The 46,632-nt window shown below is 68.9% G+C and carries 40 protein-coding genes and 2 pseudogenes; 18 read left to right on the forward strand and 24 right to left on the reverse strand.

Features of this window, described 5'->3' with window-relative positions; genetic code table 11:
- A partial coding sequence (locus QOZ89_RS40410) for a recombinase family protein (protein WP_312629392.1) occupies nucleotides 1–1,743 on the forward strand: 1,743 nt, incomplete at its 5' end.
- Here the strand turns inward: QOZ89_RS40410 and QOZ89_RS40415 are convergent.
- From QOZ89_RS40415 to QOZ89_RS40430, 4 genes are all read right to left on the reverse strand, one after another.
- Nucleotides 1,719–2,162 carry a transposase gene (locus tag QOZ89_RS40415; protein WP_312629393.1) on the reverse strand — a complete coding sequence of 148 codons (444 nt, stop codon included), beginning with the start codon at nucleotides 2,160–2,162 and terminating at the stop codon, nucleotides 1,719–1,721. The two genes, QOZ89_RS40410 and QOZ89_RS40415, sit on opposite strands and share 25 nt — an antisense overlap.
- Nucleotides 2,129–2,668 (reverse strand): winged helix-turn-helix domain-containing protein, encoded by a 540-nt coding sequence (locus QOZ89_RS40420; protein WP_312629395.1) that lies wholly within the window; start codon nucleotides 2,666–2,668, stop codon nucleotides 2,129–2,131. The genes QOZ89_RS40415 and QOZ89_RS40420 overlap by 34 nt, the downstream gene beginning before the upstream one ends.
- An 81-nt stretch (nucleotides 2,669–2,749) precedes the next feature.
- Nucleotides 2,750–3,160, reverse strand: a complete 411-nt coding sequence (locus QOZ89_RS40425) for a hypothetical protein (RefSeq protein WP_312629397.1) — start codon at nucleotides 3,158–3,160, stop codon at nucleotides 2,750–2,752.
- A 290-nt stretch (nucleotides 3,161–3,450) separates the two neighbouring features.
- Nucleotides 3,451–3,948 carry a hypothetical protein gene (locus QOZ89_RS40430; protein WP_312629399.1) on the reverse strand — a complete coding sequence of 166 codons (498 nt, stop codon included), beginning with the start codon at nucleotides 3,946–3,948 and terminating at the stop codon, nucleotides 3,451–3,453.
- A gap of 201 nt (nucleotides 3,949–4,149) precedes the next feature.
- On the opposite strand from QOZ89_RS40430, the gene QOZ89_RS40435 reads away from it, so the two are divergent.
- On the forward strand, nucleotides 4,150–5,613 hold the full coding sequence (locus tag QOZ89_RS40435) for a helix-turn-helix domain-containing protein (protein WP_312629401.1): 1,464 nt from the start codon (nucleotides 4,150–4,152) through the stop codon (nucleotides 5,611–5,613).
- Here the strand turns inward: QOZ89_RS40435 and QOZ89_RS40440 are convergent.
- Together QOZ89_RS40440 and QOZ89_RS40445 are read right to left on the reverse strand one after the other, a co-directional pair.
- Complete coding sequence (locus QOZ89_RS40440; RefSeq protein ID WP_312629403.1) at nucleotides 5,610–5,876, reverse strand: hypothetical protein; 267 nt, start codon at nucleotides 5,874–5,876, stop codon at nucleotides 5,610–5,612. The two genes, QOZ89_RS40435 and QOZ89_RS40440, sit on opposite strands and share 4 nt — an antisense overlap.
- Before the next feature lie 16 nt (nucleotides 5,877–5,892).
- The gene (locus tag QOZ89_RS40445) at nucleotides 5,893–6,831 is read right to left on the reverse strand and encodes a phosphotransferase family protein (protein ID WP_312629405.1); all 939 of its coding nucleotides are present in this window, start codon (nucleotides 6,829–6,831) and stop codon (nucleotides 5,893–5,895) included.
- Between the two features lie 157 nt (nucleotides 6,832–6,988).
- Between QOZ89_RS40445 and QOZ89_RS40450 the strand changes: the two genes are divergently transcribed.
- The 3 genes from QOZ89_RS40450 (at nucleotide 6,989) to QOZ89_RS40460 (ending at nucleotide 9,206) form a co-directional block, all read left to right on the forward strand.
- Nucleotides 6,989–7,543, forward strand: coding sequence for a hypothetical protein (locus QOZ89_RS40450; protein WP_312629407.1), 555 nt, complete (start codon nucleotides 6,989–6,991; stop codon nucleotides 7,541–7,543).
- 602 nt (nucleotides 7,544–8,145) lie between these two features.
- A complete protein-coding gene (locus QOZ89_RS40455) occupies nucleotides 8,146–8,409 on the forward strand; it encodes a hypothetical protein (protein ID WP_312629409.1) in 264 nt (87 codons plus the stop codon).
- Nucleotides 8,409–9,206: a hypothetical protein gene (locus tag QOZ89_RS40460; RefSeq protein ID WP_312629411.1), complete on the forward strand. Its 798-nt coding sequence runs from the start codon at nucleotides 8,409–8,411 to the stop codon at nucleotides 9,204–9,206. Before QOZ89_RS40455 ends, QOZ89_RS40460 begins: the two co-directional genes overlap by 1 nt.
- A gap of 477 nt (nucleotides 9,207–9,683) precedes the next feature.
- Here QOZ89_RS40460 and QOZ89_RS40465 read toward each other — a convergent pair whose 3' ends face one another.
- Together QOZ89_RS40465 and QOZ89_RS40470 are read right to left on the reverse strand one after the other, a co-directional pair.
- Nucleotides 9,684–10,250, reverse strand: coding sequence for an effector-associated domain EAD1-containing protein (locus tag QOZ89_RS40465; RefSeq protein WP_312629413.1), 567 nt, complete (start codon nucleotides 10,248–10,250; stop codon nucleotides 9,684–9,686).
- 210 nt (nucleotides 10,251–10,460) lie between these two features.
- Nucleotides 10,461–11,585, reverse strand: coding sequence for a DNA sulfur modification protein DndB (locus tag QOZ89_RS40470; protein WP_312629415.1), 1,125 nt, complete (start codon nucleotides 11,583–11,585; stop codon nucleotides 10,461–10,463).
- A 1,610-nt stretch (nucleotides 11,586–13,195) separates the two neighbouring features.
- Here QOZ89_RS40470 and QOZ89_RS40475 point away from each other — a divergent pair.
- Nucleotides 13,196–14,284 (forward strand): NHL repeat-containing protein, encoded by a 1,089-nt coding sequence (locus QOZ89_RS40475; RefSeq protein WP_312629417.1) that lies wholly within the window; start codon nucleotides 13,196–13,198, stop codon nucleotides 14,282–14,284.
- A gap of 13 nt (nucleotides 14,285–14,297) precedes the next feature.
- On the opposite strand, the gene QOZ89_RS40480 is transcribed toward QOZ89_RS40475, so the two are convergent.
- Nucleotides 14,298–15,809 (reverse strand): glycosyltransferase 87 family protein, encoded by a 1,512-nt coding sequence (locus tag QOZ89_RS40480; RefSeq protein WP_312629419.1) that lies wholly within the window; start codon nucleotides 15,807–15,809, stop codon nucleotides 14,298–14,300.
- A 113-nt stretch (nucleotides 15,810–15,922) separates the two neighbouring features.
- On the opposite strand from QOZ89_RS40480, the gene QOZ89_RS40485 reads away from it, so the two are divergent.
- On the forward strand, nucleotides 15,923–17,122 hold the full coding sequence (locus QOZ89_RS40485; RefSeq protein WP_312629421.1) for a molybdopterin-dependent oxidoreductase: 1,200 nt from the start codon (nucleotides 15,923–15,925) through the stop codon (nucleotides 17,120–17,122).
- The gene (locus QOZ89_RS40490) at nucleotides 17,119–17,571 is read left to right on the forward strand and encodes a hypothetical protein (protein WP_312629423.1); all 453 of its coding nucleotides are present in this window, start codon (nucleotides 17,119–17,121) and stop codon (nucleotides 17,569–17,571) included. Before QOZ89_RS40485 ends, QOZ89_RS40490 begins: the two co-directional genes overlap by 4 nt.
- Before the next feature lie 42 nt (nucleotides 17,572–17,613).
- On the opposite strand, the gene QOZ89_RS40495 is transcribed toward QOZ89_RS40490, so the two are convergent.
- Genes QOZ89_RS40495 through QOZ89_RS40505 form a run of 3 tightly spaced genes read right to left on the reverse strand, consistent with a single transcriptional unit; the run spans nucleotide 17,614 to nucleotide 19,684 of the window.
- Nucleotides 17,614–18,324, reverse strand: a complete 711-nt coding sequence (locus QOZ89_RS40495) for a methyltransferase domain-containing protein (RefSeq protein WP_312629425.1) — start codon at nucleotides 18,322–18,324, stop codon at nucleotides 17,614–17,616.
- Nucleotides 18,321–19,028 (reverse strand): TIGR04282 family arsenosugar biosynthesis glycosyltransferase, encoded by a 708-nt coding sequence (locus QOZ89_RS40500; protein WP_071054071.1) that lies wholly within the window; start codon nucleotides 19,026–19,028, stop codon nucleotides 18,321–18,323. Before QOZ89_RS40500 ends, QOZ89_RS40495 begins: the two co-directional genes overlap by 4 nt.
- Nucleotides 19,025–19,684: a glycosyltransferase family 2 protein gene (locus QOZ89_RS40505; protein WP_312629427.1), complete on the reverse strand. Its 660-nt coding sequence runs from the start codon at nucleotides 19,682–19,684 to the stop codon at nucleotides 19,025–19,027. The genes QOZ89_RS40500 and QOZ89_RS40505 overlap by 4 nt, the downstream gene beginning before the upstream one ends.
- Nucleotides 19,685–19,868: 184 nt before the next feature.
- Between QOZ89_RS40505 and QOZ89_RS40510 the strand changes: the two are divergent.
- A pseudogene (locus QOZ89_RS40510) lies at nucleotides 19,869–20,632 on the forward strand (response regulator transcription factor).
- Between the two features lie 116 nt (nucleotides 20,633–20,748).
- On the opposite strand, the gene QOZ89_RS40515 reads toward QOZ89_RS40510, so the two are convergent.
- The 4 genes from QOZ89_RS40515 to QOZ89_RS40530 all read right to left on the reverse strand — a co-directional run bounded on the left by QOZ89_RS40515 (nucleotide 20,749) and on the right by QOZ89_RS40530 (nucleotide 24,885).
- A complete protein-coding gene (locus QOZ89_RS40515; protein ID WP_312629429.1) occupies nucleotides 20,749–21,036 on the reverse strand; it encodes a YciI family protein in 288 nt (95 codons plus the stop codon).
- 18 nt (nucleotides 21,037–21,054) lie between these two features.
- The gene (locus QOZ89_RS40520; RefSeq protein ID WP_312629431.1) at nucleotides 21,055–21,654 is read right to left on the reverse strand and encodes a TetR/AcrR family transcriptional regulator; all 600 of its coding nucleotides are present in this window, start codon (nucleotides 21,652–21,654) and stop codon (nucleotides 21,055–21,057) included.
- Nucleotides 21,655–22,420: 766 nt separating this feature from the next.
- Nucleotides 22,421–23,311: an alpha/beta fold hydrolase gene (locus QOZ89_RS40525; RefSeq protein WP_312629433.1), complete on the reverse strand. Its 891-nt coding sequence runs from the start codon at nucleotides 23,309–23,311 to the stop codon at nucleotides 22,421–22,423.
- Between the two features lie 839 nt (nucleotides 23,312–24,150).
- Nucleotides 24,151–24,885 carry an SDR family NAD(P)-dependent oxidoreductase gene (locus QOZ89_RS40530; protein WP_312629435.1) on the reverse strand — a complete coding sequence of 245 codons (735 nt, stop codon included), beginning with the start codon at nucleotides 24,883–24,885 and terminating at the stop codon, nucleotides 24,151–24,153.
- Between the two features lie 110 nt (nucleotides 24,886–24,995).
- Here QOZ89_RS40530 and QOZ89_RS40535 point away from each other — a divergent pair, with 110 nt between their 5' ends.
- Entirely contained in the window at nucleotides 24,996–25,619 is a 624-nt protein-coding gene (locus QOZ89_RS40535) for a TetR/AcrR family transcriptional regulator (protein WP_312629437.1), read from the forward strand.
- Nucleotides 25,620–25,736: 117 nt separating this feature from the next.
- Nucleotides 25,737–26,723 carry a sulfite exporter TauE/SafE family protein gene (locus QOZ89_RS40540; protein ID WP_312629439.1) on the forward strand — a complete coding sequence of 329 codons (987 nt, stop codon included), beginning with the start codon at nucleotides 25,737–25,739 and terminating at the stop codon, nucleotides 26,721–26,723.
- Nucleotides 26,724–26,942: 219 nt separating this feature from the next.
- Here QOZ89_RS40540 and QOZ89_RS40545 read toward each other — a convergent pair whose 3' ends face one another.
- The 6 genes from QOZ89_RS40545 to QOZ89_RS40570 form a co-directional block, all read right to left on the reverse strand.
- A complete protein-coding gene (locus QOZ89_RS40545; protein WP_312629441.1) occupies nucleotides 26,943–29,237 on the reverse strand; it encodes a hypothetical protein in 2,295 nt (764 codons plus the stop codon).
- Nucleotides 29,238–29,305: 68 nt separating this feature from the next.
- Nucleotides 29,306–29,476 (reverse strand): Rossmann-fold NAD(P)-binding domain-containing protein, encoded by a 171-nt coding sequence (locus QOZ89_RS40550; protein WP_312629443.1) that lies wholly within the window; start codon nucleotides 29,474–29,476, stop codon nucleotides 29,306–29,308.
- Nucleotides 29,477–29,690: 214 nt separating this feature from the next.
- Complete coding sequence (locus tag QOZ89_RS40555) at nucleotides 29,691–29,828, reverse strand: hypothetical protein (RefSeq protein ID WP_312629445.1); 138 nt, start codon at nucleotides 29,826–29,828, stop codon at nucleotides 29,691–29,693.
- Nucleotides 29,829–30,502: 674 nt separating this feature from the next.
- Complete coding sequence (locus QOZ89_RS40560; RefSeq protein WP_312629447.1) at nucleotides 30,503–31,246, reverse strand: hypothetical protein; 744 nt, start codon at nucleotides 31,244–31,246, stop codon at nucleotides 30,503–30,505.
- Between the two features lie 956 nt (nucleotides 31,247–32,202).
- Complete coding sequence (locus QOZ89_RS40565) at nucleotides 32,203–33,069, reverse strand: hypothetical protein (RefSeq protein ID WP_312629449.1); 867 nt, start codon at nucleotides 33,067–33,069, stop codon at nucleotides 32,203–32,205.
- Between the two features lie 71 nt (nucleotides 33,070–33,140).
- Nucleotides 33,141–33,293, reverse strand: a complete 153-nt coding sequence (locus tag QOZ89_RS40570; protein WP_241841760.1) for a hypothetical protein — start codon at nucleotides 33,291–33,293, stop codon at nucleotides 33,141–33,143.
- Nucleotides 33,294–33,698: 405 nt separating this feature from the next.
- On the opposite strand from QOZ89_RS40570, the gene QOZ89_RS40575 reads away from it, so the two are divergent.
- Entirely contained in the window at nucleotides 33,699–33,845 is a 147-nt protein-coding gene (locus QOZ89_RS40575; RefSeq protein WP_312629453.1) for a hypothetical protein, read from the forward strand.
- Nucleotides 33,846–33,911: 66 nt separating this feature from the next.
- Here the strand turns inward: QOZ89_RS40575 and QOZ89_RS40580 are convergent, their stop codons facing one another.
- Nucleotides 33,912–34,127: a 2TM domain-containing protein gene (locus QOZ89_RS40580; RefSeq protein WP_083418699.1), complete on the reverse strand. Its 216-nt coding sequence runs from the start codon at nucleotides 34,125–34,127 to the stop codon at nucleotides 33,912–33,914.
- A gap of 460 nt (nucleotides 34,128–34,587) precedes the next feature.
- On the opposite strand from QOZ89_RS40580, the gene QOZ89_RS40585 reads away from it, so the two are divergent.
- The 4 genes from QOZ89_RS40585 to QOZ89_RS40600 all read left to right on the forward strand — a co-directional run bounded on the left by QOZ89_RS40585 (nucleotide 34,588) and on the right by QOZ89_RS40600 (nucleotide 40,970).
- Nucleotides 34,588–35,553 (forward strand): alpha/beta hydrolase, encoded by a 966-nt coding sequence (locus QOZ89_RS40585; protein WP_312629454.1) that lies wholly within the window; start codon nucleotides 34,588–34,590, stop codon nucleotides 35,551–35,553.
- Between the two features lie 25 nt (nucleotides 35,554–35,578).
- Complete coding sequence (locus tag QOZ89_RS40590; RefSeq protein WP_071049138.1) at nucleotides 35,579–36,607, forward strand: SDR family oxidoreductase; 1,029 nt, start codon at nucleotides 35,579–35,581, stop codon at nucleotides 36,605–36,607.
- Nucleotides 36,608–36,700: 93 nt separating this feature from the next.
- Complete coding sequence (locus QOZ89_RS40595; RefSeq protein WP_312629456.1) at nucleotides 36,701–37,531, forward strand: alpha/beta hydrolase; 831 nt, start codon at nucleotides 36,701–36,703, stop codon at nucleotides 37,529–37,531.
- A 226-nt stretch (nucleotides 37,532–37,757) separates the two neighbouring features.
- On the forward strand, nucleotides 37,758–40,970 hold the full coding sequence (locus QOZ89_RS40600; RefSeq protein WP_312629458.1) for an ATP-binding protein: 3,213 nt from the start codon (nucleotides 37,758–37,760) through the stop codon (nucleotides 40,968–40,970).
- A gap of 50 nt (nucleotides 40,971–41,020) precedes the next feature.
- On the opposite strand, the pseudogene QOZ89_RS40605 reads toward QOZ89_RS40600, so the two are convergent.
- Nucleotides 41,021–41,841, reverse strand: a pseudogene (locus QOZ89_RS40605) (transposase); the annotation flags it as partial.
- Nucleotides 41,842–42,244: 403 nt separating this feature from the next.
- Between QOZ89_RS40605 and QOZ89_RS40615 the strand changes: the two are divergent.
- The gene (locus tag QOZ89_RS40615; RefSeq protein WP_312629460.1) at nucleotides 42,245–43,210 is read left to right on the forward strand and encodes a hypothetical protein; all 966 of its coding nucleotides are present in this window, start codon (nucleotides 42,245–42,247) and stop codon (nucleotides 43,208–43,210) included.
- 1,650 nt (nucleotides 43,211–44,860) lie between these two features.
- Nucleotides 44,861–46,588 (forward strand): IS1634 family transposase, encoded by a 1,728-nt coding sequence (locus QOZ89_RS40620; RefSeq protein WP_312623741.1) that lies wholly within the window; start codon nucleotides 44,861–44,863, stop codon nucleotides 46,586–46,588.
- The last annotated feature ends 44 nt before the right edge of the window (nucleotides 46,589–46,632 follow it).

Genomic DNA, 46,632 nt, shown 5'->3' on the forward strand with positions numbered 1-46,632 from the left:
CTTAGGCAGCGGATGACAGCGGGGCGGCTGGCCAGGGCGGGCCGCGGGGAGCTGGCGGTGCCGCTGCCGGCGGGATATGTGCGCCGTCCCTCGGGCGAGGTCGCCCTTGATCCGGACGAGCAGGTCCAGGCCGTGGTGCGGCTGGTGTTCGAGCTGTTCGAGCGGCTGGGCACCGTGCACGCGATGTTGCGGTTCCTGGTCGAGCATCGGGTGCAGATCGGGATGCGGGAGCGGTCGGGGCCGGGCAAGGGTGAGGTGGTCTGGCGTCCGCCTCACCAGCAGGGCCTGGTCAACATGTTGCGTAATCCGGCGTATGCGGGGATCTACGCCTACGGTCGCAGCCGCACCGAACCGTCCCGGCGGCGACCCGGTCGCGAGCACTCCGGACGGGTCCGCGGCCTGCAGGCCGGGCAGTGGCAGGTGCGTATCGAAGGGGCGCTGCCCGCTTATATCAGCGTCGAGCAGTACGAGCGGAATCTCGCCCGGATGGCCGCCAACCGGGCGCGGGCCGACAGCCTGGGGGCGGCGCGGGACGGTCCTGCGTTGCTGGCCGGGCTGGTGGTCTGCGGGCGCTGCGGCCAGCGGATGCAGGTCGCCTACGAGGCCGGAGCCGACGGACCGGTCCACCGCTACTGCTGTCAGCGACGCCACCACACCTACGGCGAACCGCGCTGCCAGCAGATGGCCGGGCGCTGCGTGGACGGCCATGTCGTCTCCCAGGTGCTGGACGCGCTGGCACCAGCGGCGCTGGAGGTGTCGCTGCGCGCGGCCGAGCAGATCGAGGCGCACCGAGTACAGGTGGACCGGATCTGGCGGCAGCGCCGGGAGCGCGCCGAGTACGCCGCCGAACGCGCTCGCCGCCAGTACCAGCTGGCCGAACCCGAAAACCGCCTGGTGGTCAGGCAGCTCGAGCGCGAGTGGGAGCAGGCGCTGGCCGCCCGGGCGCAGCTCGCCGAGGACCACGCGCGGTTCGCCCGCCAGCACCCCACCCGCCTGTCCGCCGCCGAACAGGCCGCGATCCGCGCCCTGGCCGCCGACATCCCGGCGCTGTGGTCGGCCCCGACGACCACCACGGCCGACCGCAAGAGACTGATCCGCGCCGTGGTCGACCAGGTCACGGTCACCGCCGCGGGCACCAGCGAGCAGGTGCACGCCACCATCACCTGGGCTGGCGGCCACCAGACCCACGCCGACCTGGTCCGCCCGGTGGCCCGGATCGACCAGCTGTCCTACCACCCCGCGCTGCTCACCCGGCTCGGACAGCTGGTCGCGGCCGGCCTGGACAACGCCGCGGTCGCCGACCAGCTCGCCGCCGACGGGTTCCGCACGCCCCATCTGCGCGAGCGTTTCCACGTCGGCGAGATCCAGCACCTGGTCCGCCGCCTGGGCCTGCGCCCCGGCCTGGACCACGACCGCCGCACCGACCAGGGCAGTCTCGGCCCCGACCAATGGTGGCTGACCGCCCTCGCTCGCCAGGTCGGGATGCCAGCGGCGACCTTGTACACCTGGGTACGGCGCGGCTGGGCTACCGGACAGCAAGACAGCCGACCGCCCTACCGCTGGATCATCACCGCCGACCAGGGCGAGGTCGAACGCCTGCGCGCCCTGCACCAGCTCCCAGCCGGCTACCACAACCGCCGCCGCTGGACCGACAACCCAGCCGACCAGCCGACCAGCAGCACCAGCAGCACCAGCAGCACCAGCAAGGAGACCAGACATCATGACTGGATACGCACCTCGTAGTTCGGCAAACCTATCTCGGTGGGGTTGAGCTCGGGGGCGTAGGGCGGCAGCCACACGACGTCGACCCAGTCGGCGTGGGTGTCCAGGAAGGCGGTCATCTCGGCCTGGCGGTGGATGTTGAGCCGGTCCCAGACCAGCAGTAGTCGGCCGCCGGGAAGCTGGTGGTGTGCCGCGGTCAGCAGGTCGCGGCAGTCGGCCCAGCCCATGCCCTTGCGTTCGCCGGGGTGACCATGGCCGAGGCGGGCGCGGTAGAGCAGCCGGGCGCGCTGGCCGGGCCGGTAGCAGACCAGGCCGGTCACGCTCACCCGTCCCCGGCCCCCGGCGGCGGGCACCCGCACGACCGGGCGGGCCCCGCGCCGGCCCCAGGTACGGGCTCGTGGCGGCCTCAGGCCCTGGCCGGTCTCGTCGAGGAAACACACCCAGGCCTCCCGGGCCGCCGCCGTGGTTTTACCCGCGGCCACCGCTGTGTTCTCCACCCCTCGACCGCGCCGTCGTCACGCTCGGCGGCCCGACGGGCGGGCAGCTGACACGACCAGCCATACCGGTCCAGCAGGTACCACACCCCGGCCAGGGTGTAGTCCACCCCGAACTCGGCGGCGATCACCTGCCGTATCCGGGCCAGCGTCCAGCGCTGGTCGTCCCAGCCACAGGCTCCGGGGCCGCGACGCAGCAACGCCTCCAGCCGGGCCAACGCCCGGCCATCCAGCCGACACGGCGACAGCGGCCCCGCCGACCGCAGCGCCGCCGGACCACCCTGCTCCCAGGCCCGGTGCCAACGACTCACGGTCTTCGGGGTCACATGGAACTGACGCGCCACCTCCGCCTGGCTCGCGCCCTGGGCGAAACGGTCAGCAGCCGCCAACCGGACCCGCTCACGTTCCGTCTGCTCGGCGGGCGTCAACCCGCCACCCGTCGCGTACCTCACTCCGGCGGGCTACCCACCCCACCGACACCATCACCGACCACCGTGACCCCACACATTAAAGAGGGGTAGGCGTCACAGCTGCTAGGTCTGCGGCAAGCCGAGTTCTTCTTGCCAGTGGCGCACCGCGCTGCCGAGGAGGCCGCGGAAGTCGGTGAGGTCAACCCTAGACACCAGGATCGGGCCGACGCACTCGTTATCTCTAACTGCCTGCGCCAGGGCGACGCCGTGCGCCTCGTGGGCATACAGCCACACAAGCCAGCGGTCGAGCGACTCCGCACCCCGCAGCATGGCGGCCTCGACTCGGTCGTCTTGAAGCCGGAGCTCTTCATCGAGCAGCAACTTCACGGCATCAGCCGGGCTGGTCCGAACGTCCGGCAGCTCGCCGGCACCGAACGACGGCCGGTGCTGAAGCTCCCACATGAGCGAGCCGAGAATGAACGGCTCGTCGTCGCCGACAACGCAGCCGGCTACGACCAGCCGGAAAGCGAACATCCTCCCGTCTCCCGCACGCGGCGAGACGACCAGGCCGAACTGCCCGTCATCGGTACTGAACCTCACGCGCCCTCATCCCTCGTCTGCAGCAGCTACGGTATCGGCACCGACGCACCCTGCTAGCCAGGCAACCTGGCAGAGCATGCCCCGGGCTTGACAGAAATAAGAGCGTCAGGAACGACGTCCAGCCCCCGGCCAGCCGCGAAGCGCCGATCTCCCGGAAACAGCGAGGGCCGGACCCGCGAGGCATTGCCCGCAGGTCCGGCCCGTCAGCCGTCCGACGCCAGGTCCTATGCCGTCACCGGCACCGTGCTCCCGCCGGTCCGCCGGCCACGCATCCCTGTCAGCGCCCGCCGCATTGCACTGAGCGCATCCGCCTGCCCGGCCGCGAACGCGGCCCGCTCCGCAGGGGTCATGAACCGCTCGCCACCGGACCGTACGTCGGGGCTGTCCGAGCCGACCAGCATGCCGCCGTTGCTGACGACGCGGCCCGCGATCGCGTCGAGCAGTTCCCGCCGCGACCGAGGTTCACCCGCCGGCCGGTAGACGAGGACCAGGTCGACGTCCCCGAACGCCTCGACGAACGCCAGACCCGTCGGAAGGCGGGCGATCTGCTCGTACAACTCCGCCAGGTCCGAGCCCGAGCCGACGACGAGCGCCCAGTCGTCCTCGGTCCACGGCCGCGCGGAGACGCCGCCCTCAGCGTCAGGAACACCCGCGGGTCGTTGCCCGCTGTCAGCCGCCATGGCGGTGCCGCCGTCCTCTTGTTCCGTCGGGTCACCTGTCATTCGTGATCCTCCTGTCTCTGCTGGTCATGGCTCGATCACCCGCCCTACGTGCGCGAACAGCCGCAGGACGGGCATGACGGCCAGCCTTGTGTCGTCAAGTCGGCACGAACAGGTACGTGCATGGATACCGACCGTGGATAATGCGACAAACAGTGCAGGCTCGAACACGCGTCGGCCCGCCGCACCCCAGGAGCCGTGACCATGACTCCACATCGCGACGCCCCCAAGCCCCCGCCCGAGCTGTGGGACCGCCCCGAGATGGCGAAGGCCCTAGCAGAGCGAGACATGGGCCAGGTGCTGAAGATCTACCAACAGTGGACGGGCGCCCCACAGACACAGCTCGCCCGCATGATCGGCGTCGGCCAGCCCACCATCAGCGGGATCATGCAGGGCAAGCGCCGCGTGGAGACCCTGGCGCTCTTCGAGCGCTTCGCGAGCGGTCTCGAGATCCCGCCTGGACGCCTCGGACTCGCCGACCCGAACCAGACCATCGCGCCCGCACAGCCGACGTTCACCCTGCCCAAGGTCCCCACCGCACGGCCGCGCGTCGAGAACACCGTCGACTTCCTGTCCACCCTGTGGCACGCCGATCTCGACCAGCCGAACGAGCAGGCCGCGCCCGACCCGACGATGTGGCCGGAAGCCGCGCTGGACTGGCTGTTGCACACCGGCCCCCGCGCACCCCGCCAGCCCTCATCCGGCCGCCGGGTCGGTGTCCCGGACATCGCCGCTGTGCAGGCGACGACCGCGATGTTCGCCGGGCTGGACAACCGGTACGGCGGAGGCCACGCCCGCCACGGTCTGATCAGTTTCCTGTCCGGCGACGTCGCTACCCTGCTCCGCGGCCGGTACGACGCCGCGACGGGGGAGCGACTGTTCTCCACCGTTGCCGAGTCGATGCTGTTGGCCGGCTGGATGGCCTACGACGCCGGAACCCATGGCCTGGCACAGCGCTACCTCGTGCAGGCCCTGCACCTTGCCGAATACGCCAACGACCGCCGACTCGCCGGTAGCGTCCTGTCCGCGATGAGCCACCAGGCCACGTTCCTCGGGGACTTCCACCAGGCCGCGTGTCTCGCGCGTACGGCCGTGGTGGGTACCAAGGACGTGGCCACGGCGACGATGACGGCCCAGTTCCACGCGATGGAGGCCCGCGCCCACGCCGGGAACCGCGACGCCGCCGCCTGCGACGCTTCACTGTCCGCCGCCGAGGCAGCGTTCTCCCGGCGGAACCCGGGCGACGATCCCGAGTGGATCGCCTACTTCGACGAGGCCGAGCTGTCGGCCGAGTTCGGTCACTGCTTCCGCGACCTTGGCCGGGCCGCCGGCGCCCGCGCCTGGGCCGGCCGCTCCGTCGAAGCCAGCAGCGACGGCACCTTCGCCCGCTCCGACTTCTTCGCCGCCATGGTTCTCGCCGACGCCCACCTCGACCACGGCGACCCCGAACCGGCCTGCACCGTCGCCCTTCAGGCCCTAACCATCGGCGAGCAGCTCAAGTCAGCCCGATGTGCCCAGTACGTCACCGAGTTCCGTGGCCGACTCGCCAAGGTCGGCCGCGCATCGATCGCCCGCCGCTTCACGGAACAGGCCGCAGGCCACCGCCTTTGGCAACGCCACGACCTGACGCCCGATCGCGGGCTCCGGAGCCGTTCTCCGCGCCGCTAACGACGCTGTGTCTCGGACGAGGCGGGAGTGGCGTCGGCTACCAGTCGGCGGACAGCCTCGACGATCTCCCGATCACTGGCGACGCTCAGCACCGTGATTCCCTGAGGGCCAGGCTCACGCTGCATGAGCCGTAGCGCTACGCAGAGGTGTGCGCGAAGATCGCCGAGTTCGCGGCGAAGCACGTCGCGCTCGGCTCGAATCTCGCTCAGCTCGTCGGTGCTGTTCTCCGCCATCTCGCCGCCTCGGCCAGACTGCTCGATCATCGCTGTCGTACCACCTTCAGAGCGGAGCCCAATTCCGCCGACTCCCGCCCGAGCGCAGGGCAGCCATCCGTTTCACGAACTCTGCCGCCGCACGAGGCTCTGCGCCGACGTTCTGGCCGACCCAGATCACCATCGTCGTTTCCCGTACGTCCCGCAGCACTGGATACCCGTCCCAGGCCATGATGTCGAAGCCGTAGCAGTCGACGAACGCCCGGTACTCCTCGGCGCTGTGCCAGCCGTAGGAGTCGGCGTACATCGCGGTCAGGAGCAGATCCCATTCCCGCGGACCGCGCGCGAAGCCGTCCAGGTCGATCAGCACCGCCCGTCCGGACTCGTTGCGCAGCACGTTCCCGACGTTCGCGTCCCCGTGGACCGGCCCCACTGGCAGGGCGAACGACAGCCCGGCGTACCTCTCCCGGAGCTCCGTCACCCGGTCGAGCAGGAACCGTCGATCCTCACTCGCGAGCCTAGTTGAAGCACGGATACGAGCGTCGGCCCGCGCGAACGGATCGAGGTCCGGGAGCACCAGGCCACCCGGCGCGGCCAACCCGTGCAGCCGCCGGAGAATCTCCGCTAGTTCGACGGCGGAGCCGTAGTCGTCTCCGGTTCCAGCCGCGGCCCAGAACGTCACTACCCGGCCGTCGATCACGAGCGGCTGAGCAGCGGCCAGGCGAGCCACTTGGACCACGGGCACCCCGCCAGTGGTCAGCCACTCCGAGATGACCAGCTCTCTCCGCGCCGCTTCGAGGTAGGCGACCGACCGGCCGATCCGAACGACGACAGGCGCCGCAGCAAGTCGGAACACCGCGTGCTCGCCGAGCCTCATCAGCCCCGCGTCGCCCGGGTCGAGCCCTGCCAGGCCGCAGGCGTCTACGAGGACACGACGGGCCGCAGACACGTCGAGTGGGGCTGCCAGCGTCTGCCCGTTCGCACGCCCGTCATCGGGTCCAGCCACCCGCCGAACGCTAGCCGACCGCTCGCCGACGCGTAGCCCAGACGAGCGAACCCCCAGGTCAGCTCGCGCAACAAAGCCACATCGCCCGCTTGCGACCGGAGCCGCCCCGCCAGCGCCGTGCTGATCGGAGAGTCGGCCGGCGCATACGGTGGGCTTCGTGGAGGCTGAATGGTTCGAGACGGAAGCTCACCTCGACGAGATTCAGGACGCGTTCGTCAGCGTCCTCCGAGCCCGTGCCACCGCCTGGCCGCAGGACCCCGCTGACACTCGCTTAGAGCTTCCCGGTGAGACCCCCGGGCTCCCTGATGAAGGCGTCCTGGCCTGGATCGACATCCTTGACCCGGACCCGGAGTGCCACGCCATCCTCCTGACCGTCGGCGTCTACTTCTACGGAGACCACGCCCACGGGGACGAGGTCCACAACCAGCTACTTACCCTTCCCGACAAGCCGACGCCCCTCGCCTGGACCGCGACGGGAACCCCCGGCGAGTTGGCTGAGCGCGCCGCGGACTGGTTCGAATACCTTCTACGCCGCCCGGTCACACGCTACGAATGGATGCGCCCCGGCACCGCCCCTGCGCGTCGATGGCACTTCGGGAACCCTGCGCCGGAACGGATCGCCCAGGACTGGCCGCGTGTCGGCACACTCGGGCCACCGGACCGCGTCGTCCACTTCCAGCGTGATCTGCCTGACGCCGCAACGTCGCCGTAGGCCAGCAGGCTGCCGAATTGCTCGATTTGGAGATCAAGCCGGCGCCGCGCGGCGGCTGCGCGCGGCGCTGGCGCGCCGTGCTCGCCGGCGCGATCGCCGGCGGTGCCCATGCTCCCATCTCGACCGGCCAAGCCAGCCAGATTGGGCGTGACAGAATGCCGCTAAGGGGAGGTGAACGTCGCCGTCCAGCTAGGCTGCGGTGCGACACACTCAGAAGGAGCTGTCCGTTGGACCGTGCCTAATCTTGGCGATCTAAGAAGTTGCATCGTTTCGTATAGAAAATTACTCGAAGGCTCCCAGGAGAATGGCAAGTCATGCCAGAATGTCACTACTATTCAACTCAGCCATTCTTGGCCTGGTGTATTAATCATTATTTCTTCACGGGTCGCCACTACGCATGGGCCGCGAGTCCATTTTTTCCCTATAAGCTGGCAAACCCAAACTCCTCGAATCCGTACAAGATCTACGCTGATCTTTATTCTCCCTGGTCGGACCGTGATCCGTACGATCGATTCGTATCTTCAATGCGGGTAAGCTTGAGAAAGGGCGTCATCGCAGGGGGTGCCCATCTGTCGGATCGGACACAAAGGAGGCTCAAGCGCGTGTGCGCCGGCGCGGACGTGGCCCTTTTCTTCCCAATAGTGTATCGAATTGACGTCGAATCAATTGATGACTCGAGACTTGATGGCTCTGTGGGTTCGGGTGCCGTCGGTTCACAGGAGTATCTGATCGAGGATCTACAAGAACATGAGTTTGATATTCTCTTCCTTGAATCACGGGATATCGATGCCGATATGCGCTCACTCGCTGAACGGAATGTTACAACTTCACAGGCGCTAGCGATCCTCGAATCGAGGAGTCGCTGATGTCCGCGGTCTTTGTCGAGCTTCCACGGGAAGCTATTGGCGCTATTCGAGATGACCCATTCATATCGGACGTATATCTGGACTCACTTGCTTTGCTGGAAGACCTAACACACTATGTCGTGCCTGAGGATTCCCCGGCTCGTTTCACAGCTGACACCATTGAGAAAAAACTAGACGAGCTTACCGGCCTAGCTCGTAGAAGCGGCCTCGGTGAAATTGCCGAAAATCTGGACCGGAACCGCGAATCGTGGAGCCGGGTAACGGCTCGCATTCACAGCGGAGTGAACCGTCAGGAGGACATTGCACGCTATATCCACGGTAGTAGGACCTATCGAGATTTCGCGATTGGAACGTCGGAAACAATTGTCGCCCCGGATGATCCGAGCAATCCAGATTTTGAGTACAACCGGGCGGTGATTCAGCGTTCAGTCGGCCGTATGGCGGCGGCGCTGTTCCCAAGGGGACTGATCGCGTCGGAGATTGGCTGGAGCACCGGGGAAGTAGAGGCAGTCGAGTCTTCAGCCGGCGGCGGTCTGAACCGGGCTCCAGGTTTCGATGCAGAGGAAATCTTTCCGAAATTTGAGGCCAATGGCTTCTCCGCTTTTGGCTATACGAATTCGCGCGGGATAACCTATTTCCTGCACGCCAAAGAGGTTACTCTTAGGGGTGGCAGAAGGCAGACTATCCACTATTTCGCTTCGCAAATTCGAGTGAACGATATTTTGGACTCGATTCCCTCTGGATTCGAAGTAAAGGAAAACTCGCACAACGGGTTCCTCTTGCTGAAAAAAATTTAGGCCGCGCAGTTCGATAGATCTTTGAGGAGATTGGTGATGCTACCGTCTCCGACAGAAACCGGTGGAAGGCGGTAACGCGAGAAATGCTGCGTCAGTACTGACGGACAGGCGTAGGCGACCAGGGATAGGCCGATCCGATCTCCTGCAACGGTGGCAACAGCAGAAGGCTGCCGCAGCGGTTCCGTTCCTCGGCGCTAGCGCGCCTGCGATACCGGTCGGCTTGCCAACGAAGATCCGCAATGTCGGCCCCGCCGTAGGCAGCAGAGCGCAACGGTGGGTGATCTGCCCCCGGCGGTACCGGAGACCGGCGTGCCGGTGAGTGGCAGCCAGCTTGGCAGCCAAGCCCGACGGGCAACGGCGGACGAGGTGGACATCTACGGAACCCGCACGGCGCCTGACCTGGACCAGCGGACATCGGCGGATGAGTGTGGACGATTCTTCGAAGATCTCATAATCCTCCAGTCGCAGGACCGACCCCTAAAGGCCAAGTGCTCGGCTGAATACCGAATTCGCGGGGTAGAGACGCTGGGCAGCGGCCAAAAGAACCTGTCGACCATCGGGGGCAATACCGAAGTCGAGTTGGATGCCAACCGCCGTCCAGAACCATTCAGGCGTGTCGCCAGCCCCAAAGGCCGGCAGTCGCCCGGTCGGAAGTGCCGATCGGCGCAAGAGATCCGTGGCCGCCACGGAGGACGGGAAGACCCTGGCCAGTTCCTTTATCTCCCACTCCGTCAAGCCTTGGAATTTCTCGGCGCCCGCCACTGAGCCAATCTCCACATACGCAGCCGCAGCCGACGGCTCGCCGCAGTCCACCTCAAGTGTTTTCGCCATCTCGGTAATTTTGTCGATGAGGTCATTAACGTCGCGCGTTATGTGCAAGGTGACGTTGAACGTGCTGCCATGATGTGGATCAAAGAAGAACCAGAATCCGTTGCCGAGACTGAGCGTGGCAGTGACAGGGTTGTTGCTAAATTCCTCGAACCATTCATCGAGGTTACCGAAAGATATCGTCTCGCCGTCGCGCCTCGTAATGCTGTTCAGCATTATCTCGGGCCAAGTATCCTGATCCGATCCACTCGCAGATAGCCAGAGTCCGATTATCTCTTGTATCTGGCGAACAGGGAATCGAGCGTTCTTGAAACTTCTGCTTCTCGTCGTCAAGGCAGTTGTCCGTCGGTCCTCGGAGGATGAGTGTCAATCACCGCCGCGACGGATGCGTGAACGGCCGCGGTGTCTGCATCGGGGTTGTGCTCCCTACTCGGCCATGTCAACACCCAAGCCCATGACTTCGTGCAGAGTGCGGATCGCTGCGCGTTTTGCTGGGAAGCTATTTCGGGTACCAAGTGTGCGGGTACCCGACCCGCTGGGAGTGACAACTCCCGCATTCGTCCAGATTGGATTGTTCCACGAGAACAAATCGTTTTTCTCATCTGGCGCTAGAGCCTTGAATGCAGTCGCAGGATCTTTATGGTCAACATACATTGTCGACATCGCGCCGATGAGCCCGTAGATCACTACCGCCGTCGACGCGATACTCTTTGATCGTTGATCCTGTCGATTCGGAGTCGAGAGCTTGCCGTACTCAGGGCGCACCCTTACCAGCGAATCCCACGCACTGATCAGCCAGCTGGACTGCGCTTCGATATCGGCAGCAGTGACCGGTCCGCCCTTCCATAGGGTCTCAATCGCTCTACTGATAGTGTTGAATGCGGTCAATTTATGCGAGCTGGCGGAAACGGAATTTGAGAGGACCTCGACGTTATCCTGGCCGAGGTGAACGCAGCCGCTTACCAGTCGACGAGCGAGCTCCTGCTCCTTGGTCTCGGAGTAGGCATATTTCGCCGTGGAGTCATTTACCTTGTCGCCACGGGTGTTATAGATAGTTGCGACCTTCTTCGCGGTCGCATCGTCGAGTATCCAGATGCGAACCTGGAAGCGAGTGCCTAGCTTGAAGCTTCCCAACTGGTTGTCTGCCGCGCTCAAAATTGACTTGATTCGTGAAAGAGAATCGACTGCGCAGTCGAGTACGCCTGACGTGATGGTCAGATTCGTATGTCCAGTCTCGTCATCGGGCCAGATCTCATATTCAGACTTAGTGGGATCGAGCCTGATTGAGATGTTGCCGATAATTGCATTGTTGTCGAGCAGTTCGCTAGTCCATTTATTGACCTTGGTTTTCGTTTTCCCCTTGAGCTTATCCTGCATGTGAGCAGGACGGATGTTACCCGTTAGTGAGAGCAGCCCGCTCTTGTGTAGATCGACCAGGTAGGCGCCGGTCATCTGGCACTCGATGTGCACGCCGCCCGCATCGTCGACCTCCGCGACATTTCGGATCTCTAGCGGGTGGGTGAGCCCATCGGCTTCTACGGCGACCGCCATGTTCCGTCTCCCCGACTCTGAGACGTCGAGGTGACGTCCGATGCGACCAAGCTACGCGGGCTACGTGTACTTGTCAATTGATACGTGACTTGTCGGACTAGGACGTGTCATTGACTGGTGGCACGTGTCTTGAGCGGGAGCGAAGACGATCTATACGTACGCCCTACGAGCTACATCTGATTCGGTCGGTGAGTGCGCGACGAACGTTGGCGGCGTCGCCATCTGCTGTGGTCGATGCGGGGGAGTAGGGGATGGTGGAGGACCGCAGGCTGGGCTGGTCGCCTTGGGCACAGGCTTGACCGTCGCCCGAGGCGTGGCGTGGAGGAGCACGGGCATGGGTCGACGCTCGGACTGGGGCCAACTGGGAGCTTGCGGTCAGAGTGAGCCGATCATGTCGGCGGGAAGTCGGGCGTGCGCTGCCACGCGACTGCCAAGCCGACAGAGGTCGTGACTCGCCTCAGCGTGACGGCCGAGGTGGCGACGAGCAGCTTCTAGGCTTCGAGTCGTTCTGCTGAGGTGCTGACTTGTGCCAGCGTCCGGCAGCCACGGTGGCAGCCAAGCTGGCGGACGACGACGGACGAACATGGACGTCCGTGGAACCTGGACAGCGCGCGACCTGCACCGGCGGACGTCCCCGGACATAGACGGACAAATTACCAAGATCTCTTAATCCGCAGGGTCAAGGACGAAGCTGCCGCACCGCTTCCGCTCCTCGGCGCTGGCGCGCCTGCGGTACGGGTCGGCTTGCCAACGAAGATCGCAGGTTACCTCAGCAGCCGAGGCAATCTGACAGCCAAATTGACAGCCGAGCCGCCGGACGTCGGCGGACGTCCATGGACGCCGGCGGACGCGACCGCCGAGATAGACGGACTCTATGGACGTCCATGGACACCCCTGGAAGATCCAGATGAAACTACGGATCAGAAGGTTGGGGGTTCGAGTCCCTCCGAGCGCACCGCACGTGCTCTGACCTGTACGTTCACATTTTCACAAGCGTGACGGCCTTCTGGCCAGTTATCAGATGATTCGCCCGCCGGACATGGTCGACACGTCTGATTCCCTCGCCTTGACGAACGGCACGGCACTCATCGGCACCGCGTGGCACCAGCAACTCTTTCTGATCTTCATGGGGCTCACGTGTGCGCGAGGTGTGCGCGAGCGCCCCGGGACGACGCCTCAGTCCTCGTCTTTCGATCATCAACGCTAGAGGGCTTGAGCCGGCGAAGCCGGTAAGGATGAGTCAAGTTCGTGGGCTGTGGGTCAGGCTGCGAGTCTGGCCTGGTGGACTTGGTCGTAGGTGTTCGCGGCTTTGCGCAGTGGTGGCGGGTCGTCGGGTCTGTTCAGGTCGGCGAGGCCGGGTGTCAGGACGCGGCTGTGGAGGCTCTACCAGGCGCACGTCGACCTGACACCCCTACCCGCATGAGGCTCAAAGGCGCTCCCATCGGGAGCCCGCCAGCCGTTGGAGAAGATCAGCCGACCTAGATCACGACGTGGACGATCCTCCCGTCGGCGTCACCGACAGTCGACACCGACGCCCAACGACCTTACGGAACGCGGAACACCGAAACCGCGGCCGTGGCCCGGGCGCCCGGGGACCTTACAGTCGCGCCATGGCGTTGCCGGGACGAGCCAGACCTGCGGTCGCGCAGCCGGCGTACCGGCATGCGGCGGTGCTCGCGGCCGGGGTGGCTACCGGGTTGACGGTCCTCGCTGCATGCGCCGGATGCGGCGGCACGACGACCGGCACGGCTGACACGGCCGTCCCGGGGCTGCCGCCGGCTGCCGAGCCGGCCGTTGCCCCGCCGCTGACGGTGCGGCCGGCGGGCACGGTCCGGCCGGTCGGAAACGGTCCGGAAGGTGTCCTGGTCGATCCGCGTGACGGCCAGGTGATCGTCGCCTTACGGGCACGGCGACTCGCGCTCGTCGGCGCGGACGGGCCGGGCATGGTTCGCACGGTCGCGGTCCCGGGCACGGCTCGTCATCTTCAGCTCGCCGGTGCGGCGGGGTCGGTGCTTGTCCCGGGCGAAGACACCGACGTGCTCGCCGAGATCGACCTGCCGTCCGGGCGGGTGTCGGGGACGACTCGGGTCGGCCGCCAACCGCATGACGCCGCGGACACCGGGGTGGCCGGCCGGATTGTCGTGGCCGACGAGCTCGGTTCCGCAGTGTCGTTCGTCGCCGACGGCCGGGAGATCGCTCGACTGCCAGGACCGGTGCAGCCAGGTGGCCTCGCGTCCGCCGGCGACGGCCGGGTCGGGGTCGTCGACGTGCGCGGCAACGCCCTCTACGTGTATGACGCGAGGTCCATGCGGCAGGTCGCCCGGCTCCCGGCCGGGGCAGGTCCGACCCATGCGGTCCAGGTCGGCGCCGGACGGGTCGCGGTCGCCGACACCCGTGGGAACGCCATCGAGGTCTTCTCACTGACCGGCACACCACGCCGGCTCGCCCGGCTGCCGCTGCCCGGAGCACCGTACGGGCTCGCCGCCAGCGCCGACGGAACGTCCCTCTGGGTCACCCTGACCGCACGCAACGAGCTGGTGCGTCTCGCCGTGGATGCGGACGGCACGCCGCGGCGGGACGGCCCGCCGTACCCCACGGTCCGCCAGGCCAACTCGGTCGCCGTGGACGAGACACGGAACCGGGCCTACGTGGCGGGCGCAACGTCGGCGGGCACCCTTCAGACCATCGACCTCAGGTAGGGGTCCAGCTGCGCTACACCGTCGGCGACCCGGGGGCGAGTACCCGGCCGCGCCGGACGGAACGGGTGAGCGCGGCGGCGAGCACGATGGCCGCGGCGATGGCGTAGGAGCTGACCCGTAGCGTCCAGGCGTCGCCGGGCAGGTCGGTGAACAGGGAGATGTACAGGGGGTAGGCGGCGGCGGTTACGGCGAGCCATTCCAGCCGGCCGGCGAGGACGGCGAGCGCGGCCAGCAGGATGCCGTACCAGGGCTGGGCGGGAGTTGCCGTCAGGAAGGCGGTGCCGACGAGCCACAGCGCGGCCCGTTCGACGGGCACCCGATGCGGATCGGCGCGCAGCACCGCGACCGTGACCGCGGCGAGCGCGCCGACCGCGACGGCCTTGGCGGCGGCTCCGTGCACGCCGAGCCCGGCGAGCAGCAGGAACCGGCTGCCCTGGTCGTATCCCTCGACGTTCAGGTACTGCGGGAGGAAACCGAGGACGCCCGTGCCCACTGCCAGGACGTGCGGGAGGTAGGCGAGCCCGATGACGGCCCCGGCCGCGCACAGCAGGCTGATGGGCCGGCAATGACGCCCGCGCCCAGCGACCGCCGGGAGTAGAAGGACCGGATAGAGCTTGACCGCCACCGCGGCCCCGAGCAGCGCGCCGGCCAGCCACGCGCGCCGCCGGGACGGTGAGGTGGTCGCGGCCACCTCCGTGACTGCCGCGCGGTCCGACGGGCCGGCGTGGCGCGGCGTCAGTACGGCGATGGCGCCGAGCGCGAGCAGCGCGCCGAGGACGTCCACGTGCGCGTCGGAGCCGACGTCCAGGCCGGCGAGCGGCGTCAGCGCGTAGAAGGCGGCGAGGCGCGGATCTCGGCCACGCGCCGCCAGCATCGACATGAGGAGGCCGACCAGGGCCAGCGAGGTGAGCGACGCGTAGAGCTGCAGCTTGTGCTCGCGTGGCGGTCCGGGCAGGACGTGCACCGCGGTGAAGTAGGCCTGGGCCACCGGCGGGTAGATGGTGTGTGCCCGGGGGTAGTTCAGCCGGGTGCAGTGCGGGCGCGGGTGGTCGGGGGTGCACCCGGCCGAGTCGGGGAACAGCCAGTCGTCACGGACGCGGGTGAGTTCGGGGTCGAGCGGTCCGTAGCGGTAGGGGTCGATGCCGGCGGCCTGCACCTTGCCGTCCCAGGCGTAGCGGTACAGGTCGTCGGAAAGCCGTGGGCCGCTCGTGAGAGCCATCGCGTGGATCGCGACGGTGGCGGCGAGCAGCAGGGTGAGGGCCAGGCGGCGGGGAGCGGCGAGGACGAGCAGGGTGGCCGTGATCAGGCCGAGCGCCCACCAGAGCATGGTCAGGTACAGCAGCGCGGGACGGCTGACCAGGAAGCCGGGCTGGCGCTGCACCGTCGCCTGGACTGCGAGCAGGCCCGCGAGTCCGACGACCGCCCCGATCGGCGCCGCCAGGCGCCGCCCGCGCAACCGCGCCGTCCGCTCGGCCGCCCGCGTGGGACTGCGCTGGCTGTCGGTGGTGGTGAGGGCGGTCGGCATGCAGCGAGAGTGGCAGCGATTCCGGGCGGCGCGGGCATGCCGAGCCCGGGTTTCTCCGTTCCGTAAGGCTTCGCGGTCCGCTACGCGGCTCATGGGGGACCTACGGTGCGTGGGTGCGCGTGCTGACCAGACGATTCCCACATCCACCCGCTTTCCTGCGACAGGGCCCGCTACGCGAGGGCGCTTTCCCAAGCCGCCTGCACGATCCCCGCGTCGCCGCGCTGTTGGGCATCTGCCTCGGGATCGCGTTCGGGGTGTGCTTCTTCACGGGCCTGGTGTCCCATTTCATGCAGCACCCGCCGTCGTGGCTGGCGTGGCCGGCCCGTCCGGTCTGGATGTACCGGGTGACCCAGGGCCTGCATGTGGCCACCGGGCTGGCGAGCGTTCCGCTGTTGTTGGCGAAACTGTGGACGGTGTACCCGCGGCTGTGGGAATGGCCGCCGGTGCGGTCGGTCGCCCACGCGCTGGAACGGGTGACGATCGTGCCGCTCATCGCGGGCGCCCTTTTCCAGTTGGCTACCGGAATAGCGAACATCGCCCAGTGGTATCGCTTCCGGTTCTTCTTCACCGTCACCCACTACTGGGTCGCCTGGATCACGATCGGCGCGTTGCTCATCCACATCGCCGCGAAGCTCGCGGTGGTGCGGGCGAACGTCGGCCCGGGCCGGGCCGGCCGCGCGTCGCTCACGGACCGGGTCAGCGAGCCGGAACCGCCGGGGGACGGGCTGTCCCGGCGTGGCCTCGTAGTCGCCGTCGGCACCGCGGCCGGTGTCATCACCCTGACCACCGCCGGCCAGTTCGTGCCCGGGCTGTCCCGGCTCGACCTGCTTGCGCCCCGGCGCCCCGACCTCGGCCCGCAGCGGCTGCCGGTCAACCGGACCGCGGCCGCCGCACGGGTCGCCACGGTCGCCCGTGACCCGGACTACCAGCTGGAGGTCGTCGGCCCGCGCCCGTTCACCCTCAGCCTGGGCGAACTGCGGGCGTTCGACCACCACACGTCCAAGCTGCCGATCACCTGCGTCGAGGGGTGGGCCGCCGACGCGACCTGGCACGGCCCACGGCTGCGCGACCTGCTCGACGCCGCCGGCATCCCGCCCGACGCGACGGTGCGGGTCGAGTCGCTCGAAGCGCGCGGCGGCTACCGCACCAGCGAGGTGAACCCGCCACACGCCCGGGACCCGCTGACGCTGCTCGCCACCGGACTGAACGGCGCCGAGCTCGACCTCGACCACGGATACCCGGCCCGGCTCATCGCCCCCAACCGGCCAGGCGTGCTGCAGACCAAATGGGTACACCGGGTGGTGATGCTGTGAAGACGACCCCGGCCCTGGCCCTGCGCGGCCTGCTCGCCGCCGCCGGCCTGGCCGTGCTCGGATACGGCATCCACGGGCTGCTCACGATGGAGCGGGCTACCCACCCGTTGCAGGCGGCCCGGTGGCTGATCGGTGGGATCCTGATCCACGACCTGGTCGCCGTCCCGGTCACGGCCGTCGTCGGGCTCCTGCTCACCCGGCTCGTGCGCGCCCCGTACCGGGCGGTGGTGCAGGGCGCGCTGCTGGTCAGCGCGGCCGTCGCGCTCGCCTCCCTGCCGCTCTGGCGCGGCTACGGCGGCTCGCCCGACAACCCGACGGTCAACCCGCTGCCCTACGGGCGGAACCTGGCGATCGTCCTCGGCGCCGTGTGGGCCGGCGCCGCGGCCCTGATCGCTGTCCGCGTGGCGCGGGCGCGGCGGAGGCTCGGGTCCGCGCCAGACCCGTCCTGAGGGCGGGCCCTCCGCGGGGCGCGGATCGCCGAGCGTCCAGGATCAGCCCAACGCGGCGAAGGGCCTGCCCCCACCGCACCAGGTCTCCACGACATGCAGTCCCGCGGTTGTGGCGTGGCCGAGGATCTCCCCGGTGCCGACGCACGCCCAGGGGAAGGCTCTCGACAGCCGCCCGTCCGGTCCTTCCAGGCGGACCAGCCGTCGACCGGGTGGCGCCGGGTGCGGTTGCAGTTCGACGAGCACCCGGCCGGCCGGGCCGAGCAGCTCGGCGGCGCGGGTGAGCAGCCGGCCCGGGTCGCCGCCGATGCCGATGTTGCCGTCGGCCAGCAGCAGCGTCGACCAGCGTCCTTCCGCTGGCAGGGGGCCGAAGACATCGCGGCACAGGGCGGTCGCGCCGGCCCTGCGGGCAAGGTGCACCGCGAACGCCGCCACGTCGATGCCGAGCGTGGGCAGGCCGCGGGCGGCGAGGGCGGCGGCCAGCCGGCCGGGGCCGCAGCCGATGTCGAGGGTCGGACCGGCGCAGCGCCGCAACAGGGAGGTGTCGCCCTGGACCAGTCCGCCCCGCCAGGTGGGCACCGGCAACGGGTCGCGCCGCCCGTCGGGGTAGCGCACCCACAACCGGCCGGCGGCGGATCGCAGCGCCGCCTCGTACAACGCGGTCGGTGGGCTGCCGTCCCTGACCGGCAGGCCGCGCCGACCGGGCTGGTCGCGGTGCGCGGCGGTCGTCGGGTCTCCGGCCGCGGCGGTCGTCATCGCCCGACCAGCGGGCGGGCCGCGCCGGTCCCCGCCTCGGCGGTCCGGATGGTCCGCACGGCGGCGGCGAACCGCCCGTGCGGCGCGAGCCGCGCGACCGCGTCGGCGTCGGCGTACGTGTCGACGTCCCGCAGGACCGGCAGCGTCGCGACCCGCAGGCCGGCCCGGGCCAGCCGTTCGAGCTGTCGGGCCCCGGTGTCCGGCTGGGAGGTGGCGACGCCGCGCAGCAGGCGGCCGTCCGGGCGGCGTAGGCCGAGCGCCCACCACCCGCCGTCGGCGGCGGGGCCGAACACCGCGTCGGTGTGGGCCAGCGCGCGGCAGGCGTCGGCGAGCAGCGCCGGGGTCACCTGCGGGGTGTCCATCCCGATCAGAAGCGCCGGGCCGGCGGAGGCGTCGAAGGCGGCGGCAAGCCGGACGTCGAACGGTCCCCGGGCCTGCGGGATCACCTCGATCGGCACGCGTAGCCAGGGGCCGACGGTGCCGTCGAGCACGAGGACGGCCCTGACCGGCCCGATACCGGGAAGCCGGGTCAGACGGCTGACCGCCGCCAACGTGTCCGCGATGGCCGCCTCGGCCACGGCGGCGGCCTGCGCCGGGGTGAACGGCGGCGTCAGCCTGGTCTTGACCCGGCCGGGGACCGGCTCCTTCGCCACCACCAGCAGGGTCACCGCGGGGGTCGGCTCCTCGGGCCGCCGCGCGGTCATCGCAGGCTCGCCAGCGCGGCCGTCATATCCCGTACGGTGCGGGCCGTGCCGAGGGGCGTTCCGGTCACCTTCGACCGCCCGACCCGGGGGTGGTAGTCGACGTCCGTCTCGGCGATGCGCCAGCCGGCCTGCGTGGCGCGCAGCAGGAGCTCCAGCGGGTAGCCGAAGCGTCGGTCGGTGATCGGCAGGCGCAGTAGCTGCGCGCGGCGTGCGGCCCGCATCGGGCCCAGGTCGCGGACCGCGACGCCACGGCGGCGCAGCCGCTGGGCGACGACCGCGTTGCCGAGCCGGGCATGCGGCGGCCAGGCCCGGGCGGACGTCGGCCGGCGGCGGCCCAGGACCAGGTCGGCGCGGCCGGCGGTCAGCTCGGCGACGAGCCCGGGAAGCTGCGCGGGGTCCAGCGACGCGTCGGCGTCGCAGACACAGACCACATCGGCGTCCGCCGCGAGCAGGCCGGCGTGCACGGCCGCCCCGTAGCCGCGCCGCGGCACATCGACGACCACGGCGCCGCACTCACGGGCGAGCTGGGGGGAACCATCGCGGGAGCCGTTGTCGGCGACGATGGCGCGATAGCCGGGTGGTATCCGTTCGAGGACCCAGGGGAGCGCTTCGGCCTCGTTCAGGCAGGGGAGCACGACGTCCACCGACACCGGCATCTGGTGACTTTGCGTAAGCATGATCGCGACTCTAGTGACAGCGTGGCGCCATCGACCCTTACCAAACAAGGAAATCCGCTGGTGGGCGACCATCTCGGCGGTGCCGGCGCCGGTCTTCTTACGAATCCGTGACGGCAGCTCCGGTGCCGCTCGCGGGTGGGTATCCGCGCTCTATGGTGGCGACGTGGCTCGTGTCCTGGTCGTCGATGACGACGCCACTGTGGCCGAGGTCGTCGACCGGTACCTGCGCAACGCTGGGTTCGAGGTCGACCGGGCCGTGGACGGGCCGGCGGCGTTGCGGATGGTCGAGGCGGCCGCCCGGACCTGGCTGTCCTGGATCTGATGCTCCCCGGTCTCGACGGCATCGAGGTGTGCCGCCGGCTGCGGGAGAGGGCTCCCATCCCGGTGATCATGCTGACGGCGCGTGGTGAGGAGGCCGACCGCGTGGCCGGGCTCGAATGCGGCGCGGACGATTATGTGACCAAGCCGTTCTCGCCGCGCGAGCTCACGTTGCGGGTGCGGTCCGTGCTGCGCCGCGCGAGCGAGCCGCCGCCGACCGGCTCCGGCATCCTGCGCGCCGGCACCGTCATCGTCGACGCGGCCGCCCGCACCGCCACCCGCCGCGGCGTCCCGTTCGGGCTCACCGTGCGCGAGTTCGACCTGCTGGTGTTCCTGCTGCGCCACCCCGGCCGCGCCCTCACCCGGGCCGAGCTGTTGGAACAGGTGTGGGGCTGGACCTACGGCGACCCGTCGACCGTCACGGTGCACATCCGCCGGCTGCGGGAGAAGATCGAGGACGACCCGACCGCCCCGCGGCTGCTGGTCACCGTGTGGGGCGTCGGCTACCGGTACGACCCGCCGAGCGCGGCCCAATCGGATCCCGCGGGCCGGTCCCGCGCCGTCGATGAGGGGGCCAGCGGGTCGGCCAGACGGGAGACGCCGGCGTGAGCGCGAACCTGCAGGTCGTCGGGATCGCCTCGGTGTCGTGGTAGTCGAGGAACTCCGGCGCCGCACCGCTCCAGGCGCAGCGCGGCCGGCCGTCGGGACCTACGAACGGGGCCACCTCAGGCCACCAGGAAGCCGAGGCGCTCGTCGGCCATACCGGGCGCGATCTCGATGATCTCCGGGTCGACAACCTTCTCGGCGACGAACGGGTCAGCTGCGATCCGCTCCTGGAGCTGCGGCAGGGAGGTGTTGTGGGCGAGCACTGCGCCGCCCGGTCCGGGCTGGATGCTGCCGACGAGGAGGAACACCTTGTCGTCCAGGCCTTGCTCGATCCACTCCTGGTGGCCGGCCATGTGCTCGCCGGCAGCCCTCTTGTTCTCGGCGAACCGGAGCAACACCACGAACATCTGATCCCTCTCCGAAGGTTATTGGTCGGCTGTCTGGCTGAAGGCCGGGCCGGCGGCGCAGGCGTCGAGCCACGCCTCCAGGCGGTTCACCTCGCGGTGCACGAACTCGTCGTCCCGGAAGGCATGCGACAGTGTGGCGACACCCTGGCTGAAGGCGAGCACGTGCATGGCGAGGGCGTCGGCGGCCGTCTGGTGTCCGAGTTCGACGAACTGCTCCCGCAGCCAGGCGCGGAAAAGCGTGAACAGGGCGGTGGCGTCCCGGTGGCATGGGTGACCAAGCTTCGCGAGCTCTGCGGTGAGGGTGCCGACCGGGCATCCGTAGTTCTGGATGTCCTGACCGTTGGTCAGCACGATGCGGATGAACTGGCGGATCCGACCCGCGGGTTCGGGTGCCTCCGCGTCCCACTGCTGCAGCATCCGGCGTGTGGCCGCCAGCCTTTCCTCGATCACCGCGCTGAGGATGTCGTCCTTGGTCTTGAAGTGGTGGTAGAAGTTGCCCCGCGAGATCTGCAGGGCACCCGCGATCGTGGCGAACGAGGTGTGCTCGAACCCGTGCTCGTAGAACAGGCGGTCGGCCGCCGCGACGATCTGCGCGCGAGTCGCCGCGCCCTTCTCCATCGCCCACCCCTCGACATCCGGCAGTACGCTAGGACAGTTGTCCTAGGCCAGACTCTAGGGCACATGTCCTAGACGGTGTCAAGCCCGCCCGGCGCTGTGGCGCCGGCAATGCCGCCGGGATGGTCGGCCGGACTCTGCCACACGTCGTCCTCGCCCGCCCCGAACTGGCCGGGAGGAGCTCACCAGCCCCGCGGCCCCGAATCGGACTCGGCGGCCGACACGACGGTGCCGTGCCATCACCGATCTCCCACCCGGTTGCCGGACATGCGACGCGCTGTGGTTGGACCACTGTTCGGTGTCTGCTTCCACATACGGCAACCGCACCGAATGATCATGTGAGTGATGTGCGATCCGGATGCGTGAAATCTGCGAAGCGAGATGGCCGGCCGGGGCTCTGCCCGCGTTGGCTCGCCTCGTCGACCAGCTTGCGGATCGCAGGGGCACCAAGCTTGACGCCACGGCCAACGAAGCTACGGCGACGACAAGCCGGGGGACTGTTCCGTAGGCGGCCCTGGCCCACTTTCGGTGGTGACGGTGCGCAGTATCTATGACGCGATATGTCATGTACGGTACGGATCGTCTGGTGAATTGGGTGCTTTCGGGGTTGTCGCCGCTGGTCGTTCAGAACGCGGCGGACGCGGAAGTTGTCAAGTCAAATGAGGCAGTTCGTGCCTACTGGCGATGAGGAGGCACGCATGGACACGGCCAGTGGCATGCACATGTCAACGATCTGTGTGCGCCTGGCTTTGCTCGTGGGCGTGTCGAGTCAGGCGTCGGAGCGTGCTGGTCCGACGACGGTGGTGGGTCGGTATCGAGGAACAGCCGGATCCGCTCGGCGATTGCCGGCCAGTCGGGCCCGAGCCAGACGAAATGGGTGTGTGCGGCTTTCGACGAGTTGGGCGTTGCGGATGGTGCTGGCAAGCGACTGAGCGTGGGTGAACGGGACGCCCCCGTCGGTGCGGGTGGCGATCACGAGGGTGGGTTGGTTGATCTGGGCGGTGGCGTCCGGTGTGGGACGCAGGTCGTTGAGGAACCCGCGGCCGGAGCGCATCTGGGCGAACAGCGCCAGCAGCAGGTCGCGGTCCTCGGCGCGCAGCGCGGCCATGACCTCGCCCACCGGTCGGGTCGAGAGGCTGCGCATCATGAGCCGCAGACAGATGTCGGGCGCCCTACGGGCGAGCGTATGTATCGCGGCCCAGGTCACGGCTTCCGTTCCGGCAGCGAACACGGCGTGCGCGCCCAGGAGAGTCCACCGGTCTGGATAGGGTAGCCAACCCACGGCGCTGACCAGGATCAAACGTTCGACGAGGTCAGCGTGCCGCGCGGCCATCGTGGCGGCGGTCGGGCCGCCTCCCGAGATGCCGACAACGGCGGCGACCCGGGTGATGCCCAGATCGGCACACAACGCCCGGACCACGTCCGTATGCCCCTCGACCGAGCTGTCGGTCGTCAGCGGAGTACGGCCGTAGCCGGGGCGAGAGGGCACCAGCAGCGTGCAGTCAGCCGCGGCGAACACGTCCTCGCCCAACGCCAGGCCTGCTCGTACATGCCCGCCATGGAAGACCATCACCACGGCCTCGCCACGTCGATCCAACCGATACTCGACCTGGCCGGCCGGCAGGCACGCCGCTGCCGTCGGCCTCACAAGATCGAGCATCGACGCGCCTCCAGGCATTGCGATGGTGCGGCGTTCACGCACCGACCAGCCTTCCCGGCACACCGGCCGAAAGCCTACCCACGCGAGCATGGCACTGCGTGCCGCGACGTCCGCCACCGGAGCTCGCCGAAGCCATCCTCCTGCTCCACCCCGGCCTACGCCGCGGGCGCTCTGACCTACCAGGCCGGCCTGCACCGCGAAGACGCCGACGCGGGAGTGCGCCCCACGACCGCCGTCCTGCTCGAGGCCATCGCCGGGACCGCAAGATCTCGGGTAGTGCGCCACAAGGCGCCTCGGCGTATCCCCCGCCGCCAAAGAGGGCTCGGCCACGAGGAATGCCGATCGCGCAGAAATACACCGGCGAGATCGAAGCGCTCTACGCGGACTCACCCGGAGCGGGCGTACTCCAACCCGACGCTGCCCCCGCGCCGCCCCTGGCTCCCGCCGCACCGTAACAACAAATTGTTGAATCCCGAACGAATGAGGTGCCACTTCCCCTGCGGCACCCTGACTGCCCGTGGGCTGCGGAAAGTCGGCCCGGGCCTGTGAACTGGTCCGCTGCTTCGGACCGGCTGCCGGCGTCATGGTCAACTACCCGGGCAGTCAACCCGCACCTGGCGGGCCTCGGAATGTGGATCCTGTTCCTGGCCCCCGTCGCCGGCGGCCTTACCAGAGCGTCCTCGCCGCCCTCGACGCGCCACGCCCGCGACCCCAGCCGGCGCGCTCCGGGCCGGCCGGCGCACCTAAGCCGGTCCCCGCGTCCGCGGTGGCGGACTGATCCGCCGGGCTGGAGCCTGCCGCGCCGTCGCCCGGCGGATCAACAACCCGGACTTGTCGCTCTAGATCGCGGTCCGGCCGGCGTCGACGGGGATGGTCGCACCGGTGATGAAGCTCGCGCGGTCGGTCGCGACGAACAGGATGACCTCGGCGATCTCGCGTGGCGACGCGAGCCGACCCATGAGCGTGGTCTTGGCGATCTGGTTGGCGCCTTCTTCGCCCATGGTGGTGAGCACCATGTCGGTGCGGGTCGGGCCGGGGGCGACGGTGTTGACACGTACTCCGGCCGGGCTGAACTCGGCGGCCCAGGTGCGGGTCAGCGATTCCAGTGCCGCTTTGGTCGCGCTGTACACGGACAGGCCTGGCATACCGACCCGGGCAGCCATGGTGCTGACGTTGATGATGCTGCCGGAGCCCTTCGTGATCATGGCTGGTGCCAGGGCGGCGGTCAGGAAGTAGGGCGCGCGGATGTTGGCCGCGAGCGATGCGTCGAACGACTCGACGTCCTGGGAGACGGTCGGGGCTCCGGGGAAGATCGCGGCGTTGTTCACCAAGATGTCCACGGAGCCCGCGGCGGTGGCGAGGGCACGCAGGGACGTCAGGTCGGTCAGGTCGGCCCCGACGAAACGCGCGGACCCGCCATCAGCCTTGATCGAGTCCACGGTCGCGTTGCCGCGCTGAACGTCCCGTCCTGTCACGACGACGTCGGCGCCTTCGGCGGCGAGCAGCCGGGCGGCCTCCTTGCCGATGCCCGCGGTCGAACCGGTGATCAGAGCAACCTTGCCGGTCAGTTCCATGGTCGCGTCCTTCCGAAGGCCGTTCGAGGAGCAGCCAGAATGGACTGCATAGCCCACTCTGTAGATGAGAAAATGGGTTGTCCAATCCAGAATCGGCTACGGTGGGGGACGTGAACACCAGGACAGCGCGTCCGGACGGGCGGGCGCTGACCCGCAAGGGTGAGCAGACCCGGACGCGGATCGTGGCCGCCGCCGCCCAGCTGATGTACGAACGCGGCGTGACCGAGGCGACCCTGGAGGACGTCAGGGCCGCCGCGGGGGTGAGCGGCTCGCAGATCTACCACTACTTCGCCGACAAGCAGGCGCTGCTGCTGGCCGTGATCGAGTTCCAGACCCGCGCGGTCCTCGATCTCCAGCAGCCACACTTCGGCCAGATGGACACCATCGCGGGCCTGCGCCAGTGGCGGGACGCGCTGGTCGACTACCAACGACGGCTGCAGTGCCGGGGCGGGTGTCCGATCGGCTCGCTGGGCGGCGAGGTCGCTGAGAACAATCCGGAGGCGCGCCTCGCGGTCGCCTCCGGGTTCCTGCGTTGGGAGTCCGCGATCCGCGACGGCCTGCGCGCCATGCACGCCCGTGGTGACCTGGACGGCGATCCCGACGACCTCGCGCTCGCGACACTCGCCGCGCTCCAGGGCGGCCTGCTCCTGACGCAGATCCAACGCCAGGTCAAACCGCTGGAGGTGGCGCTGGACACGATGCTCGACCACATCGCGTCACTCACGAACTCCTGACCGCTTACCGCCCCTGACACCAGGTCGAGCCAGCACTGCGACTGCCTGGCGTCGCGGCGGATCGATGGCTTCGGTCGGCCGACCATGCATACCGTGTCGGTGGGAAAGGTGGTCTGGATGGACATTGACCCGCTGGTCACGCTCGCGGGGGCGATCGTCGGCTTCGTCGTCGGCCTTACCGGCATGGGCGGTGGCGCGCTGATGACGCCGGTGCTGGTGCTGCTGTTCGGCGTACATCCGCTGGCCGCGGTCTCCAGCGATCTGGTCGCGTCGGCGGTGATGAAGCCTGTCGGTGCCGGCGTGCATCTGTTCCGGGGGACCGTGCACCGAGGCCTCGTCGGCTGGCTGATGCTCGGCTCGGTGCCGGCCGCGTTCGGCGGTGTCTTCGTGCTGCGTTCCCTCGGCGACGGCGACGCCGTCCAGCACCGGATCCAGATCGTGATGGGGGCGATCCTCATCGTCGCCGCGGCCGCGATGCTGGCGAAGTCGGCGATCGACCAGCGCCGCGGCTCGTCCGGCCTTGATTCCTCGATCACCGAGATTCGGGTACGGGTGTTGCCGACCGTCGTGACCGGCGCCATCGGCGGTCTGGTCGTCGGCATGACCTCCGTCGGCTCCGGCTCTCTGATCATCGTGCTGCTGCTGGCGCTCTACCCACGGATACGCGGCTCGCAGCTCGTCGGCACCGACCTCGCGCAGGCCGTCCCGCTGGTCGCCGCCGCCTCACTCGGCCACCTGCTCTTCGGCGACTTCCAGCTCGGCCTGACCAGTTCCCTCCTGATAGGCGCCCTGCCCGGTGTCTACCTCGGCGCCCGGGTCTCCGCCGGCAGCGCGACCAGCCGGATCATCCGCCCGGCCCTCGTCGTGGTGGTGACACTGTCCGGCCTGAAGCTGCTCGGTGTACCCACCGACTGGCTGGGCATCACCCTGGCCGCCGCGGCAGCAGGCGGACTCGCCCGCCTGGCCGCGCGCCATCACAGCCGGACCGCGGCCTCGGTCACGCCCATCGCGGCCCTCGACGCCCGGGACACGGACACCGAGGCGGACCTGGATCGCCTTTCCGCGCCGGACGCCGAACTGGGCCGTGCGACGACCAGCGCGTAGCGAGCAAAGACAGTCAAGTCTCCGGACCGGTTCAGCCACCGGTTCCCTCGGCAGCGAAGCGGCGGTGCCGATCGGCCATTCGATTTCTCGATGAGCCTGACCAACGAATGGTCAACCTATACACGGCGGTGGCAGCTGATGGCCGCCGGTGGCCCGCCGGCGGCAGGGCGAGATCGTGGTCCGAAGGTCCTCCGGCACGAGCCCCCGCGGGGGCGCCTGTCAGTCGTCGCTGGTGGCGCCGTCCCGGTGGCGGGCTTCGAGCAGGGCGCACAACAGCTCGATCACGTCGGCGTGGGACTTGGTGAGAACGGTGGTGTCGACCGTTCGGGCGTGGGCCAGGTCCGCTGCCGTGCTCGCGCCCAGCGGGCGGTCGAGCACCTCGGCCACCTCGCTGAGGCGCAGGTCGAACAGGTTGATGGAGTTGGAGCTGTGGTCCAGGAAGGCGGCGTAGCCGCCGGCGGGGGACACGTGGGGGGTCCCGCCGCGGCGCAGCGCGGCGAGGCCGGCGACCGGCGTCAGTGTGCGGGCGTCGAGCAGGTCCGGCTCGTTCTCGAGGAAGACGACGCCGGAGCGCAGCTGGGGGCTCGCGGCGGTGGCGTAACCGTCGACGGCAGCCTCGAGCGTCAGGCCGGCGGCGACGTTCCAGGAGGTTATCCGTGACGGGCCGATGACCACGGCCATCAGCCGGTCCGGGCCGCAGAAGAACAGGCGCACGTACTCGTCGTCGACGGCGGCCTGGGCGATCGGGCGCAGGTCCGGGCCGAGGACCACCAGGTACCGGGCGCCGTCCGCGATCACTGACAGGGCGAGTCGGCCGGCCGCAGGCTCCGTCGCCAGGACCTCGAGCAGCGGGTCGGCATGGCCCAGCTCGGCGAGCAGCTCGCCCAGCCGGAGCAGGCGCGTCTCGGCGCCGGATGCGTCGCGCACCGACAGCGTGCGGTCGAGGCCGAGGACGAAGCCGTCGGCGTAGTAGGCGAGCCGGGGCTCCCAACGATGCGTCTGGGTGGGGCTCGTCTGCAGAACCCGCTCGGTCGTGTCGTGCCGGGTGAGCCGCCACTCGGGGCCGACGACGTCGCGGATGCCGCTCCACTCCTCGATGCGCTCGTGGTGAAACCCGACCCACATGAACGCCCCGCCGAGATCGAGATACTGCTTGAAGCGGCCGATCACGCCGAACTGGTCTCCTTTGACGACCTCCGGCAGGAACGTCGTCGTGTCCGGCCCGAGTTCGACGGAGCCCGCCGGGCGGCCGTCGGCGGTGGCGAAGCTGGCGATGGTCCGGTACCAGGGGAGCAGCGTCGGCCCGAGCCGGTTGGTCAGCCTCGTGCGGCCGGACACGCGCGACTCGTCGCCGCTGAACGCGACCGCCTCGAACCCGGCGTCGGGCCACGCCAGCCGACGGCAGGCCTGGGCGCGGACGCCCTGCACCGCGGCAGGCTGTGTCCGGACGAACCACCGGTGCAGCCGTCTCTCGTCAACGTCCCTGGGCGCCCAGCGGGCGGGCACCGCCCGGACGGCCTCGACGGCCCTGGCCAGCGGGAGGTCGAGCGCCAGGCGCCACAGCCCGTCGGCGTCGTGGCGGCGAGCGAGCTCCGCCGCGAGAAATGCGGTCTCCTCCCGCGTCACGACGACCGTGTCCGCGCCGCGGCCGGCGACGATCCCGACGAGGTCCAGGCCGTCGGCGCTGGCGAGCTCCAGGCGCATCGCGGCGCGCGTCGCCTCGTCCGCGCCGCGGTAGGCCGCCGCGAGCCGGTCGCTGTCCAGGCCGGGCGCGGCGGGCAGCTGGCCGGTCAGGACGTGGAAGCGGGCCTGGTGGTCCGGGTCGTCAGGCAGGATGCCGCGGCGGACGCAGAAGGCGCCGATCGCCTGGCGGCTGGCCTGGCTGCGGCCGGGCTCGACGGCCGCCTCGAGCGCGGCGGCGGCGTATGTCCCCTCGTACGGCCAGGGCGGACGCTCCCCGCAGCCCGTGAGGAAATCCCAGGCGGCGTCCTGCGGGGCGACGAGCCAGCTGCGCCACAGCACGTAGGCCGCGAGCGACTTCCTGCGCCCCAGCCGCCAGGCGGCCCAGCGCTGGCCGAGGGGCCGTGCGCCGTCCGGCGACGGGCGCTGCGCGGCGCGGGCGAGCCGGAGCAGGCGCCGTTCGTAACGCGCGGCGTGGGCGAGCCGGAGCAGGTGCCGTTCGTAACGCGCGGCGCGGGCGCGTCGTAGCCGGACGAACATGGGCGTGCGGCCCGACCCGGGACGCGGCTCACCTCCCCTTACGTAACAGGTTAGTCGCGGTCCGGCTCCGGCGGGGCCAGTTCGACGGCCACCGCGTCCGCCCGCAGCCCCCCAGAAGTCGACGAGCAGCCGCTCGTAGCCCAGGCCCAGTTCCAGCGAGCGGCGCAGCGACCAGAGCATCGTGTCAGCAGGCAGCGCCTCCAGAGCCTCGTAGCTGGCCAGCTGCGCGCGATGCGACGCGAGCTGGCCATCGGCGAGGGTGAGGTAGTCGGCGAGACTGAGGATCGGGTCCACCGGCAACCTCGCTCCCGACGAGTCTCCTGCGATCCCGGTCTCCGGTCACGCCGTCGGACCGCTGGTGTTCAGCCGGCGAGCATCCGTTCGAGGCCGGCCGGGTCGCCGAGGTAGAGCGAGCCCGCGCCCGCGGAGGCGTCGTCGGGCCAGATGACCGACTGCCCGGCGGCGACACCGGCGATGATCCGTTCCGCGACGACCTCGGGGTGCGCCTTCGCCGCGTCGACGCCGGCGAGCATGTCCGTGTCGATCCCGGCGGGATGGTGATGTTCTGGACGTTGGACCCGGACAGGAACGCCGAGGTGTAGGGCGTGACGATCTCGTCGTTCCTGGTTTCGATCACCGTGTAGGTGACACCCGGACGGGTGTCGCCGCCGGCGTTCAGCGCGGTCATGAACGGCGAGCCGACGATCTGCTCCGCGTACGCGGCACACGCTGACTGGACCGCGCTCGTCACACCGAAGATCTGAGCTGGGCGATGCCGTCGAGCGTCGTGCCGTGGTTCGAGAGCGCGAGTCCGATCAGAGCGTTGACCTTGGTGTCGCCGCCCAGGTTGTTGATGTAGTACCGGGGCGGCATCGGCACCCGCACGGAAGGAGAAGTCCTCGCCGTCACCGCGGACGGCACCCGGGTTGGCGAGCTGCTCGCTGGCCGTTGGACCAGCCGGTCACCGCCGCCGCGCTGGGACTGCTCGCCTCTGATGACCTCGCCCGCACGGTGACGCTGCGGCTGTCGACTCCGGACGCGGCCAAGGTTGGCCTGACCTGCGGGGGTCAGGCGCAACGGGAGGACCAGATCTTGATCGGAATCTGGCGCTTGGCGTCTGATAAGTTTCCCTCGAAGTACAGCACTCGATGGACGTATAGGGCGTCCACGGCGAGGCCCCGTCCCATAGGGGTCGCCGGTTGGGGTTCGACTCCCCGGGAGCGCGCGCCTGGTCGAGGCAGGTCAGAGCCCCGCAGCCGCTACTCGTGGCGCGGGGCTTTGACGTGTCCGGCTCGGACCGCCTCGTCTAGCCCGGCCTCCGGGTCGCACCGCCCTGAGCGCGACCCGTATGGACTGCTTGAAGATGATCTAATCGGAGCCATCAAGGCGCGACGTCCGTTCACAGGATTCAGCCCGGTGCTCTTGACCTGCCTTGTGGTCGACCCGCGTCTCAGGTTCGGGCAGCCCGATCGGGGCCGTGGCCTGCGGGCGGACGGGGTACTCGGCGCGGATCTCCTTGATGGTCTCCTCGCGCTGGCGCTGATCGTGCGTCTTGGATCTCAGCGGGTTCCGCTGGGTGGGCTTGTCGTGCGTTCGATCTTGGTGTGGGTGTCGCTGCGTAGCTGCGCGACGAGTCTGCGGGCGGCGGGGGCGCCGATGTGGAGTCGTTTGCGCAGGGTTTCTGCGGAGATGGGTCGCTGGTGGTGTTGCCAGTGGAGGACGTCTTCGGCTCGGGCGCGGTGGAGGAGGTCCTGTTCCCGGGCTCCTGGTTCGTTTCGTGGGGGCGTCTCGCTGGTCGGGGGCGCTTCCGCCTGGTTGGTCTCAGGGCCCTGTGTCGGTCCTGCCGGCTGATCGGCCACTGTCGAGACATATGGATCATTCGTGGCCGGTGGGGCTGGCGGGGGTGTGCTTGCTCCGTTCGTCTGCATGGCTTGGATGAGGTCGGGGCCGACTTCTGCCCAGCCGATCATGAGTAGTGGTCCGATGGCGTCGAAGGCTGCTTTGCCGTAGTGGCCGGCGATGAGTGGTTCGGCGATGTTGAGGGCGAGGGTCACGAGGCTGGCGAAGATGAGGAGACGCCGAGCGGGCCGCTGCACCTCGGCGGGGCCGCCGTTCAGCGCCAGCTGACGGATCCCTAGGAGCAGCGCAACAACGGACAGGTCGACTGCCGGGGCTACCAGGGGCGCGATGAAGACGGGGACGCCGAGGCGGAGGCCGAGGGCGAAGGAATTGCCGAAGCCGAAGAGAAATGTCAGCGCGACGACGATGCCGATCATTGTGGTGACGAGTTTCCCGGCATGCATCGGTCCTGCGGCGGGCGGACCGTCTTTGTGGGGCGGGGCGGCCGATGTCTTCCTCCGCGGGTTCACCGGGCACCAGCCCTGGGTGGCCTCGAAGCGGTGGTGCCGATCGGTCGGCGTGGGCTGGCGCTGATGGTCCGGTGATCGTCCGGGGTCGACGACACGTGCTCATGGACGGCGACGACACAGTCGCTTCGATCGTGATGGCGGTGGCGGTCGGCGGGGAAAGGTGCCATCGTCGGATGGGTGAGCTGACCGAGGTGTGCGCGACGTGTGCGCGCACGTGCCGTCCCTGCCTGGCACAGACCGACACACGCCGGCACGGGAAGGTCCTGTGTGCCGGACGGTGCGGGATAGGCCGGCATCACGCGACACCGACAAACACGGCATTTACCGCACTACGGATCAGAAGGTTGGGGGTTCGAGTCCCTCCGAGCGCACCACACGTACTCTGACCTGCACGTTCACATTTTCACAAGCGCCACGACCTTCTGACCTGCCATCAGATGGTTCGCCCCGCCCGGATAAGTGCGACACGCACGGTTCCTCGTCTCGACGGACCGTGCGGCACTCATCGGCAGCGTGTAGCACCGGCCAGCTATTTTGGATCTTCCTGGGGCTCACGTGTGTGCGAGGTGTGCGCGAGCGCACCGAAGGACACCCAGCCTTTCCTCGCCGATGACCCGCGGCAGTTCTGGCGCCTCGGTGCTGATGCAGGGGCGGGGACGCGGCTCGCCCGGCCCCGACAGAAAATCGTGCCGACGGTCGCGCTTGCCGTTGTTGCTGCACTCGCCGGGATGTAGCAGATCGGCCGACCAGCGCAGGTTCGAGCCTCGCAGGGGGCACGTACTTAGGAATTTTCCTGGCACTATTTGCCCTGCTCAATCGAGACCGGCAAGGGCTCTGCCGACTCCGACGATGAGAGATCGACGGCTGGAACCAGGGTCCGTCCGTCGGCCTCAGCGAGGTGACGTGGCGCGTCCGAGGACTCGTGCCGGAAGGGAACCGCCGCCGGCTGTCCAGACATCGCGGTCCTCGTAGGGCCAGGCGTAGACCGGGCTGCCGTCGCGGACGAGGTCCCGCAGGCCGGGGAGGTCGAGCTCCAGCGCCGACCACTCGTACAGGCGCTGCAGGCGGGGTTGGATCACACCGTAGTCGAGCATCCGGCCGAGCCGGTGCTCGTCGAGAACATAGGTCATCAGCTCCTCGTCCAGCGGGTACTGGTTGGGCAGCACACGACCCAGCGACAGGAACGCCCCCACGCCCCCGAGCCGTGGGTCACCGACGAGGCGACCCAGGATGGCGAACCGGCCGAGGGACAACCGGGGCGCCGCGACCAGCGCATGCGTGTACAGAACCCGCAGCAGGGTGACGTTCAAGAAGAATCGCTCGGGTCTGGACTCCACCACCGCGAGATCACGGTGGTCCAGGTAGGCGGCGGCGATGCTCGCGTTGTGGGCCCGGTACCAGTTCTGGGCCGTCGGTGCCGCGACGAACTCCAGCCACACCTTGACCGCCGGTGACGACAGTTCGCCCGTCATCCCGCCGGAGCGCGCCACGGCCTCGCAGCCGTCTCGGAGCAACCGGTCGTTCACGGCTCGCCACCAGCGGCTTCCCGGAGCATCCGCCTCCGGCGGGTTCAGCACGCCGCGCTCGACCTGCCACCGCATGAACGACACGGCGGCCCGCCGGAAGGGGAGATGACGGGGAGCTCGACCGAACGGCCCGAGGTAAGTACGCGCCAAGAGCGCCAACCGGTCCCCGGGGCAGTCGCGTACCGCCGCGACCTGTGCCGCCGCCCAGTGCGGGGCATCCCCGTCCGTCAAGGCGCCTCCCGAACCTGGCCCATGGTGAGTATTACCGGACGCTCGGGAGTCATGGTGTCCTAACGGCCTTCCTACGGCACAAGGCCCTCGACCTCGACACCCAGCTGGAGGAGCACCAGCAGCACCCGCTCCGGCACGACCTGCAGCTGCTCTCGCCCGTGATACTCGCGCTGAACACCGCGCTTGCCCAGTGACGTCGACGCGGCCCGGGCGCTGCCCGACACCCCGGACGCCGCCGCGGGTGACGACTCCTACCCGGTCACGGTCTGGGCCGCCTTCGCCGTCACGGTGGCGGCGCCGGCCGGTGACCCGGCCTGGGCGCTGCGCGCGGCGGAGCGGGGGATCCCGGCGGATCCGGAGCTCACCTTCGTCTTCCTCGGCAGCTACCAGCGGCTGGCTCGGTGCTGGGCCCGCGCCGTGACCGGCGAGGACCCTGCTAGCGCCGCGGCGAAGCCCCGGGCATCATCGCCGCGGCCCTGCCGACCCGCCCCGCCCGGGACTGGCCACCTGGTGCGGGCTGCTCGCCGAGATGTGACTCGCCGCCGGGATGCCGGTCGAGGCCGCCACTGCCCTCGACCGGGCCGACCCCCTACCTCGACGCTTATGGCCAGCGCTACCCCGAGGGTCATGTGCTCCTGCTGCGGGCCCGGCTGCTGCGCGGCGAGCCCGTCGCCGTGGTCCGGGCAGCCGCCGAGCGGGCTCGCGCGTTGTCCATCGAGCGCGAGGCATACCTGTTCGCCCACCGTGCCGAGGAGTTCCTGGCCGAACCGGAGTAGGCGCCAGCCGGCCCCGATCGCCCCATCGCGATCGCCGAGCGGCTTGGGCCGCACGGATCGGCAAGTTCAGGTCCCGGAAAGCGCCTTCAGATGTGAGTTGGCGCCCCGGATGTGGAACGCCAGCCCGATGCCCCAGCCCACTATCGACCACAGCGGCCAGAAGAACTGGTCCCGGGTGAGGGTCGCCCACAGCACGACCTGGATGACATTGGCGACGATGTACCAGAGAACATGGACCCGCAGGCCCCACTTGATGGCGGACTCACCCTTTCCTGATTTCATGCGCGCAGAGTAGATCAAGGCGCTTGACGAGCAGTGAATTGCCGCGATCAAGTTCGGCCAGACAGCCCAGCGCGACGACATCACCCTCGTCGTCCTGCGCATCGCATGAGCGTGGAACGACTCCTCCGCTGCCCACGCGCCTCGTCCGACGCGGCTCGTGATCCCTCGTGCCTGCCAGCGCGTGTTGTCGGTCCCAGCGCTCCGTTCGCGCAGGTAGCGGCCCGGCCGGGATGCCTCCTTTGCGCGGCCGTCGGGTGCCGGGACGACTGAGAAGTCGCCGTTCACTCCGTCCCGACTTCGTTCACTCCGCGTCAAGTACTCGCCTCTACGCTCACGACCATTGACTGCTACTGCCGGCGACCGCGAGGACTAGGCGAAGAAGTCCTGCCAACCGACCTCGAGGCTTGATCATCCGACACTGCCACCTAGTATGCCTATCTTCACGGGAGGAAAGTGCGCCATGCCCTACTATCGTGATCAACTCGAATGGAAGGGTCAGCAAGAATTTCTGCCACGTAGGCTCCGCTTGGAACCGAACGACGAGCCGGCCGAGGAATTCTGGAGTTGGCGCGGGCACCGGGTGCACCTGGATCGCTACGCGAAGCCCGATGCGCCAGCCAAAGTAGTCCTGCATCACGGCGTGGGTACCAATGGCCGCCAGATGACCCTGATCGCCGGTGCGCCGCTGGCCAAGATCGGCTACGAGACGGTGGCTCTGGACAATCTCGGCTACGGGATGACCGAGACGGCTGCGAGCACCACCTGGTCGTACGAGGACTGGGTACAGGTGACCCTCGATCTTCTCGTCGCCGAGAAGGAGCGCGATCCCCGGCCGATCTTCCTGTACGGGCTTAGCGCGGGCGGCATGCTCGCCTTCCACGTCGCGGCGAAGGCGCCGAAGGGCCTGGTCGCGGGAATCGTCGGCATGACCTTCATGGACATGCGGAACCCGTCGGTCATGCGAGCCGTCGCCCACGACCCCGTGACCGGCGTCGTCGGCGTGCCCGCCTTGGGCGCGCTGCGCAGGCTCGGTCTGGGACGAGTCCGCCTCCCGATGGCGATGGCCTCCAAGATGAGCGCCCTGGCCAACGGCAAGGAGGTCATGAAGGTTCTCATGCGAGACCGCACCTCCGCCGCGAACCGGGTCAGCCTGAAGTTCATCGACAGCCTGTCGACCTACACGCCCGCCATCCCGCCGGAGGAGTTCAGCGCCTGCCCGATCCTGCTCACCCAGCCGACCGAGGACCGCTGGTCACCGTTCTGGATGGCGGAGACCTTCCTCGCGCGGATCACCGGCGTTCCGGTCACCGTCGCCCAGCTGGAGAACGCGGGCCATCTGCCGTTCGAGGACCCTGGCCTGCGGCAGATGATCGAAGCCATCGACACCTTCGTCACCGCGAACGTGCCTGCCGCCGCCGGACGCTGACCAGCCCGACGACAGGAGGTCGATCATGCTCGTTCTTGTTACCGGAGGTTCCGGGTTCGTCGGCGCACACTGCATCCGCCGATTGCTGCGCGAGGGTCATCGGGTCCGCGCCACCGTGCGCTCGCCCCGACGGGAGGCCGCGGTGCGGGCGATGCTGGCGCCTGGCTCGGAGGTTTCGTTCGCGCTGGCGGACCTGACCTCCGACGACGGCTGGGCGCAGGCAGCCGCCGGCTGCGACGCCGTGCTGCACGTGGCCTCGCCGTTCCCAGCCAAGGCACCCAGACACCCCGACGACCTGATCGTGCCCGCTCGGGACGGCACGCTGCGGGTGCTACGCGCCGCCCGCGACGCCGGGGTCCGGCGCACCGTGCTGACATCCTCGTTCGCCGCGATCGGCTACGGCCACCGGGACAACACCCGGGTTTTCACCGAGACGGACTGGAGCGATCCGGACGGTCCAGCGATGGCCGTCTACTCGCGGTCGAAGCTAGTCGCCGAGCGGGCCGCCTGGGACTTCGTCGACCGGTCAGGCGGCGGAATGGAACTGGCCGTGATCAACCCCGTCGGCATCTTCGGCCCGCCGCTCGGCCCGGACTGCTCGGTCTACGTCGAGGTCGTCGAGCGGCTGATGAACGGCAAACTGCCGGCCATTCCTCAGCTGACCGTCGGCGTGGTCGACGTACGCGACGTCGCAGACCTGCACGTGCGCGCGATGGCCGTGCCCGCCGCTACCGGCGAACGGTTCCTGGCCACCGCCGGGGTGATGTCTCTACCGGAGATCGCGAGCCTGCTTCGCACCCGGCTCGGCCCGGCAGCCCACCGGGTGCCGACCCGGACAGCACCGGACTGGGCGATCCGCCTCGGCGCCCGGGTGAACCCTCGGTTCGCGACGATCGTCCCGGACCTCGGCGCGGTGCGCGAGGCCTCGAGCGCGAAGGCACGCGACGTTCTGGGCTGGCGACCCCGGCCGATCGAAGAGACGATCATGGACACCGCGGCCGGCCTGGCCGACCTTGACCTGCTCCGCGACACGACACGAACAGCCGCGGCATAGCACGGTTTTCGCGTCGACCAAAAGTCGCCGCGCATCGAAGCGTCGTCCACCGTCTTACGGTCGCTACTTCGTTTCCCCCTTTGGAAGGCAAGCGTGACTACTTCGGGAATACCCGTGCTCTTCATTCACGGCCTGTGGATTCACTCGTCGTCGTGGACGCCGTGGCTCGACCTGTTCCGGTCCGCCGGCTACGAACCGATCGCCCCGGGCTGGCCCGGCGACGGTGACACCGCCGCGCAGACCCGCGACCGGCCCGATCGTCTCGCCGGCATCGGTCTCGACGACGTCGCCGAGCATTACGGCCGGATCATCGCGGCCATGGCGCGGGAGCCGGTCGTCATCGGCCACTCCGTCGGTGGGCTCGTCGCCCAGAAGCTGAACGTCACGCACGCTCTCCGCGCGGCCGTCGCGATCGATCCCGCGCCGATCAGGGGCGTACGGCCGCTTCCGCTGGCTCAGCTGCGTTCGGCGTTTCCCGTGCTGCGCCGACCGGGCAACGCCGCACGGACGGTCGCGTTGACCGCCAAGCAGTTCCGGTACGGATTCGGCAACGCGGTGTCGGCGGAGGAGTCCGACGAGCTGCACGCGCGTTATGCCATCCCCGGACCCGGCCGGCCAATCTTCGAGGTCGCCACCGCGAACCTCCGGCGCCGGTCGGCGGCGTCGGTCGACACCAGGACGGAACGCCGTGGGCCGTTGCTTCTCGTCTCGGGACAGCAGGACCACACCGTGCCCGCCGTGGTGACCCGCGCGGCGCACCGGCTCTACCGGCACTCGCCGGCCGTCGCCGACCTGGTCCGGATGCCGGATCGTGGCCACTCGCTGGCCTTCGACCACGGCTGGCAGGACGTCGCCGGCCTGATCGAGGGCTGGTTGAGTAGGCAGTTCGCGAGTTCCACCACGCCCAGGTCAGCCATGACATAGGGGCATGGTGGGCGGGTCCACGCCTCGTCGACGCAGGGCCCACACGCGTAGTGCACGTAGCTACCGGCTCCGTGGAGAGCGGAGCAGGCAAGGCATGGCTCGATCGCGGGCGTTTTGGTGTGACAGCGTCGAGATCCGGGCGCGCTAGGATCGACCTATCCGCCTAGGCCGTACGAAGTGGGCACACGACGGTGGCGTCATGTCTGCCGGGGTCAGAAGCTTGGATTTGCCGATCCTTCCTGCGGTCGCCGGCGGTGAGGATCCGCCGGTCGGCGGGTCTTCGCTGTACCTGCAGGTTCTCGGTCCGTTGCGGCTGTGGCGCGACGGGGTCGAAGTGGCTGTCGGCCCCCCGCAACAGGCATTGCTCCTGGCGCTGCTCCTGGCCCGCGTCGGCAGGCCGACCCGCACGAGCGAACTGATCGACCTGATCTGGGGCGGTGACGTCCCCCTCAGCGCCATCAACATCATCCACAAGTACGTCGGCGCGTTGCGAAGGGTCCTCGAACCCCTGCTCCCGGCTCGTGGCGCCGGCTCATTTCTGCACCGTCGCGGCGATTCTTCCTATCTCTTCACCGCCGCCGCCGGCACGCTGGACCTCGTCGCCTTCCGGGAGTTCGTCGGCGCGGCCCGAGCTGCCCTGGCTCAGCAACGGGACGACGCGGCGCTCGATCGCTTTGTCGAGGCGCTCGGCCTGTGGCGTGGCCCGGCGGGCGACGGCATCGCCGATGGGCCGAGCGCGACGGCGCTCTTCGCCGCCATCGACGAGGAGTTCTACGACGTGTGCATGGCAGCGGCTGAGCTCGCCGTGTCGATGGGCCGGCCGGAGGGGGTGCTCCCGGCTTTGAAACTGGCCGCGTCGATGGCCCCGTTCCACGAACCCGTGCAGGCCCTTCTCGTCAGCGCCCTCGGCGCCGCCGGACGCCAGGCCGAGGCGCTGTCGGTGTTCCGCGCGATCCGCGAGCGGCTTGCCGGCGAACTCGGCATCGACCCGGGTCCGGCCCTGAGGGAGGCACATCGGCGCGTTTTGGCGCAGCCCTCGGCGTCGCCCCTCCCAGCGCGAACGGATGACCGAGTACGGCCGGCCGCGCCGACCGGTCTGGTCGGCCGCACCGAGGAACTCGCTGTCCTGCGACGCACGGTGGCGAGCGCCCTCGGGGGCCGCACGGGGATCGGCATCGTCGAGGGTGAACCGGGCGTAGGCAAGACCCGCCTGCTGGAAGAGGCCGCCGCCGTGGCCGACCGGCACCGCGCGCTCGTCGTCTGGGGTTCCTGCCTGGAGGGTGGCGGGGCACCGGCGATGTGGCCATGGGAACAGGCGCTGGGAACGATCGTCGGCAGTCTTCCCGAGCCGGTCCGGGCCACGTGGCTCGCCAGCGAGCTCGGCGTCCTCCTCGATCGGCGGGGCGACGCCACCCGGGCGGTTCCCGACGGCAACGCCCAGTTCCGGCTGTTCGAGCAGGTTGTCGCCCTTATCGGCCAAGCCTCGGTACGGCGGCCGACCCTCCTGATACTTGATGATCTCCAATGGGCAGACGTGGCCTCCCTACAGCTGTTCAGCCATCTGGCGGCCCGGCTGCCCCCCGGGACGGCGATCATCGGCGCGCTTCGGGACCGGGCTCCCACTCTCGCCTCGGTTCTCTCCCAGGTCCTGGCCTCCGCCAGCCGCCTGCCCGGTCACCGCAGGATCCGGCTCGGGCCACTCGCGCTGACCGACGTGGCGGAACTCATCCGCCACGAGGCCGGCCACGATCCCGGCGACGCCGTCACCCGTGCCATCTACGCCCGTACCTCTGGAAACCCGTTCTTTGTCCGTGAACTGTCCCGGTTCCTCAGCGAGGCCGGCGCGCTCAGCGATGGCGACGCATCCGCGCAGGCCGGGGTCCCGTCCACCGTGCGCGACGTCGTCCGCGGCCGGATGGCCGGCCTCGACGACCGCGCGCGGAATCAGCTGCGTCTCGCGGCGCTCATCGGCCGCGACGTCGACCTCACACTGCTTTCCCGCGCCGCCGGTGTGGACGTCGCGGACTGCCTCGAACGCCTCGACCCGTTGCATGCTCTCGGTCTGCTCGAATCGGGACCGGATGACCCGTCCTCGCTACGTTTCGCGCACGACCTGGTTCGCGAATCGGTTTCCGAGACCATGACGAAGCAGCAGATCATCGGGCTGCATCTGCGCGTCGCGGACGCGCTCGAACAGACCCATGCCGACGATGAGGCCATCGCCGAACGCCTCGCCTACCACCTGTGGGCCGCCGGCCCGCTCGCCGAGCCGGTTCGCACCGCGGAGGCGCTGATTCGGGCCGGGCGTCGCGCGGCGTCCAGGCTCGCGTTCGAGTCCGCCGACCGGCAGCTACGGTCCGCCGTCCAGGTCACCCGGACGTCCGGGCTCCTAGGGCTGGAGTTCTCTGCCCTGAAGCTGTTCGCCATCGTCATCAGGAGGCAGTCCGGGTACGACGCCTCGACGTTCGATCTGCTGGAACGTGGCGAATATCTGGCCCGCGGTCTCGGTCGGGAGGCGGAGGCCGCCGAATTCCTCTTCATTCGTCTGATGGGGGCCTACACATCCATGGGGAAGGACCGCGGGAGATTGGCCCGCCGGATGTACGAGCAGGGTCAGCCGTCCGCGGATCCGGTCGTGCGACGTTACGGGCGGCAGGCCTGGGGCTTGCATCAGTGGGACATCGGCAACATCGGACAGGCGTACCGGTCCTTCACCAGTGACGACCACCCCGGTGACGACCACATCGGTGTCGCCGTGCCGGAGGATGAGATACCGCTACGGCGGGATGGCAGCATTCGGGGGGAAGGGCCCGGGTGGCAGGCTGTGATGACCGCGTTGCACGGTCATGTAGCTCCGGCGCTGGCCTTCGTCGACACCTGGGACGACCCAGGCGATCCGTACGCCGCCTCGATCTGGGTCTACTACACCACCATGATCGCTTGCATGGCCGGTGACGCGGCCCTGGCGCGACGGGCCTGCGAACGATGGGTCTCCGCCGGGCTCGTCCGCCTCCGCTCCCGGATCGACCCCTACATCCGGCAGAGCTGGTGCTGGGCACGTGCCCTCACAGGCGATGATCCCGCCGGGGCGGCGGCCGAGGCCGAGAGCCTCCTGGCCGCCGACCTGCTCGACCCGCCGCGGTGGGGAATCGCCTACCACTATGGACTGATCGCCGAGATGTGGCTGGCGGCCGGAATGCCCGACCGGGCGGCCGCCGCCCTCGGCCGGGCCGACCAGGCCGTCTGGGACCACGGCCAGCGGTACGCCGAAGGGCTGCTCCTGCTGCTCAAGGCGCGCTTGTCGCAGGCTCGCGGCGAATCCCCAGCCGCGATTCGAGCAGCCGCGCAACGGGCGTACTCACACTCCACCGCTTGCGAGGCCCACCTCTTCGCTCAACGATCCGAGCGCTTCCTCGCAGAACTCGACGCCGACGACTGACCGCGCTGACACCCGCATCGCGTGCGCCCTAGCCTCGAGCTGACGCTGGGTTAGTTGAGGAGGATGCGGTGGCGGAGGAGGGGAAGCTGGCTCGGCCGTGCATCTGCCGCATGATCCGTTTGGTTTTGGTGTTGACGCCTTCGGCGTCGCCGTTGTGGTGGGGCAGGGCGAGGGCGTTATTGATGGCTTCCGGGTCGAATTCGACGCCGCGGGTGAAGGTGCGCAGGTGGGGCAGATCGGCGGCGCGTGTCGGACAGCGGTGATCCATTCGGTGAGCTGGTCGGCATTGCCAGGGCGGGGTTGGAGCAGGTCAGCGAAGGAACGGATCGAGCTGGCGAGGTCGATCCGTTCCGGGCAAGCGGTGGCGAGCTCGTCGAGGCGGGTGCGCTGGCTGTCGTGTAGGGCGTCCGGTCGCGTGAGCAGGAGCCGGGCGACGCGGCGCGGGGAGATTGCGGGCCGGTCGGCCTCGACGCGTCCTTGGGTGATGTAGCGGGCGAGGAGGTTGAAGCTGCCCTGGCAGCCAAGCGTTTTGATCTCCTCGAACAGGCGCGGGATCGGGATTGCGGGGTCGTCGGTGCGGCGGCTGGCTATGTCGACGAGATCCCGTTGTCACTTACGAAGCCAAGCGGCGTTTCAGATGCTCGCGGTAGGGATCGACGAGGGTGGGCAGGTATTGCGGGGCGCGTTGGAGGCGTTCGGGTTCAGCGACGCGGGCGTAGCGTTTGATCGTATTCAGGCCGAGGTTGAGCCGCCGGGCGCATTCGAGCAGACCGACGCCCTGATCGAGCAGGCCGTGGACTTGGTGCCAGCGTTCCCGGGTCGTCTGCGCGCGGGGTCCGTCGTTCAGCGGCGGGCCGTTCTTCGCCCAGCAAGCGCGCGATCCCCCCACCCGGATGCGACCCCGACGGCTACATCGGCCGGACCCTCCTCGGCTGAGCAACCCGACAGGGGCCAGGCCGGCGGTAAGAAGACCGAACTTTCAGACAGTCAGTGATCATCTTTTCGCTCTGCTGGCATACTCCAGATCCCGCAGCAGCCGCTGCATCCCGTCGGCGACACGTCCCCCGCCCGCTCCGCGAGCGTCCACCCACTCTTACGATCAAGACCCGCGACCAGCAGCCCCGACACACACTCGACGACCCGCCGCTGCGGCGCCGCCCGCCCGAACCTGCTGCCGACCCGAGAACACAGCCCATCCAGCTGAACCGACCACGCCTTCACCACCACGGCAACGATCACCCCGGAAGATCATCAATCGCCATTGCAGTACTAGGATGGACCGGATCCTCCAAGGCCTGTTCTCGCGCACGGCCTGTCGCCCGCTGTGCACGGATGGCCTCCTCGGTGACGAACGGCTGGTCATGGCGGCGACATGGGAAGGCTGGGGCGTGGGGCCGGACGACCGGAAGAAACTGTTCGACCAGGCTCGGGAGCTGGCGCGGCGCGAGGTGAGCCTGCCGCGGGCCGAGCGGCTGTGGACCGAGGTCGTCGACGCCTACCGCCACGCCGTCGTGGACGCGAAGGTCCCGGACCCTGAGGACGAGCGACAGCTGGCGCGGGCGCTATGGCGGCATGCGATGGTGCTGCACGCGCTCGGCCGGCCGGCCACGGGACTGCGGCCAGGACACGAGGCGGTCGCCCTCTTCGAGCGGCTGGAGAACGCGGTGAGCGCCACCTACCCGAGGGCGACGGCGCTGCGTGACCACGCGCTTGCCGAGCTCGTCACCGCGCTGGCCGACGTGGGAGAGATCGCCTTCGCCGCGGCACAGCCCCGGGCGCGCCTCCGCCTGCTGGAGCGTGCGATCTCCACCGGGCTCGACAGGGCGGGGCCAGCTCTCACGGCCGGGCGGCGAGTTCGCCGCGCGCTCGGCAGCGCTTACCACAACCAGGCTGTCGCCCTGCTGGACCGGCATCTGAAGAATGCGACGCCCCACGGCGACGCCCTCGCCGCCGTCTCGGCCGCGTCCCAGGCGACCGAGCTGCGCCAGGGGCTCCGTGACGACGACGACCCCCAGACGAACTGGGAACTCGCGAACAGCTACGGGGTCTATGCGCTGTGTCTGATCGCCGCGGCGGACCTGCGCCGCGCGTCCATGGTTATCCGGCCGGGGAACAGGCTCGTGGCCGCCCTCGGGCCGGACGCGCAGGAGCCCCGGCAGAGGCTGGAGGCCGCCGCGGCCCTGCTGGCCGCGGCGAACACCCGGTCTCGTGGCCGCTGGAGACCGAGTCGCCGGGGCTAATACTGCAACGGCACCTGATGACTGGGGGGATGATCTGTGTCGTGATGGTCGAGGCGTCGGCGGCTGAGCTGGACGGGCTGTGTTGCATAGGGGCCGGTTCGGGCGGTCTGAGCCGCGCGTCGGCGTGTTGCACCCGGACGACGATCTGACACGATGACCCGCACGCTGCTCACCGCGGCGGCGCTGCGAGCGCCCTGATCACTCGGAAACCCGCAGGACCGCTCGCACGCAGGTCAGACCCGATTCACCCGCACCTTGAGACCCCAACAACGCATCGCAGATCATCATGCCGAGGGGTCGGGCGCATCCGGCCGCATCTCGGCCGCTCACACGCCCCATCCAGGAGAACCGTCACACCGTCCCCCGCGACGGATGATCACTGAAGTCGGTCGACCGTGTCGAGCGTTTTGCCGCAGATCACGTCACACCGTCCTCCATGACGGATGATCGTTGAAGTACCGGTGATGCGGGCGGCTCCTACCTGTCTCGTGGGTCGTACCGTCCTCCAGAACGGAAGCCAGCCGTTGTCGACCCATGCGGTTTCTACGTTGGGGTCGTCATACCGTCCTCCAGGACGGATGATCACTGAAGCACCACACCCGGGGTGGCATACACGAGGGCCTTCTGGGCCGCCCCGTCCTCCAAGGCGGATGATCATTGAAGCGGCGTGATCGTGTTGGTGAACAAGGCCAGCTTGTGGGCGTCGCGCGGTCCTCCGAGACGGACGATCACTGAAGCATCTGCACGAACGCCGCGATGATCGGAATCAGGAAGTCGCACCGTCCTTCGGGACGGACGATCACTGAAGCATCTGCACGAACGCCGCGATGATCGGAATCAGGAAGTCGCACCGTCCTTCGGGACGGACGATCACTGAAGCGACGTGACGATCTAGGGGGACCAGGCCGACGTCGAGTCGCTCCGCCCGTTAGGACGGACGATCACCGAAGCACCGTCGTGCGCCGCGACATCCTGATCGCGCCGAACGTCGCTCCGCTCGCTCGGGCGGATGATCACTGAAGTCGGGGACGCTAAACGGGCATCTCGCTGTCGACACTCGCAGGCCGCACCGGCCGCTCCGCCGGCAAGGAGAGACGATCATTGAAGCGGCGGGATGCAGATCCAGTTCGCCTACGACCCGGCCTCGGTCGCACGTCCGCACGGTCGGACGATCATTGAAGCCAGGTCGCGTTGGCTAGGGCGCTCCTGCCCAGGTCGGTGATCGTCTTTCGTCTCTGCTGGTGTACACCAGGTAGGCTGGCCGTGAAAGACAGTGCTTGGTGGACGTGGTGGACGTTCTCGGTGGGTTCACGTCATTGTGGATCATCGGTTGGGGTTCGATTCCCTGGAGTGCGCGCCTGGTCGAGGCAGGTCAGAGCCCCGCAGCCGCTTTCGTGGCGCGGGGCTCTGGCGTTTTCGGACGCCGGCGGGAGTGGCTCGTCTCGCTGCGGTCCGTGGCCGACCAGACGTGACCATGACCTATGGGTATGGGCCTTCGGTTAGACCGAACTTGCGAGTGCTCGAAGATCGCTACGCGCACAGCCTGGCACTTTGGCCTGTGTTGTCCGAAGTGTAGTCAGTAGGTTGCTTGATCGGGATCTTGCTGGATGGGATCATCGACTCGTGGCGAGGCAAACGGGTGCTATGCACGTGGACCGGATTGTCAGTCGGCAGACGAACGCGGCCGGCGAGCCGCGGGAGTACGTGTCGCATCTGGTGCGGCGTACCTTCCGGGAAGACGGAAAGGTCAAGAACGAGACCATTGCGAACGTCTCGCACCTTCCGCCGGCGGCCATCGACGTGCTCAGGAAAGCGCTCGCGGGCCGGACGCTGGTCGATGTCGAGAAAGATGTCGAGATCGCTCGGTCTCTTCAGCACGGCAATGTCGCCGCGGTCATGACGGTCGCCCGGCAGCTCGGCCTGCCGGCACTGCTGGGGCCGGCTGGGCGACAGCGGGATATCGCCCTAGCGCTGATTGTCGCCCGGATTATCCAGCCCGGTTCGAAGCTCGCCACCAGATCCTGGTGGTCCGACAACACGCTCGGCGCGGACCTGGGGATAGACACGGCGTCGACCGACGAGATCTATGCCGCCATGGACTGGCTGCTACACCGGCAGGACGACATCGAAAGGCAACTCGTGGGCCGGCATCTCGTCGACGGCGGCCAGGTTCTTTTCGACCTGTCGTCGTCCTGGATGGAAGGGCACTGCTGCCCGCTGGCGTCCCATGGCTATTCCCGTGACGGCCGTCGCGGGCTCGAGCAGATCGAGTACGGAGTCCTCACGGACGCCGACGGCCGGCCTGTCGCGATACGCGTCTTCCCCGGTAACACCGGCGACCCGTCCGCGTTCATCGAAGCCGTGCACGCCGTCCAGAAAACGTTCCACCTGAAGAGTGTGATCATGGTCGGCGATCGAGGGATGATCACGTCGGCGCGTATCAGGGCGCTCCGCGAGTCCGACGACCTGGGATGGATCACCGCCCTGCGCGCGCCCCAGATCGCCCAGCTCGCGGCCGTGGACGGCCCGCTGCAGCCGACCCTGTTCGACGAGACCAACCTCGCCGAGATCCGCCACCCGAAATTTCCCGGAGAGCGGCTGATCGCCTGCCGGAACCCTTTCCTGGCAGCCGAGCGTGCCCGCAAGCGTGACGAACTGCTCGATGCCACCGAAAAGGCGCTCGCCCCAGTCGTCGCCGCCGTCACGGAAGGCCGGATCGTCGGCGCCGCGGACATCGGCATGAAGATCGGGAAGATTGTCCACAGGCGGAAGATGGCGAAGCACCTCGAGATCACGATCACGGACGCCGATGTCACCATCGCCCGGCGGGAGGAGAGCATCGCCGCCGAGGCGGCGCTCGACGGCATCTACGTCGTCCGCGCCGAGGAGAAACACGCGAGCGGAATGCGCGGAGACGAGATCGTCACCGCGTACAAGAACCTCTCCCAGGTCGAACGAGTCTTCCGTACGATCAAGACGACCGACCTTCAGGTGCGACCGATCTACCACTACCTGGAAAACCGGGTCCGCGCACATCTCTTGATCTGCTCCCTCGCTGCCTACATCACCTGGCACCTGAGGAAACGGCTCGCCCCCCTCACCTTCACGGACGAGGAGCCGCCAGGCCGCACCGACCCGGTCGCGCCCGCTCTCCGTTCCGAGGCCGCCAACCGGAAATCCACACGCAAGGAACAGCCCGACGGAACGCCTCTTTACAGCTTCCAGGGCCTCCTCGCGCACCTGGCCACCCTGACCCGCGACGAGATCCGCATCAGCGGCGGCGGCAGCCTTCAGCTACTCACGAACGCCACCGAAACCCAGAGAAAGGTCTTCCAGCTAATCGGCGCGCCTATCTCCAAGACCGTTGGTAGTCAGTAAGACGATCAATGGCTGCCGCGAACCCGCAAGTCACGAGCCCGCAG

This window comes from Pseudofrankia coriaricola (genome assembly GCF_032027725.1).
In the GTDB taxonomy this organism is placed as follows: Bacteria; Actinomycetota; Actinomycetes; order Frankiales; family Frankiaceae; genus Pseudofrankia.

Excerpts from the sequence above, each read along its gene's own strand:
- QOZ89_RS40475 (WP_312629417.1), top strand. The coding sequence starts at position 13,196 with ATGGCGTTGCCGGGACGAGCCAGACCTGCGGTCGCGCAGCCGGCGTAC.
- QOZ89_RS40465 (WP_312629413.1), bottom strand. The coding sequence starts at position 10,250 with ATGCTGAACAGCATTACGAGGCGCGACGGCGAGACGATATCTTTCGGT.
- QOZ89_RS40530 (WP_312629435.1), bottom strand. The coding sequence starts at position 24,885 with ATGGAACTGACCGGCAAGGTTGCTCTGATCACCGGTTCGACCGCGGGC.
- QOZ89_RS40615 (WP_312629460.1), top strand. The coding sequence starts at position 42,245 with ATGGACCGGATCCTCCAAGGCCTGTTCTCGCGCACGGCCTGTCGCCCG.
- QOZ89_RS40430 (WP_312629399.1), bottom strand. The coding sequence starts at position 3,948 with ATGACAGGTGACCCGACGGAACAAGAGGACGGCGGCACCGCCATGGCG.
- QOZ89_RS40500 (WP_071054071.1), bottom strand. The coding sequence starts at position 19,028 with ATGACCGCGCGGCGGCCCGAGGAGCCGACCCCCGCGGTGACCCTGCTG.
- QOZ89_RS40480 (WP_312629419.1), bottom strand. The coding sequence starts at position 15,809 with ATGCCGACCGCCCTCACCACCACCGACAGCCAGCGCAGTCCCACGCGG.
- QOZ89_RS40435 (WP_312629401.1), top strand. The coding sequence starts at position 4,150 with ATGACTCCACATCGCGACGCCCCCAAGCCCCCGCCCGAGCTGTGGGAC.
- QOZ89_RS40495 (WP_312629425.1), bottom strand. The coding sequence starts at position 18,324 with ATGACGACCGCCGCGGCCGGAGACCCGACGACCGCCGCGCACCGCGAC.
- QOZ89_RS40540 (WP_312629439.1), top strand. The coding sequence starts at position 25,737 with ATGGACATTGACCCGCTGGTCACGCTCGCGGGGGCGATCGTCGGCTTC.
- QOZ89_RS40470 (WP_312629415.1), bottom strand. The coding sequence starts at position 11,585 with ATGGCGGTCGCCGTAGAAGCCGATGGGCTCACCCACCCGCTAGAGATC.
- QOZ89_RS40580 (WP_083418699.1), bottom strand. The coding sequence starts at position 34,127 with ATGAAATCAGGAAAGGGTGAGTCCGCCATCAAGTGGGGCCTGCGGGTC.
- QOZ89_RS40525 (WP_312629433.1), bottom strand. The coding sequence starts at position 23,311 with ATGCTCGATCTTGTGAGGCCGACGGCAGCGGCGTGCCTGCCGGCCGGC.
- QOZ89_RS40560 (WP_312629447.1), bottom strand. The coding sequence starts at position 31,246 with ATGCATGCCGGGAAACTCGTCACCACAATGATCGGCATCGTCGTCGCG.
- QOZ89_RS40515 (WP_312629429.1), bottom strand. The coding sequence starts at position 21,036 with ATGTTCGTGGTGTTGCTCCGGTTCGCCGAGAACAAGAGGGCTGCCGGC.
- QOZ89_RS40590 (WP_071049138.1), top strand. The coding sequence starts at position 35,579 with ATGCTCGTTCTTGTTACCGGAGGTTCCGGGTTCGTCGGCGCACACTGC.
- QOZ89_RS40460 (WP_312629411.1), top strand. The coding sequence starts at position 8,409 with ATGTCCGCGGTCTTTGTCGAGCTTCCACGGGAAGCTATTGGCGCTATT.
- QOZ89_RS40520 (WP_312629431.1), bottom strand. The coding sequence starts at position 21,654 with ATGGAGAAGGGCGCGGCGACTCGCGCGCAGATCGTCGCGGCGGCCGAC.
- QOZ89_RS40585 (WP_312629454.1), top strand. The coding sequence starts at position 34,588 with ATGCCCTACTATCGTGATCAACTCGAATGGAAGGGTCAGCAAGAATTT.
- QOZ89_RS40550 (WP_312629443.1), bottom strand. The coding sequence starts at position 29,476 with ATGCTCGCCGGCGTCGACGCGGCGAAGGCGCACCCCGAGGTCGTCGCG.
- QOZ89_RS40440 (WP_312629403.1), bottom strand. The coding sequence starts at position 5,876 with ATGATCGAGCAGTCTGGCCGAGGCGGCGAGATGGCGGAGAACAGCACC.
- QOZ89_RS40425 (WP_312629397.1), bottom strand. The coding sequence starts at position 3,160 with ATGTTCGCTTTCCGGCTGGTCGTAGCCGGCTGCGTTGTCGGCGACGAC.
- QOZ89_RS40505 (WP_312629427.1), bottom strand. The coding sequence starts at position 19,684 with ATGCCGGTGTCGGTGGACGTCGTGCTCCCCTGCCTGAACGAGGCCGAA.